Annotated in this window: 47 protein-coding genes (2 of these 47 running past the window's edge); 30 read left to right on the top strand and 17 right to left on the bottom strand. The window is 69.0% G+C overall.

What is annotated here, in order from left to right; all coding sequences use genetic code 11:
- From SACXIDRAFT_RS07430 to SACXIDRAFT_RS07390, 9 genes are all read right to left on the bottom strand, one after another.
- Positions 1-537: the 5' end (the start) of a putative glycosyltransferase family protein gene (locus tag SACXIDRAFT_RS07430; RefSeq protein WP_006237924.1), read on the bottom strand. Its footprint begins 1740 nt before the window's first position; 537 of the gene's 2277 nt are visible here — the first part of the coding sequence; it begins with the start codon at positions 535-537; the stop codon falls past the left edge of the window.
- Complete coding sequence (locus SACXIDRAFT_RS07425; RefSeq protein WP_006237923.1) at positions 534-941, bottom strand: GtrA family protein; 408 nt, start codon at positions 939-941, stop codon at positions 534-536. The genes SACXIDRAFT_RS07430 and SACXIDRAFT_RS07425 overlap by 4 nt, the downstream gene beginning before the upstream one ends.
- The gene (locus SACXIDRAFT_RS07420) at positions 926-1876 is read right to left on the bottom strand and encodes a glycosyltransferase family 2 protein (protein WP_006237920.1); all 951 of its coding nucleotides are present in this window, start codon (positions 1874-1876) and stop codon (positions 926-928) included. Before SACXIDRAFT_RS07420 ends, SACXIDRAFT_RS07425 begins: the two co-directional genes overlap by 16 nt.
- Before the next feature lie 178 nt (positions 1877-2054).
- Positions 2055-3035, bottom strand: coding sequence for a serine/threonine-protein kinase (locus tag SACXIDRAFT_RS07415; RefSeq protein ID WP_006237919.1), 981 nt, complete (start codon positions 3033-3035; stop codon positions 2055-2057).
- Between the two features lie 54 nt (positions 3036-3089).
- The gene (locus SACXIDRAFT_RS07410) at positions 3090-4865 is read right to left on the bottom strand and encodes a serine/threonine-protein kinase (protein ID WP_006237918.1); all 1776 of its coding nucleotides are present in this window, start codon (positions 4863-4865) and stop codon (positions 3090-3092) included.
- A gap of 166 nt (positions 4866-5031) precedes the next feature.
- Positions 5032-5913: a hypothetical protein gene (locus SACXIDRAFT_RS21755; protein WP_157599649.1), complete on the bottom strand. Its 882-nt coding sequence runs from the start codon at positions 5911-5913 to the stop codon at positions 5032-5034.
- 305 nt (positions 5914-6218) lie between these two features.
- Entirely contained in the window at positions 6219-7469 is a 1251-nt protein-coding gene (locus SACXIDRAFT_RS07400; protein ID WP_006237916.1) for a hypothetical protein, read from the bottom strand.
- 343 nt (positions 7470-7812) lie between these two features.
- Complete coding sequence (locus tag SACXIDRAFT_RS07395) at positions 7813-8124, bottom strand: hypothetical protein (RefSeq protein WP_006237914.1); 312 nt, start codon at positions 8122-8124, stop codon at positions 7813-7815.
- A 66-nt stretch (positions 8125-8190) separates the two neighbouring features.
- Positions 8191-8487: a chorismate mutase gene (locus tag SACXIDRAFT_RS07390; protein ID WP_006237913.1), complete on the bottom strand. Its 297-nt coding sequence runs from the start codon at positions 8485-8487 to the stop codon at positions 8191-8193.
- Positions 8488-8702: 215 nt separating this feature from the next.
- Between SACXIDRAFT_RS07390 and pcrA the strand changes: the two genes are divergently transcribed.
- Positions 8703-11198, top strand: coding sequence for a DNA helicase PcrA (gene pcrA / locus SACXIDRAFT_RS07385; RefSeq protein WP_006237912.1), 2496 nt, complete (start codon positions 8703-8705; stop codon positions 11196-11198).
- Between the two features lie 244 nt (positions 11199-11442).
- Here the strand turns inward: pcrA and SACXIDRAFT_RS07380 are convergent, their stop codons facing one another.
- Positions 11443-12153 (bottom strand): M23 family metallopeptidase, encoded by a 711-nt coding sequence (locus tag SACXIDRAFT_RS07380; protein WP_006237911.1) that lies wholly within the window; start codon positions 12151-12153, stop codon positions 11443-11445.
- Between the two features lie 764 nt (positions 12154-12917).
- On the opposite strand from SACXIDRAFT_RS07380, the gene SACXIDRAFT_RS07375 reads away from it, so the two are divergent.
- The 7 genes from SACXIDRAFT_RS07375 (at position 12918) to purH (ending at position 21651) form a co-directional block, all read left to right on the top strand.
- On the top strand, positions 12918-14708 hold the full coding sequence (locus SACXIDRAFT_RS07375) for a hypothetical protein (protein ID WP_006237910.1): 1791 nt from the start codon (positions 12918-12920) through the stop codon (positions 14706-14708).
- Positions 14709-14939: 231 nt separating this feature from the next.
- The gene (gene sucC / locus SACXIDRAFT_RS07370) at positions 14940-16109 is read left to right on the top strand and encodes an ADP-forming succinate--CoA ligase subunit beta (RefSeq protein WP_006237907.1); all 1170 of its coding nucleotides are present in this window, start codon (positions 14940-14942) and stop codon (positions 16107-16109) included.
- Positions 16110-16114: 5 nt separating this feature from the next.
- On the top strand, positions 16115-17002 hold the full coding sequence (gene sucD, locus SACXIDRAFT_RS07365) for a succinate--CoA ligase subunit alpha (RefSeq protein ID WP_006237906.1): 888 nt from the start codon (positions 16115-16117) through the stop codon (positions 17000-17002).
- 248 nt (positions 17003-17250) lie between these two features.
- Positions 17251-18078 carry a DUF5336 domain-containing protein gene (locus tag SACXIDRAFT_RS07360; RefSeq protein WP_006237904.1) on the top strand — a complete coding sequence of 276 codons (828 nt, stop codon included), beginning with the start codon at positions 17251-17253 and terminating at the stop codon, positions 18076-18078.
- A 104-nt stretch (positions 18079-18182) separates the two neighbouring features.
- Positions 18183-19382: a cell division protein PerM gene (locus tag SACXIDRAFT_RS07355; protein ID WP_006237903.1), complete on the top strand. Its 1200-nt coding sequence runs from the start codon at positions 18183-18185 to the stop codon at positions 19380-19382.
- 71 nt (positions 19383-19453) lie between these two features.
- A complete protein-coding gene (gene purN / locus SACXIDRAFT_RS07350) occupies positions 19454-20071 on the top strand; it encodes a phosphoribosylglycinamide formyltransferase (RefSeq protein WP_006237902.1) in 618 nt (205 codons plus the stop codon).
- Positions 20068-21651 carry a bifunctional phosphoribosylaminoimidazolecarboxamide formyltransferase/IMP cyclohydrolase gene (purH, locus tag SACXIDRAFT_RS07345; protein ID WP_006237901.1) on the top strand — a complete coding sequence of 528 codons (1584 nt, stop codon included), beginning with the start codon at positions 20068-20070 and terminating at the stop codon, positions 21649-21651. Before purN ends, purH begins: the two co-directional genes overlap by 4 nt.
- 43 nt (positions 21652-21694) lie before the next feature.
- Here the strand turns inward: purH and SACXIDRAFT_RS07340 are convergent, their stop codons facing one another.
- Positions 21695-22678: a helix-turn-helix transcriptional regulator gene (locus SACXIDRAFT_RS07340; RefSeq protein WP_006237900.1), complete on the bottom strand. Its 984-nt coding sequence runs from the start codon at positions 22676-22678 to the stop codon at positions 21695-21697.
- A 62-nt stretch (positions 22679-22740) separates the two neighbouring features.
- Between SACXIDRAFT_RS07340 and SACXIDRAFT_RS07335 the strand changes: the two genes are divergently transcribed.
- The 4 genes from SACXIDRAFT_RS07335 to SACXIDRAFT_RS07320 all read left to right on the top strand — a co-directional run bounded on the left by SACXIDRAFT_RS07335 (position 22741) and on the right by SACXIDRAFT_RS07320 (position 30152).
- The gene (locus SACXIDRAFT_RS07335; protein ID WP_006237899.1) at positions 22741-23862 is read left to right on the top strand and encodes an epoxide hydrolase family protein; all 1122 of its coding nucleotides are present in this window, start codon (positions 22741-22743) and stop codon (positions 23860-23862) included.
- Between the two features lie 177 nt (positions 23863-24039).
- Positions 24040-24852, top strand: a complete 813-nt coding sequence (imuA', locus tag SACXIDRAFT_RS07330) for a DnaE2-dependent mutagenesis accessory factor ImuA' (RefSeq protein ID WP_006237898.1) — start codon at positions 24040-24042, stop codon at positions 24850-24852.
- Positions 24853-24950: 98 nt separating this feature from the next.
- Positions 24951-26729, top strand: coding sequence for a DNA polymerase Y family protein (locus SACXIDRAFT_RS07325; protein WP_408640374.1), 1779 nt, complete (start codon positions 24951-24953; stop codon positions 26727-26729).
- Between the two features lie 60 nt (positions 26730-26789).
- Complete coding sequence (locus SACXIDRAFT_RS07320) at positions 26790-30152, top strand: error-prone DNA polymerase (protein ID WP_006237896.1); 3363 nt, start codon at positions 26790-26792, stop codon at positions 30150-30152.
- A 26-nt stretch (positions 30153-30178) separates the two neighbouring features.
- Here SACXIDRAFT_RS07320 and SACXIDRAFT_RS07315 read toward each other — a convergent pair whose 3' ends face one another.
- On the bottom strand, positions 30179-32686 hold the full coding sequence (locus SACXIDRAFT_RS07315; RefSeq protein WP_083840196.1) for a TNT domain-containing protein: 2508 nt from the start codon (positions 32684-32686) through the stop codon (positions 30179-30181).
- Between the two features lie 577 nt (positions 32687-33263).
- Between SACXIDRAFT_RS07315 and SACXIDRAFT_RS07310 the strand changes: the two genes are divergently transcribed.
- Together SACXIDRAFT_RS07310 and SACXIDRAFT_RS07305 are read left to right on the top strand one after the other, a co-directional pair.
- On the top strand, positions 33264-34118 hold the full coding sequence (locus SACXIDRAFT_RS07310; RefSeq protein ID WP_040922080.1) for a bifunctional methylenetetrahydrofolate dehydrogenase/methenyltetrahydrofolate cyclohydrolase: 855 nt from the start codon (positions 33264-33266) through the stop codon (positions 34116-34118).
- Positions 34115-34426, top strand: a complete 312-nt coding sequence (locus SACXIDRAFT_RS07305) for a DUF3017 domain-containing protein (protein ID WP_006237892.1) — start codon at positions 34115-34117, stop codon at positions 34424-34426. The genes SACXIDRAFT_RS07310 and SACXIDRAFT_RS07305 overlap by 4 nt, the downstream gene beginning before the upstream one ends.
- 523 nt (positions 34427-34949) lie before the next feature.
- Here SACXIDRAFT_RS07305 and SACXIDRAFT_RS07300 read toward each other — a convergent pair.
- Together SACXIDRAFT_RS07300 and SACXIDRAFT_RS07295 are read right to left on the bottom strand one after the other, a co-directional pair.
- Positions 34950-36179, bottom strand: coding sequence for an MFS transporter (locus SACXIDRAFT_RS07300; protein ID WP_006237891.1), 1230 nt, complete (start codon positions 36177-36179; stop codon positions 34950-34952).
- A 755-nt stretch (positions 36180-36934) separates the two neighbouring features.
- The gene (locus SACXIDRAFT_RS07295; protein WP_006237890.1) at positions 36935-37123 is read right to left on the bottom strand and encodes a DUF1918 domain-containing protein; all 189 of its coding nucleotides are present in this window, start codon (positions 37121-37123) and stop codon (positions 36935-36937) included.
- A 251-nt stretch (positions 37124-37374) separates the two neighbouring features.
- On the opposite strand from SACXIDRAFT_RS07295, the gene SACXIDRAFT_RS07290 reads away from it, so the two are divergent.
- From SACXIDRAFT_RS07290 to SACXIDRAFT_RS07280, 3 genes are all read left to right on the top strand, one after another.
- A complete protein-coding gene (locus SACXIDRAFT_RS07290; protein WP_006237889.1) occupies positions 37375-38598 on the top strand; it encodes an NADP-dependent isocitrate dehydrogenase in 1224 nt (407 codons plus the stop codon).
- Positions 38599-38658: 60 nt separating this feature from the next.
- On the top strand, positions 38659-39303 hold the full coding sequence (locus SACXIDRAFT_RS07285) for a hypothetical protein (RefSeq protein ID WP_006237888.1): 645 nt from the start codon (positions 38659-38661) through the stop codon (positions 39301-39303).
- A gap of 159 nt (positions 39304-39462) precedes the next feature.
- A complete protein-coding gene (locus SACXIDRAFT_RS07280; protein ID WP_006237887.1) occupies positions 39463-40125 on the top strand; it encodes a GyrI-like domain-containing protein in 663 nt (220 codons plus the stop codon).
- A gap of 179 nt (positions 40126-40304) precedes the next feature.
- Here the strand turns inward: SACXIDRAFT_RS07280 and SACXIDRAFT_RS07275 are convergent, their stop codons facing one another.
- Entirely contained in the window at positions 40305-41243 is a 939-nt protein-coding gene (locus SACXIDRAFT_RS07275; protein WP_006237886.1) for a LysR family transcriptional regulator, read from the bottom strand.
- 106 nt (positions 41244-41349) lie between these two features.
- Here SACXIDRAFT_RS07275 and SACXIDRAFT_RS07270 point away from each other — a divergent pair, with 106 nt between their 5' ends.
- The 12 genes from SACXIDRAFT_RS07270 to SACXIDRAFT_RS07230 all read left to right on the top strand — a co-directional run bounded on the left by SACXIDRAFT_RS07270 (position 41350) and on the right by SACXIDRAFT_RS07230 (position 55097).
- Positions 41350-42249 (top strand): FAD binding domain-containing protein, encoded by a 900-nt coding sequence (locus SACXIDRAFT_RS07270; protein WP_006237885.1) that lies wholly within the window; start codon positions 41350-41352, stop codon positions 42247-42249.
- A gap of 1 nt (position 42250) precedes the next feature.
- Positions 42251-42793, top strand: a complete 543-nt coding sequence (locus SACXIDRAFT_RS07265) for a (2Fe-2S)-binding protein (RefSeq protein WP_006237884.1) — start codon at positions 42251-42253, stop codon at positions 42791-42793.
- A complete protein-coding gene (locus SACXIDRAFT_RS07260) occupies positions 42790-45177 on the top strand; it encodes an aerobic carbon-monoxide dehydrogenase large subunit (RefSeq protein ID WP_006237883.1) in 2388 nt (795 codons plus the stop codon). Before SACXIDRAFT_RS07265 ends, SACXIDRAFT_RS07260 begins: the two co-directional genes overlap by 4 nt.
- Positions 45174-46184, top strand: coding sequence for an XdhC family protein (locus SACXIDRAFT_RS07255; protein ID WP_006237882.1), 1011 nt, complete (start codon positions 45174-45176; stop codon positions 46182-46184). Before SACXIDRAFT_RS07260 ends, SACXIDRAFT_RS07255 begins: the two co-directional genes overlap by 4 nt.
- Positions 46185-46285: 101 nt before the next feature.
- On the top strand, positions 46286-46606 hold the full coding sequence (locus SACXIDRAFT_RS07250) for an SH3 domain-containing protein (RefSeq protein ID WP_006237879.1): 321 nt from the start codon (positions 46286-46288) through the stop codon (positions 46604-46606).
- Between the two features lie 88 nt (positions 46607-46694).
- Entirely contained in the window at positions 46695-47492 is a 798-nt protein-coding gene (locus SACXIDRAFT_RS07245; RefSeq protein WP_006237878.1) for an exodeoxyribonuclease III, read from the top strand.
- Positions 47493-47614: 122 nt separating this feature from the next.
- Positions 47615-48094, top strand: a complete 480-nt coding sequence (locus tag SACXIDRAFT_RS22300) for a hypothetical protein (RefSeq protein ID WP_232285266.1) — start codon at positions 47615-47617, stop codon at positions 48092-48094.
- Positions 48021-48683 carry a DUF3558 domain-containing protein gene (locus SACXIDRAFT_RS23815; protein WP_083840078.1) on the top strand — a complete coding sequence of 221 codons (663 nt, stop codon included), beginning with the start codon at positions 48021-48023 and terminating at the stop codon, positions 48681-48683. Before SACXIDRAFT_RS22300 ends, SACXIDRAFT_RS23815 begins: the two co-directional genes overlap by 74 nt.
- Positions 48684-48793: 110 nt before the next feature.
- Positions 48794-53194: a BREX system serine/threonine kinase PglW gene (gene pglW / locus SACXIDRAFT_RS07240; RefSeq protein ID WP_006237872.1), complete on the top strand. Its 4401-nt coding sequence runs from the start codon at positions 48794-48796 to the stop codon at positions 53192-53194.
- A gap of 115 nt (positions 53195-53309) precedes the next feature.
- Positions 53310-53786, top strand: a complete 477-nt coding sequence (locus SACXIDRAFT_RS22290; protein ID WP_232285265.1) for a hypothetical protein — start codon at positions 53310-53312, stop codon at positions 53784-53786.
- Positions 53786-54361, top strand: coding sequence for a DUF3558 family protein (locus SACXIDRAFT_RS22285; protein ID WP_332306767.1), 576 nt, complete (start codon positions 53786-53788; stop codon positions 54359-54361). Before SACXIDRAFT_RS22290 ends, SACXIDRAFT_RS22285 begins: the two co-directional genes overlap by 1 nt.
- A gap of 175 nt (positions 54362-54536) precedes the next feature.
- On the top strand, positions 54537-55097 hold the full coding sequence (locus SACXIDRAFT_RS07230) for a DUF3558 family protein (RefSeq protein WP_006237869.1): 561 nt from the start codon (positions 54537-54539) through the stop codon (positions 55095-55097).
- A 14-nt stretch (positions 55098-55111) separates the two neighbouring features.
- Here SACXIDRAFT_RS07230 and SACXIDRAFT_RS07225 read toward each other — a convergent pair whose 3' ends face one another.
- Positions 55112-55534 (bottom strand): hypothetical protein, encoded by a 423-nt coding sequence (locus tag SACXIDRAFT_RS07225; protein WP_006237868.1) that lies wholly within the window; start codon positions 55532-55534, stop codon positions 55112-55114.
- Positions 55535-55570: 36 nt separating this feature from the next.
- Positions 55571-56104 (bottom strand): hypothetical protein, encoded by a 534-nt coding sequence (locus SACXIDRAFT_RS07220; RefSeq protein WP_006237867.1) that lies wholly within the window; start codon positions 56102-56104, stop codon positions 55571-55573.
- Positions 56105-56607: 503 nt separating this feature from the next.
- On the opposite strand from SACXIDRAFT_RS07220, the gene pglX reads away from it, so the two are divergent.
- Positions 56608-57671, top strand: the 5' end (the start) of a protein-coding gene (pglX, locus tag SACXIDRAFT_RS07215) for a BREX-2 system adenine-specific DNA-methyltransferase PglX (RefSeq protein WP_006237866.1). The gene runs 2572 nt beyond the window's last position; 1064 of the gene's 3636 nt are visible here — the first part of the coding sequence; it begins with the start codon at positions 56608-56610; its stop codon lies off the right edge, out of view.

Genomic DNA, 57671 nt, shown 5'->3' with positions numbered 1-57671 from the left:
GAACGCGATCAGCCCCGATGCCCACGACCCGGCGTCGAAATAGAGCACGTAGCCCGCGAACGGCAGCGCCACCGCGAGCGTGGCGGCGGCGGGTCGCGCGGCGCCGTACTCGCGGCACAGCAGGTACATGCCGAGCGCCAGCAGCACGAGGAACTCGGTCTTGACCAGCACTGCGGCGACGGCCAGATCGGGCAGCGCCGCCACCACGAGGAAGTTCGCCACGTTGACGGGGTTGTAGATGCCGAACAGTGCCTCGGCGGCGAGGTTGCCGCCCAGCCACAGATCGACGTCGAGCAGCGGAGGCCACTGTCCCTGCGCGATGCGCTCGCCAAGCCGGTGCCACATCGGAAGGAACTGGGCAGCGCTGTCGTCCCAGAAATAGAAGATCCGGTTTCGGATCAGCGGAAGCTGCGCCAGCGCGGCGACCACCACGCACACGCCCGTGGCCACCCAGAAGCCGGTCGCCCTCTGATGCCGCGGCGGCGGGGTCGCGTCGGGGCGGACGTCGGGAGCCGCGGTCGTGGTGGTTGTGGTCATGAGCGAACCTCCGGGGCGTCCTCGGCCCAGCGTGGGCGGGGCCGGGGCTCGGTGAGGATGTACTGGGCCACGAGGAACGTCACGGGAATCGCCACGGAGGCCGCGAGCAGCGGCGCGATCGTCTCGCTGACCGAGAACACATCGACGAGCAGGTAGAGGCCGGCCGAGGTCACCACGAAGTTCGTCACGTTGGAGAGCGGGAACAGCAGAAACGTTCGCAGGCTCGGCCGGATCCGGAACGTGAAGCGGCAGTTGAGGAAGTAGGAGCCCACCATCGCGAGCAGGAACGCGACGATGTGGGCGACCAGGTAGTCCAGCACAAGTCGCAGCAGCAGGTAGAGACCAACGTAGGTCGCCGTGTTCACCGCACCGACAGCCGCGAACCGCACTAGTCGTCCACGCACGGCGCCTCCGGCCCCGCAGGATGGCTCGTTTCCTTCAGCAGGAAATGAGGGCGGTGCTTCGTCTCGTGATAGATCCGGCCGAGATATTCGCCGAGAACTCCGACGAGAAGGAGCTGCATGCCACCGAACCCGATGATCCCGCACATGATCGTCACGTAGCCGGGTGCCGTTGTGCCGTGCAGCAGGGCGCTGATGACGAGCCACATCGCGTACCCGAACGCGGCGGCCGTGCACAGCGCCCCGAGATACACGGCCAGCCGCAACGGCTGGTGGTTGAACGACAGGATGCCGTCGATGCCGTAGTTCAGCAGCGAACGCAGTGACCACTTGCTCGCTCCGTCGGTCCTCGCCACGTTCTCGTAATCGACGACGGCCGTGTCGAAGCCGATCCACGAGAACAAGCCCTTGGAGAATCTGTTGCGTTCCTCCAGCGACAGCAGCGCGTCCACGGCGCGCCTGCTCAACAGGCGGAAATCCCCGACGCCGTCGGTGAGTTCCACGTCAACGAGCCGGTTCATCATGCGGTAGTACGCCCGGGATGCCGCGGTTCTGACGTGCCCGTCTCCCGTGCGAGTCCTCTTGGCGACAACCTGGTCGTAGCCCTTGTCGATGAGGGCCACCATGTCGCCGAGCAGCTCGGGCGGGTGTTGCAGGTCTGCGTCCAGGATCGCGACGAGATCGCCTGCCGCGTGCCGCAAACCCGCCAGCATCGCGGCTTCCTTGCCGAAGTTGCGGCTGAGCGACAGGTATCGGAACCGGGGATCGGACCGGGACATCGCGCGGAGCATCTCGAGTGTGCCGTCGGTGCTGCCGTCGTCGATGAGGATGATCTCGAATTCATCCGTGAGCGGCGGCAGCACATGCAGCAGCGCCGCCCTCAACCGGGGAAGGCAGGTTTCCTCGTTGTAGCACGGGACGATGACGGAGAGGCGCATTGTCCGCTGCTTTCGGTTCGGCCGGCACGCGAAGGAGGACGGCGGGCGAGGGCGAGTGGTGCCACGCCTGCCGGTCCCACACTCCTTGCTTGCCGAGCGAGCACGACCGGAAACTCCGGGCCAGCCCATCGGGCGGCAGTGCCAGCCGAACGAGGGATACGCCTGTGAGCGGACGTGCCTACAGGAGGACGACGACCGCGATCACGGCGGCCACGACCACGATCGCGGCGAGCGCCCACAACAGTATCCGCCGCGACGACGGTGCCGGGTCCACTCCCGCCACGGCACCTCGTGTGGCGGGCGCGGCGGTCGCGGCAGTAACGGACCCGGCAGGCGGCACTCTCGGTGGGGGCGGCATCAGGCGCACCGTCGGCATGGCAGGGGCCGTCGGCGGCACGAACCCGGCCTGCCTTCCCTTGCTCACCGCGCGCAGCGCGGACACGGTGTCCGCCAATGTCGGCCGCAGGTCGGGTTCCGAGCGCAGCAGCTTCTCCAGCGCAGCCGTCAAAGGCCCGCTTTGCGCGGGCACGACGGGGTCGTCCTCGCCTTCCTGACCGAACGGCGCCGAACCCTCCACGGCCCTGAACAGGGTGGCGCCGAGCCCGTACGCGTCGGCCTCCGTGGTCGGTGTCGCGCCGCGCTTGACCTCCGGAGCGAGGTAGGCCGGGTCGGGCGTGCCGCCGTGAATGCCGATGTCGGTGAGCTTCACACCGCCGTCGTCGGCGAGCAGGACGTTGCCCGGCTCCACAGCGCCGTGCACGACCCCGGCGTTGTGTGCCGACGCGAGTGCCGCGCCGAGCGCCGCGCCGAGGTAGCCCGCCTGCTCGGGCGTGAGGGTGCCGTGCTCGGCGAGGAAATCGGCCATGTTCCGCGACGGCACGTACTCCATGACGAGCCACACGTCGTCGCCGTCCTGCAGCGCGTCGTACACCGTCACCGCGCTCGGGTGAACCACCCGCATGGCGCGCTTGCCCTCGGCCAGCGCCGTTCTTCTCGCCTCGCCGGGCTCCCGATCAGGATCGAGGTACGTCGGTTTGGCCGCGACTGTCCTGTGCAGCATCGTGTCGAAGGCCAGCCACACGATGCCGGCCTTGCCACGGCCGATCGGCTGGTCGAGCCTGTACCGCTCACCGACGAGAGCGCCTTCGGTGTTCTTCACACGACCCCTTGTATCGCGATGCCGGTCAAACGAACATCAACGAAGCTGCCACGGTCACTCTGTGTTTCCCGCGGGTTCTGTCGGCTCGACATCGGGCGGAGGCTCCGACGACTGGCTGGTTCCGCCGTCGCCGTCTCCCGGCGTCGTGGTGTTCTGGTCGCCACCGTCATCGGTCGTGGTGGTCTGCTGACTGCTGGACGGCAGGTCGTTGGTGGTGCTGTCGGCAGGCGCGTCCGGCTGCTCTTGATCGTCGAGGCCCTGGCCGGGATCGGTTCCCGGTTGCGCCGGGTTCTCCGGCTGCACGACGTCCTGCGTCGTCGTCGTGGTCACCTCCGACGACCACGACGAACTTGGCCACGACTCGGTGGTGCCGCCGATGGGGCGCTGTTCGCCTGGAGAATCGGGGGCGTTGCCACCACGGTCACCGAAGATCCAGATGGCGAAGGCGGCCATGCCGACGACCACGACGGCGCCGATGGCCGCGGGGATCTTCCAGTTCCCCTTATCACCCGAGTCCTCGGAACTGGGTGGCGGGCGATCGTAGTCGCGACCCGCGCCGTGATCACGCCCCCCGTATGCCGCCGTTTCGGCGGGCACGGCAGGCGTGGCTCGCGTCGGCTGGGCGGCCGGAGCTACGGCAGTGCGGTCGAGCGTGCCGCCGTCGCGATGGTTTCCCGCGCCTGCGTCGTAGTCGTCGTAGTCGCCGTAGCCGCCGTAGTCGTCGTGAGCCCCGTATGCCGTGCGCGGCTGTGCCGTCGTCGGCGGGGCCTCCTCGTAGTACTCGTCGGCCGCGTAACGATCGCCGGGATCGCCGGGATCGCCGTAGCCGTTGTAGTCGTCGTACTCGTCGTCGAGGTTCCCGGAATGGCCTCTCGCGTAGTCGGCGGCCGAGGCGCCCAGCACCCCACCGACCGCGCCCGCGCCCGCGGCACCCAGCACGGCCGTGCCGTTGCCTGGCCCGCTGTGCGCGCGGGTGGGGTCATCGCCGGCGCCACCGAGTGGTGTCTCGCCTCTGGCGACCGCGCTCAGGAGTTCCTCGCACTCCGCCGCTGTCGGCCGGTGTGAGACCTCGGGATGCAGCATCACGGCGAGCACGCTGGTCAACGGTCCGGAGCGGCGCGGAGGGTTGATCTGTCCCGCGGCGACGGCGTGAAGGAGACCCAGGGTGTTCTCGCTGAGCCCGAACGGGGGTTGCCCCTCCGACGCGGCGTACAGGGTTGAGCCGAGGGAGAAGATGTCCGACTCGGGGCCAGGATCTCCACCGATGGCGACCTCGGGGGCGAGGTAGGCGGGGGTCCCGGCGATCATTCCGGTCTTGGTGACCGTGACGTCGTCCTTAGCCCGCGAGATACCGAAGTCGGTGATCTTTACGAGGCCGTTGTCCGCGAGGAGGATGTTGCCGGGCTTGATGTCCCGATGGACGATCCCCACGGCGTGCGCCTCGGTGAGCGCGGCCGCGATCTGCGCCCCGATCTTGGCCACCTCGATGGGCGGCAGAGTGGTGTGCTTCTGGAGTTCCTGTGCCAGGTTTCTGGACGGCAGATACTCCATGATCAGACATGGTCTGCCGCTGTCGTCCATGACCACGTCGAACACCGAGATGGCGTTCGGGTGGTGCAGCCGGGCAGCGATCCGGCCCTCGCGCATGGTGCGTTGCCGCGCGTCCTCGGCTTCGTTCTCGTCGAGACCGGGCTGGAGCAGCAGCTGCTTGATCGCGACCGTCCGGTGAAGCACCTCGTCGTGTGCTTGCCAGACGGCACCCATGGCACCGGTCCCGATCCGCTTGATGACACGGTAGCGGCCGGCGACCAGGCGACCCTCGTCGCTCACGCGACCTCCTTCGGGCTCGCACATACCGGAGTTCGTGTGCCGGCTTACCGAGACCGACCCACATCAGACTAGGCTGACTACCCTGTGCACACACGGGGGGCACGCTCGGGGAAAGGATCACGCCCCGATCGAGGGCCACGGTAACGGGCTTACAAGGTCGATGAGCTTACAGGGTCCGGATCGACAGCAGTGTCGCCTGGTTGATGACCGGCTGCGGACCGTCACTGAAGCCGAGTAGCTGGGTGATTCGCAGCGGGCTCCCGTAAGCCGGTTTCATGGTCACCACAACCGTGACGGAGCCATCCGCCTCCTGGTTCACGTGCTCGACCACCACCGACGTCAGGGATCGCCACGCCTTCAGCAAGACGTCCTGCTCGTCGCCCACCAGGTCGGGTGCGACTCGCGCCAGCGCTGTCTCGGGAGCCGAGCCCACCAGGTCGTAGAAGTCGCGTACTGCGGCCAGTACGTCATGGGGAGCCGGTTCCAGTTCGGGACTCAGAGGCTCGGATCGGGCGGAACCCGTGCCTGTGGCGGTGGTGGCCGCCTCGTCGGCGAGATGGTTCCTTGTCGCGCGGCTGCTCGTGGCGTCGGCATCGTGCTCGCCGTGCTCGCGGTGCTCGGTGTCCGGGCTCGGGCCGCCGGGGGCTGCCTCCATCTTCGGAATGCTCTTGCCGCTCGCCCCGGTGTCCGCCGATGAGGACGCCGGGCCCTCGGTGCTCGGGCTCGCATCCTCCGAGCCAGGCAGAGCGAAACCGCCGAGCGCGGCGGCACCGGTGATGTCGCGGTGTGCTGCTGAGTCGTCGTCCGGCCTGCCGGAGTCGTCAGCGAGTGCCGAGGCCACCACCACCGACACCACCAGGGCTGCCGTGGCGAGAAGCAGAGCGATCAGTTTCGCTCTCCGGGCGAACGTGCTCTCTGGTTCGTCGGCAGGTGCCCGGTCGGCTCCGCCGGGGTCACCGTCCATGTCGTCGGCGGCCTGATCGTCGAATCCCATGCCGAATTGCTCGATCGAAAGGCCTCGCCGGGTTCGGTCGTCTACGACGACCATGGGCTCCTGCCCGTGATGGCGCCGGTCGTGCACTGCTTGCCCTCGCCTGCGTTGATGATGTGGCTGTCGTCCTGCCGTGCGGTGCGTGGACTCCGCGACCCAGACAACTCGTTCGCCGAGCCGTTTACCAGGACTTGTCGGTGGACAGCATGCGGTTCACGACGAACGGCGTGGCATGTCACTCGACAGGAGTAATTTTCAACCATTCAGCGATCAGCACGTGCAGGTGAATGTGCGAAAAGCCGTGCATCAGCAGGTGAACAAGGCTGTTGACGGCTGCGGCGCGCGGGTTCCTGCCACCTCGTTCACCGGGTATCGGCCTCGATCAGGTCGTCGTCACCGAAGACGAGCTTGCGGGTCTGTTCCTCTGTCGAACCGTCCACGTAGGTGACCTCGACGGTGTTGAGCGTGTAGCCCCTGTTGGGATCGACGTAGACCTCGCGCACCTCGAAGTAGGCCACGTCCGAGTACCTCTCCGCGAGACCCTCCACGCCCTGTGCCGCCAGGTCACCGGTAGTCAGGGCGTGCGCGGCCTCGGGGTCCTCCGTGACGGTGTTGAGGAAGTCCTGCGATCGTTGCGCCAGCGTGTCGGTGTCGTGCGGAGCCCACAGGACGACAGGGGCGCTGTCGGTGGGGGCGGGAGTGACCGGCGGCTTCACCATCGGGGGCACGTCGGAGGACGGTGCGCCGGGATCACCCTGTCCGCCCTCGGGTGCGCCGCCGTCGAGGTGCCCGGTGGTGTCGTCGGCGAGGGCGGGCGACGCGTTGTTGCTCTGGTGTGCGGCGGGCTTGTCCTCGCCCTCACGTGGTGCGGCGTCGCCCTCGCGACTGTCCTCAGTGGCCCGCTCCGCTGCGGTGTGCCGATCGGTACGCGGGGTGCCGTTGCCGCCGTCGCTCGGCAGTGTGGGCTGCGGTGAGCTGTGGTCGGGCCAGGTCTGCATGGCCCTGCTGCTCTCGGCAGGGTCGTTCATCAGCGCCGTGCCCGCGAGGAGCATCGCCGCGACGGCCGCGCCCGAAGCGGCGCTGGCGAACCACGCGGCCTTCCGCCAGGTACGGGGCGGCGTCACCGAGGCCGGAACCGAACCGAGATCGAACTTGTCGAGCCCACCGGGGGGCGCGACGTAGATGCGCGAGTCATCCGGAGCGGTGAGGTGCCGCGTGGACCGCGGTGTGGATCGTGGCGCGGCCAGCAAAACTGTCGTTCGCCGGATGGTGGGTCGCTCGGCCTCGGCATCATCCTCGCCGATCGGCAGAACCCCGCTTGCCGGGGTGAACTCGACGTCGCCCGTGCGCGCGGCGACAGGGGGCAGCGGAATCGGAAGGGAAATCGGCTCGGTGCGGGCGTGGGAAGCACCGCTGCCGGGAGACGGGGTCCACGTACCCGGTGCCGGCCGGTGCCGGTGACCGGAGCCGGGAACGCTGGGGAGGGGGTTGGTGTCGGAGACTTGGCCTGAGCCGCAACCACGAGCCGGACCTCCAGCGAGATCCACGGGGCCTGTGTCCTCGAGGGACGCGGCTCGGCCGGGTCCGTTCGCGACGTCGGGTGTGCCGTTCATGCCGGGTGGACGCCTCCTCCCGCTGCTGCCACCGCGCCGGACGGTACCGCCGTGGCGGGATCGGGGCGAGGGACGCCGTGTGCCCGTGTGCCCGCACGTGAACCCTCACGCGCAGGCCGCCGGACTCCGATGTCCGCGACTCCCCTCGCACTCACCTCAAGCAGGGTAGGAGCTTTCCGCCCTGGTGGTGGGCCGAGAGCGCCGACGACCGCCCGATTCACTCGGTCGGGGGCACGGGTGCCTGCTCTGTTGTCGGCACCGCCGACCGTGCTCTGTTGTCGGCACCGCCGACCGTGCTCTGTTGTCGGTACCGCCGACCGTGCTCTGTTGTCGTCGGCCTTGCTCACCCGCCGCTGCGATAGCGAGTCTGCGTTGACTGAAGTGCCTTGGTCGCCACCGCGCCCGAGCCCACGGCGAGTACGACCGCCAGGATGTCCATCACGGTTCCTCCCGCTGTGAAGAGCAGGGCCACGACGGCACCGGCCGTCGCGCCGCCCGCGATCGGCCATCGCGATCGCACGTAGTCGGCGATCGGGCCGCCGCCCGCCCGCTTGTTCGCCGCGCTGTTCAGCATGGCCAGGTACCCGACGTGGGCGAGCGCGGCGAGCAGGCTCGCGATCGCGATCACGACGGCGATGATGTTGATGATGTCCATGACACCAGTGTGCCGCCAGCCTGGGAGGCCGTGGGTCAGGGAGATCCCCGAAAAATCCGGGCGGCTCTAGCGCCCGAGACGTCCCCTTCCGAGATTGAGCAGCGCCATCGCGAGCTGCCTGCCCTCGGGACCCAGTTCCCGGTAGCGCGCGAGGACGTCCATCTCGCGGTTGTAGACGATTCGGGGACCGCCCGCGGCCATCCTGGCCGCGCCGATCGTCCTCGACACCTCGGCACGGCGTTTCACCAGCCTGAGGATCTCCGCGTCGAGCCAGTCGATCTCCTGGCGAAGCTCGTCGATCTTCTCGTCGCCGGTGGCCGGGGTCTGGCCTGCCGTGCCGGTGTCGCGGGTCCTGGCGTTCATCGTGACCTCTTCTCGCTTGCGGAGGTGGTCCGTCCCGAGACGACGAAAGCCCCGGGTCCGGAGGACTCCGAGGCTTTCGTGACGACTTGTGGCACTACGCGGTCACGGGAGCCGGAGTCCGGATCCCGTAGAAAAATCGAGTCACGTCGTGTCGCACGGCGTCGAGTATGCCACACGATCGGCCTGTCGGACTCCACAGGTAGCGTGGACTCACGATGAACACCCTGTTCGATCTTCCCTCCGAATCCCCAGGCCGTCACCCGCGTTCCGGACGCCGTGACGGACACGGCGAACCGAGCGCGGCGGCGCCGGTGCCCGCTGAACTGCTCGACGACCTCAACCCCGCGCAGCGTGCGGCTGTGGAGCACCACGGACGGCCGCTGCTCGTCGTCGCGGGTGCGGGCTCGGGCAAGACTCGTGTGCTGACGAGGAGGATCGCCTACCTGCTCGCCGCGAGGGACGTGCATCCCGGTCAGATCTTGGCGATCACCTTCACCAACAAGGCCGCGGCCGAGATGCGCGAGCGGGTCGCCGGCCTCGTCGGCCGCCGCGCGGGCGCGATGTGGGTTTCGACGTTCCACTCGATGTGCGTGCGCCTTCTGCGGCGTGAGGCGAAGACGCTGGAGATGACCTCCAACTTCTCCATCTACGACGCCGACGACAGCAGGCGGCTGATGACGCTGGTCGGCAGGGATCTCGACCTCGATCCGAAGCGGTACTCGGCGCGGGCGCTGACCGCGCACGTGTCGAACTGGAAGAACGAGCTGATCGACCCCGAGGACGCGGCCGCCTCGGCGGCGAGCGACTTCGAGCGGAAGGCCGCGGACGCCTACCGCGAGTACCAGCGCAGGCTCGCGCAGGCCGGCGCGATGGACTTCGACGATCTGATCATGCGGACCGTCGAGCTGTTCCAGGCGTTCCCCGACGTGGCCGAGCACTACCGGCGACGGTTCCGCCACGTGCTCGTCGATGAATACCAGGACACCAACCACGCGCAGTACACGCTGGTGCGCGAACTCGTCGGTACCGCACCGACCGAGACGGGCGTCGCGCCCTCCGAGCTGTGTGTCGTCGGCGACGCCGACCAGTCCATCTACGCCTTCCGGGGCGCGACCATCCGGAACATCGAGGAGTTCGAGCGCGACTTCCCTGACGCGCGGACGATCCTGCTCGAGCAGAACTACCGCTCGACCCAGACGATCCTGTCGGCGGCCAACGCCGTGATCGCGCGCAACCCCGGCCGCCGCGACAAGCGGCTCTGGACCGACGCGGGCGACGGCGAGCGCATCGTCGGCTACGTGGCGGACAACGAGCACGACGAGGCCGCCTTCGTCGCCGGGGAGATCGACGCGCTGGCCGACCGGGGCGAGGCGACGTACTCCGACGTCGCCGTCTTCTACCGGACCAACAACCAGTCGCGGGTGTTCGAGGAGATCTTCATCCGGCTCGGGCTGCCGTACCGGGTCGTCGGCGGGGTGCGGTTCTACGAGCGCAAGGAGGTCAGGGACGCGCTCGCCTACCTGCGGGTGCTGGCCAACCCCGAGGACACCGTGAGCCTGCGCCGCATCCTCAACGTGCCGAAGAGGGGCATCGGCGACCGCGCCGAAGCCGTCGTCGCCACGCACGCCGAGCGGGAACGCATCTCGTTCGCCGCCGCGCTCCGCGACGCCGTCGAGGGACGGATCCCGCTGTTGAACACGCGGTCCCAGAAAGCAGTCGGCGGGTTCGTGGAGCTTCTCGACGGGCTGAGGGAGCTGGTGGACGAGGGCGCCGACGTCGCCGACGTGCTGGAGGCCGTCCTCGACCGCACCGGCTACCGCGCCGAGCTGGAGGAGTCGAAGGACCCGCAGGACGCCTCCCGGCTCGAGAACCTCGACGAGCTCGTGACGGTGGCGAGGGAGTTCACGGAGTTCGCACAGACCGTGCTGGCGGAATCCGGTGCGGAGGACGCCGGGGACGAGCCGGAGGCCGGCGTTCCCGAGCCGGGATCGCTGCCCGCCTTCCTGGAACGGGTGTCGCTCGTGGCCGACGCCGACTCGATCCCGTCACCGGACGGCGGTGCCGACGGTGCCGACGGCGGCACAGACCAGGGCGTCGTCACGCTGATGACCGTGCACACGGCCAAGGGGCTGGAGTACCCCGTGGTGTTCTGCACCGGCTGGGAGGACGGCGTGTTCCCCCACCTGCGTGCCCTCGGCGAGCCGAAGGAACTCGCGGAGGAACGCAGGCTGGCGTACGTGGCCATCACCCGCGCCCAGCGCAGGCTCTACGTGTCGAGGGCCTTGGTGCGCACCGCATGGGGGCAGCCCATGAGCAACCCCGCGTCGCGGTTCCTCGACGAGATCCCCGAGGAGCTTCTCGACTGGCGGCGGCAGGCGCCGTCGCGGGACTCCGGTTCTCCCAGGGCGGCCACCACGTGGGGACGCAGGCCCGGAACGGGTGCGGACTCGGCGCAGGCCGGGCTCGCGGCAGGCGGGATGCGCACGACGTCGTTCCAGGGATTTGGAACGGGACGGCGTGGCGATGCCTGGAAGAGCACGGTCGCGCTCAAGCTCGACGTCGGTGACCGGGTCAACCACGACAAGTACGGGCTCGGCACCGTGGTGGCCACCGAGGGCGCTGGCCCGAGGGCGACGGCCACCATCGACTTCGGCAGTGCGGGAACGGTTCGGCTCATGCTGATCGGCAGCGTGCCGATGGTGAAGCTTTAGCAGGTTTCCGTCTTCGGCGGCACTTTTTGTCGGTGCCGTGCGCTACCGTTCTCCTCGAACACAAGTTCGACGGGGAGTGGTCATGGCGGGTCGCGTCGCAGCCGGGGTGGTGTCCGGCTCGGGGACAGGCGCGACACACGGCGCGGCCCGGGGGTCGATCGACTCCCGGGCCGCGTGCGACGTCGAATCCGTCTTCCGGGGGTGTGCCGGATCGCCGTCGGGCGGATCGGAATGCGTGGGTGGATCAGAAGTAGACGCCGCGGGCGGCCAGCCAGGCCTGCGGGTCGATCTTCTGGCCGTTCTGGTGGACCTCGAAGTGCAGGTGCGGGCCGGTGGACTGGCCTCGGTTGCCGATCACGGCGATCTGCTCGCCCGCCTTGACCTGCTGGCCGACGGAGACGGAATAGCTGTCCATGTGGCCGTAGACGTGGATCGTGCCGTCGTCGAGTTGAACCCGGACCCAGAGACCGAATCCGCTGGCCGGTCCCGCTTCGATCACCGTGCCGTCGGCGGCCGCGACGATCGGCGTGCCGATGCTGTTGGCGATGTCGATGCCGTAGTGGGTGGTGCCCCAGCGGGCGCCGTAGCCGGAGGTGAACACGCCCTGCGCGGGAGCGACGAACTTGGGGCGCGCTGCCTCCTCGGCCGCCCTGCGGCGTTCCTCCTCCTCGCGTTCGAGGCGCTCCTCGGTGAGTTCCGCGCTCTCGGTGAGTTTTTTGGCCTCTTCGGAGGCGTCGGCGGGGGCGTCGGCCACCTGGAGCAGTACCGGAGCGCCGACGCGGGCGTTGCCACCGACGCCTGCGGCGCCTCCGGTGGTCATGGTCGCGCTCGCGTCGTTGGCGTTCGCGAGAGGAGCCACGTCGGTCCGCCGCTCGGCGGAGTCGCCGGACGCGGTCTGGAGAGTCTGCCCTGCTGCCGCAGCGGCGAACGCGCCTGCCGCGACGGCGGCCACCATCACGCGGCCTCGCAGTGCCGACGACGGCACGGGAAGCCGGTGAGAACCCCGGGCACGAACGACAGCACTGTCCAGTGCTTCTTCGAGTGCCGGGGAAGGACCTTGGCCGCCGGGGGAGCGGTGTCGAGCCAAGACAGCGCCTTCCGTTACTCGGGGAAGTCAGTTCGCGATCCGCCGGGCGGGGGGACCCGGTTGAGCGGTGTCGGGGGTACCGCTCGTGGTTCGTGATCTGACCGTAATGGGGACTGCGGGACAGTAACGAAATGGTGGCGCTGTGGGCAAGGTGCGCCTCGCAATCGGGCCGTAACAGTGGGTCGTCACAGCCGGATTGGATGCCATGACGACAGGTAGAACGAGGTTCACTTGTGATCTGTGATGTGCATTACAATCAGGCAACCGGAGGTTTCGAACGGTCGATTCGAGGTCTCGATCTCCGTGTCTTTCGCGCCGCTGCGATCGGCGGTGCGGCTGCCCGTCACCGCACCTGTGCCGCCACCGCATCGCCCGGCGGAACGGACGCCTGTGATGGCGGCCCGGCGCCCCTCGCCGTCAGGGCGTGGCAGGGGCGGTCCCGTTACGCTCGTCGCCGGAAAGTCGGTGTCCCGCGCGGGATAGTTCCGTCACGGGCGCACCGTGCTAGTCGCAGGCTGTTACGGGGGTAGATCATCGGACCACGACGCGGAGACACCGCCGCCGCACCGGAGTCAGCTTCACCGTCCCGCCCTGCGGCGTCCGGCCCCGGCCGTCCGCTGCTCGGCGCCGCGATGGCCTTCGCGTTCGCGGGCACCGGGCTGAGGGTCCTCGGGAGTGTCGCCCGGCCGCTGGAGGGCACGGAGAGGGGCTTCGCGAGCGCCCCGTTGCTCGTGGCGCTCGCCGTCGCGCCGGTTCTGCTCGCCGGGTTGCTCGTCGCGCGGTCGAACCGTGCCGCTGGCGCCGCCGTCCTGCTCGGCGCGGCTCTGCTCGCGCCAGGAGCGGCCTTGGTGGATCTTCAACTCGTCGTGGACCCTTCGGTCGCATCCCGGCCCGAGCTGTACCTGCCCACCGACCTGTCACTGCCGGAACCGGCGCTCGGCCTGTGGGCGCTGCTCGCGGGCCACGGCGCTGTCCTGATCGCGGGTCTGCTGTCGTTTGCCGCGTTACGGAGTGAATGGGGCGCAACCGGCGACGGCTCCGGTCTCACCGGCCTCGCCGACCCCGCCGATTCCGGCGGTGCCGTCGCGGCCTGGCGTCGCCGGTACGTCCGCGTCGCGCTGCCTGCCGCGGTGGCAGGGGCGTGCGGGCTGGTGATGACACCGTTCTACTCGGCCGATGTGTACCTGCTCGCGCAGAACGCGTTCGAAGGTCCGTCCGTGGAGCTCGTCGGCAGTGTGCTGTGTGCGCTCGCGCTGCCGGTCGGCGCGGTACTGCTCGTGGCGGGGGCTCGCGAAGTGCCGGTGGCGCGCGGCGGCTTGGGCGGTCTCGCACTGGCGCTCGCGGCTGTAGGGCTGCCGTCGCTGGTCGCGGCGTTTGCCATGTCGTCTCTCGAGGTCGGTGCCGGGTCGGTGCTTGCCGTCGTGGGCGCGGCAGGACTGGCCGTGACGGCGGGCGCGTTCCGGGCCGGCTCGGACGGGGAGGGGAACTCTCCGGGGAGTGCCACGGAAGGTGCGGCAACCACGATTCCGGGCAGGCGAAAGCTGGAGATCACCACCGGCGTGCTCGCCGTGATCACCGGGGTGCTGTCGGTGGCAGGCTCCCTGCTGCCGCAGGTGGAGCTGGGCGGGGGCGGCCCCGCGCCGCAGAGCCCGGCGCGGTGGCTGCTGCTCGCCGCAGGGCTGCTCCTCGGCATCGTGGGGCTCGCGTTGTTCTCCGGCCGCCTCGCGCCAGCGGTGCGGCCGGTGGTGTCGATGCTCTGGGTCGGTGTCCCCCTCGCCGCGGCAGCCGTGCTGGACACGGCCCTCACCAGCGGTTACACCCCCTCCGTGCTCTCGCTGGCCGGCCCCGGCGGTCCCGCGTTCAGGGAGCACCTGGCGGCGGGGTCGATCGGTTCGGGTCCCGGCGTGCTGTGGGCGTGGCTGGCGATGGTGACGGCGCTGGTCACCGTGTGCTGCTCCGTGCTGGCCGGCGTTGTGGAGCGCGAGGACCTCGACGAGGAGTACGGGGAGGAGCCCGGAATCGAAGGTGGCGGCATTTCAGGGGTGGGGCTTCGGATGCTCACCCCGTTGACGGCGGCGGCGGTGCTGAGCGTCGCCGCGTTCGCGACTCCGATGGTGACGGCTCCTGGATATGTCGAGACGGGACTGCTGTCGGAGGTGGGGCCACCGACCTGGGGCCTCGTCGCGGCCGTGCTCACCGTGACCGGTGGCTGTGCGCTCGCGGCCAGGAGCAGGCCGGCGCGGGCTGCGGCGCTGCTCGCAGGCGCGGCCTGTGTCGTGGGTTTGCGCGCGGCCACGGTGCCTCTGGTCGGGGGTGAGGTCGAAGGGGCGTCGGCCGGTCTCGGGCTGTGGTTCTCGCTCGCCGCCGTCGTGGCGCTGGGGGTGTGCGCGGTGATCGCCGTTCGGGGTCACCGCAGGGCATGACAGGGTGGCCGCCGGGGTATGCCGGGGGCGCCACCCTCACCGGGCGCACCGTGTTCACGAGCGGCGTTTCCGAGCGCGATTTTCGCCACACCGCCCAGCTCAGAAGGGGTGCGGTGACCGAGTTCACCTGACGTGGGCGACGTCGTCCCTCGGCAGGTCGATAGGGTCAACGGCGTCCGGCAGCACGGTTTCTCGAAAACCACATTGGCGTGTCGTCAGGAGACTGAAGTAGTGGACCTCTACGAGTATCAGGCGAAAGAACTTTTCGCCGCCCACGGCGTCCCGGTACTGCCCGGAACCGTGGTCGGCGAGGCTGAGGAAGCCCGCCGGGCGGCCGAGGAGATCGGCGGCCAGGTGGTTGTGAAGGCTCAGGTGAAGACAGGTGGCCGGGGCAAGGCGGGCGGTGTGAAGCTCGCCGCGAACCCGGACGAGGCGGTGGAGAAGGCCCGAGCGATCCTCGGACTGGACATCAAGGGACATGTGACGCGCCGTGTGCTGGTGACAGAGGCGTCCGAGATCGCGGAGGAGTACTACTTCTCGTTCCTGCTCGACCGCGCCAACCGCACCTTCCTCGCCATGGCCTCGGCCGAAGGTGGCGTCGAGATCGAGCAGCTCGCCGTCGAGCGCCCCGAGGCTCTCGCGAAGGTCCCGGTGAACCCCCTCACGGGTGTTGACCTCGACAAGGCTCGCGAGATCGTCGCCGAGGCCAACTTCCCCGAAGCCGTCAGGGAGAAGGCGGCCGAGGTGGTCGTCAAGCTGTGGGAGACGTTCGTCGCGGAGGACGCCACGCTCGTCGAGGTGAACCCGCTGGTGCGCGACCCGAAGGACGAGATCGTCGCCCTCGACGGCAAGGTGACGCTCGACGACAACGCGGAGTTCCGCCAGCCGAAGCACGCGGACCTCGTCGATGTGCAGGCGGAGGACCCGCTCGAGGCCAAGGCCAAGGCCAAGGGCCTCAACTACGTGAAGCTGGACGGCTCTGTCGGCATCATCGGCAACGGCGCGGGCCTTGTGATGTCCACGCTGGACGTCGTGGCCTACGCGGGTGAGCGCCACGGTGGTGTGCGCCCCGCGAACTTCCTCGACATCGGTGGCGGCGCCTCGGCCGAGGTCATGGCCGCGGGGCTCGACGTGATCCTGGGCGACGCGGACGTCAAGAGCGTGTTCGTGAATGTGTTCGGCGGCATCACCGCGTGCGACGCGGTGGCCACCGGCATCGTCGAGGCGTTGAAGATCCTCGGTGACGAGGCGACCAAGCCGCTCGTGGTGCGGCTCGACGGCAACAACGTCGAGGAGGGCCGCCGCATTCTCGCCGAGGCGGCGCACCCGCTCGTGACACTGGTGGACACGATGGACAGCGCGGCCGACAAAGCCGCCGAGTTGGCTTCGGCAGGTGCGTGAAAGACATGTCGATTTTCCTGAACAGCGAATCCAAGATCATCGTCCAGGGTCTCACCGGGTCCGAGGGCACCAAGCACGCCACCAAGATGCTGGCGGCTGGCTCGAACATCGTCGGTGGCGTCAACGCCCGCAAGGCGGGGCAGACCGTCACCATCAACGGTAAGGACCTCACCGTCTTCGGCACGGTTGCCGAGGCCATGAAGGAGACGGGCGCCGACGTCAGCGTGATCTTCGTGCCGCCGAAGTTCGCGAAGGACGCGGTGATCGAGGCCATCGACGCCGAGATCCCGCTCGCTGTCGTGATCACCGAGGGCATCCCGGTGCACGACTCTGCCACGTTCTGGGCCCACGCCTGCGCGAAGGGCAACGTCACGCGCATCATCGGCCCGAACTGCCCCGGCATCATCTCGCCGGGACAGTCCAACGCGGGCATCATCCCGGCCGACATCACCGGCCCCGGCAAGATCGGTCTGGTTTCGAAGTCGGGCACGCTGACCTACCAGATGATGTACGAGCTGCGTGACATCGGCTTCTCGACGGCCATCGGCATCGGCGGTGACCCGATCATCGGCACCACGCACATCGACGCGCTCGAGGCGTTCCAGGCTGACCCGGAGACCGAGGTCATCGTGATGATCGGTGAGATCGGCGGTGACGCGGAGGAGCGCGCGGCGGAGTACATCAAGGCCAACGTCACCAAGCCCGTCGTCGGTTACGTCGCCGGTTTCACGGCGCCGGAGGGCAAGACCATGGGCCACGCCGGAGCGATCGTCTCGGGTTCGTCCGGCACCGCGCAGGCGAAGAAGGAGGCCCTCGAGGCCGCCGGTGTGCGGGTCGGCAAGACCCCCACCGAGACCGCCGAGCTCGCGCGCGAGCTGTACAAGGCACTCTGAGGACGGACGGCACCGTCCGCGTTCTCGGGAGGACAACGGGGCTGGGCACGGGTGTGCCCGGCCCCGTTCCGTGTCAGGACCGACCTGTGTAAAAAGGGCAGCGGAACGTCGAAACCGCGCGCGGTCCCGCCGCGTCGAAGAGCGTGGGCGAGTAATCGGCACCGTCGGGTGCGACCGTGGCGTGCACGTCCGGACCGCGCCTCGGCCGACCGCGCGTTCTTCGAGCTCGAGACGACAGGAGATCACGGATGACCTTCCCGAGCGGCACGCCGGGTGGATACCCGGGCCAGGGCCCGCAGCAGACGAACCAGCCGTATCCGGGGGCGCCGTCCACCGGACGTGCGGCGCTGCCGCTGCCGCAGATCCTGCTGCTGGCGACGGGCGGACTCGGGGTGCTCAACCTCTTCCTCGCCTTCGCGAACGTCGGCGGAGACAACAGCTTCTACCAGGCCGGACTGGGCTGGATTCCCGCCTTGCTGCTGGTCGCCGGTGTGACCGCCGTGATCGGCTACCTGCCGGGGGACGCGAAGCCGGGTCCGTGGCCCGCCGTGTTGTCGGTGGGGGTCGTCCTTGCCTACCTCTTCACCGTGTTCCAGGTCGATGGCCTCGGCGCTGGCGGCGTGCTGGTGCTGATCTTCGGTCTCGCGCAGCTGGGCACCGCGGTGGCGGCCTACCTGCTGGATGCGGGGATCCTCAAGCCGGGTGGCGCGAAGCCCCAGCCGTACGGTCAGGGTTTCGCACCGCAGACCGGTGGTTTCGGTCAGCCGCAGCAGGGGCCTGTGCCGGGGCACCAGCCGCAGCAGGGACAGCCCCAGCACTCCCAGTTCGGCGGCGCCCCGCAGAGTCAACCCGGTCAGCAGCCGGGCCAGCCCGGCCAGCACAGTCAGCCCGGCCAGCCCGGTTCGTCGTCGGAGTCCTCGGGTGGCATGGCCCAGCCGACGAAGTTCGCTGAGCCGGTGCAGCCGCCCCAGCAGCAGCCCACCGCCTACGCGCCGCAGCACGGCCAGTTCTTCCAGCAGCTGCCCGGCGAGTCGAACCCCGGCCAGCAGGGCAGCACGGGTTCGTCCGGCAGTTGATCCGTCGTCCCGCAATCCTCACGAGGGTGAGCCCCGTCCCACCGTGTCCTCGGTGGCGGCGTGGCTCACCCTCGTGAGCGGGCACGGGTGCGAGGGTGCCCAGCATGGGCAGACCGACCGTGGGCGACCGGGGCGTGGGACTCGACCGCGTCCGGGTGCTCGTCGGCGCCGCGTTAGGCCCGGTCGTCACCGGGTACGCGATCGTGGCGAGCGTGCTTGTCGTCGTGATGGCTCTCGCGCCGGGGACTGAGTTCTCCCCGGCAGGTGTGCTGGCCGCCGCGTGCCCCGCGTGGCTGGCCGCGTACCAGGTGCCGCTCGACATCGGTGGCGCACCGCTCGGCGTGTTGCCACTCTTGCCGACTTTCGCCGTCGGATTGCTGGTCTTCCGCGCCGCGATGTCGGCGGTTTACCGGCTCGACGACCTCGACGGGAGTAGGCCGGGGTTTGTGTCCCGTGGCATCGCCGTGGTCGGTGTGGTCGCGGGAGCGCACGCACTCACCGCGGTGGTCTTCGTCGGCGTGTCCATCGGTTCCCCCGTTGAGGCGCGGTTCCCCGACGCGATCGTGCTGCCGACGGCACTGGCGGCAGGCGCGGCCCTGCTGGGGGTCGCGGCGGCGTCGCCGGGGTGGTGGCTCGATCGGCTCGACCCCGTGGCCGTGCGCGGGGTGCGTGCGGGCCTCGCCGCGTTCTGCGCGGTCGTCGCGCTGGGCGCCATCGCATTCACGGCGGCGACGGTGGCGGCGTGGTCAACGCTGGGGAAGCTGTTCGACGCGTTCTCCCCCGACCCGGGGAGTGCGGTGGGCATGCTGTTGCTGTCGATCGCGTACGTGCCGAACGCCGTGGTGCTCACGTCGAGTGTGCTCACCGGTGGTGGCTTCACGCTCGGGGCGGTGTCGGTGAGTGCCTTCTCGATGACGCCCGGCCCGGTGCCCGCGATCCCGGTGCTCGCGGGTCTGCCTGCCGAGTACGGCTCGTGGTGGCCCCTGCTGCTCGCCGCTCCCGCGATCGTCGGCGCGCTGGCCGGCTGGTCTCTGCGGGACGTCGAAGGGGGCGTCGGTGCGCGGTTGCGTGCCGTGGTCGTGGCGGGGGTGGTGTGCGGGTTCTGCGCGCTGGTGGTGGCGGCGTTCACAGGGGGCCAGCTCGGCGGCGGTGAGTACAGCCCTGTGTCGCTGCGAGCCGAGGTGTTCTCGCTCACCGCGTTCGGGCTCGTCGTCGTGCCCGGCAGCGTCGTGGCGTGGCTGACCGGCGGCAACACCAGTTCCCGTCGCACCCCTCGGCGGCAAGGTCGGCGGCGCGGCCTTTAGGGTTGGTGTCACCAGCTCAGTTGCCGTGCGCACGGCGCACGCCCGGCGAGGAGATCCCACTGGCTATCCGTTTGCAGCTTCCGGCGCGGGCGAGGACGGTGGTCCTCGCCTCCGGTTCGGGAACTCTTTTGCAGGCCGTGCTCGACGCGGCGGCCGAGGAGTCCTACCCGGCCGAGGTCGTGGCGGTGGGAACCGACCGCGAGGCGGTGCGGGCACTCGCCAGGGCCGAGAGTGCCGGCGTGCCGACGTTCACGGTGAAGGTCGGCGACCATCCCGATCGGGCGGCGTGGGACAAGGCCCTCACCGAGGCCGTGGCCGCCCACGATCCCGACCTCGTCGTCTCGGCTGGTTTCCTCAAGATCCTCGGGCCTGAATTCCTCGCCCGCTTTCCCAACAGGGTCGTGAACACGCACCCCGCTCTGCTTCCCGCGTTTCCCGGCATCCGTGCCGTCGCGGACGCGCTGGAACTCGGCGTCAAGGTCACCGGCTGCACGGTCCATTTCGTTGACGCCGGTGTGGACACCGGGCCGATCATCGCGCAGGAGGCCGTCGCCGTGGAGCAGGGCGACGACGAGGCGACGCTGCACGAGCGCATCAAGGCCGTGGAGCGCAGGCTTCTCGTGGACGTCATCGCGAAACTTGGTCGTGCCGGATGCACTGTGGACGGACGGAAGGTGAGGTTCTCGTGAGCGAGCGGACCCCGGAGGCGGGCAGGCGGCCCGTGCGGCGTGCGTTGATCGGTGTGTCCGACAAGAGCGGGCTGCTGGAACTGGCCACCGGGCTGCACGCGGCGGGGGTCGAGATCGTCTCGACGGGCGGAACGGCGAAGGTCATCGCCGCGGCGGGTGTGCCCGTGACGCCGGTCGAGGAGGTCACCGGGTTCCCGGAGTCGTTCGACGGCAGGGTGAAGACGCTGCACCCGAGGGTGCACGCCGGGTTGCTCGCCGACACGACACGCGAGGACCACCTCGCTCAGCTGCGTTCGCTCGACATCGCTCCGTTCGAGCTGCTCGTGGTGAATCTGTACCCGTTCGAGAGCACGGTCGCATCGGGGGCGGGGCCGGACGACTGCGTCGAGAACATCGACATCGGTGGCCCCGCGATGGTGCGCGCGGCGGCGAAGAACCATGCGAGCGTCGCGGTCGTCGTGGACCCGTCGCGGTACGACTGGGTGCTTCAGCGGGTGCGTGACGGTGGGTTCGACCTCGAAGAGCGCCGCCGTCTCGCGGCGGAGGCCTTCGCACACACCGCCGCCTACGACACGGCGGTGGCGTCGTGGTTCGCGAGTTCCTATGCGCCCGACGCCGAGGCGAGCGAGAGCGGTTTCCCCAGCTTCCTCGGTGGTTCCTGGCAGCGTCACGCCGTACTGCGCTACGGCGAGAACCCGCACCAGCGGGCCGCGATCTACCGCGGCAAGGACGGTGGTGGCCTCGCATACGCCGAGCAGTTGCACGGCAAGGAGATGTCGTACAACAACTACGTTGACACCGATTCGGCGCGCAGGGCGGCGTTCGACTTCACCGACCCGGCCGTGGCGATCATCAAGCACGCCAACCCGTGCGGCATCGCGGTGGGGGTGGACATCGCCGACGCGCATCGGAAGGCACACGCGTGTGACCCGGTGTCGGCCTTCGGCGGGGTGATCGCGGCCAACCGGCCGGTGACCCTGGAGATGGCGGAGCAGATCGCGGACGTGTTCACCGAGGTCGTGCTCGCACCCGGCTTCGACGACGACGCACTGGAAGTGTTGCGGCGCAAGAAGAACATCCGGTTGCTGCGCCTTCCGGATCGCCTCGGCTCCGAGGAAACGGAGCTGAGGCCGATCTCCGGTGGTGTGCTCGTGCAGACCGCCGACCGCATCGACGCCGAGGGCGACGACGTGGCCAACTGGACACTCGCCACCGGCGAGCCCGCCGACGCCGCGGCCCTGGCCGACCTGGCGTTCGCGTGGCGAGCGATCAGGTCGGTGAAGTCGAACGCGATCCTGCTCGCGCACGGCCAGGCCACCGTGGGTGTGGGGATGGGCCAGGTGAACCGCGTTGACGCGGCACGGCTGGCCGTGAGCAGGGCAGGCGAGCGCGCGAAGGACGCTGTGGCGGCCTCGGACGCGTTCTTCCCGTTCCCCGACGGGCTCCAGGTGCTGCTCGACGCCGGTGTGCGCGCGGTGGTGCAGCCCGGCGGTTCGGTGAGGGACGCGGAAGTGATCGCCGCGGCCGAGGCCGTGGGAGCCACGGTCTACTTCACCGGAACCCGGCATTTCACCCACTGACACCTGCGGATGCCCGAGGACGTCGATTGAAATCCCCGCGTGCTCAGGTGCCGACCTCGTTCTTTCCTGACGGGGTCGCCGCCGCGTACCGGGACGCCAGCTCCCGCACGTGTGCCACCAGCTCGGGTGGGTCCGTGACCTCGAAGGGCGCGCCGAGCAGGCCGAGATAGACGGCGAGGACCTCCACCGTGTCGGCGCCCGTGTGCAGCACGCACGTGTGTTCGTCGATGGCCTCCACGACGCCGACGGCGGGGGAGAGGCGTTCGGTGACCTTCGCGGCAGGGGCGTGCACCACGACGCTGGCGCGATGGCGCCACGCCGCCGACGACACGCCACGGGAGACGTGCGCGGCCGCGTCGCCACCGGGGATCTCGCGCGGGGTGAACCGTGGCCCCGTGGGGATCTTCGGTGTCATCCGATCGACACGGTAGGTCCGCCAGTCCTCGCGCTCGACGTCCCAGGCCAGCAGATACCAGCGCCGCCCCCACGTGACGACCCGGTGTGGTTCGGTGATGCGCCGGGACTGTTCGCCGTCGTGGGCGCGGTAGTCGAAGCGAAGGATCTCGTGGTCGCGTGCCGCCGTGACCAGGGTGGTGAGCACGTCCGCGTTCACGGTCGGGCCGCGGTCGTCCCTCGGTACGGCCGTGGTGTACGTGGTGAGCGCGTTCAACCGGTGCCGCAACCGTGAGGGCAGGACGCGTTCGAGTTTGGCCAGCGCGCGCAGGGAGGTCTCCTCGATGCCGGTGATGCTGCCTCCCGCGGCCGTGCGGAGACCGACGGCCACGGCCACCGCCTCGTCGTCGTCGAGCAGCAGGGGCGGCACGTTCGCGCCCGCTTCGAGGCGGTAGCCGCCGGAGGAACCGCGGGTGGCGTGGACGGGGTAGCCGAGCGTGCGGAGCCGTTCGATGTCGTTGCGCACGGTGCGAGGAGAGACGTCCAGCCGGGTGGCCAATTCCGTTCCCCGCCACTCGCGCGGTGTTTGAAGCAGGGCGAGCAGTCGCAGCAGGCGTGCCGAAGTTTCCAACATTTTTTCAGTGTCCCTCTTCTTTAGGAACGAAGTGTGCCTAAAGGCGCCGTAGCTTTGCAGACATGACGAACAGCACCGACATCCGCCCCTTCCGCATCGACGTTCCGCAGGCCGACCTGGACGACCTGCGAGCCAGGGTCCGCGCGGCGAGGTTCCCCGACGAGCTTCCCGGCGTGGGCGGCGACTACGGCGTCACCGTGGACTACGTGCGCACGCTCGCCGAGTACTGGGCCGACGGCTACGACTGGAGGGCGTTCGAACAGCGGGTCAACGCCTACCCGCAGTTCACCACCGAGATCGACGGGCAGAACATCCACTTCCTGCACGTCACCTCGCCGGAGCCCGACGCGTTGCCGCTCATCCTCACGCACGGCTGGCCAGGCTCGTTCGTCGAGTACCTCGACCTGATCGAGCCGCTCACCAACCCGAGGGCGCACGGCGGCGACCCCTCGCAGGCGTTCCACGTGGTGATTCCGTCGGTGCCCGGCTTCGGGTTCTCTGGGCCGACGCAGGAGAAGGGCTGGAACGTCCGGCGCGTCGCGGCGGCGTGGGCCGAGCTGATGAGCAGGCTGGGCTACACCCGGTACGGCGCCGTGGGTAACGACGGCGGGTCCATCGTGTCGCCCGAGGTGGGCAGGATCGCCCCGGACAACGTGGTCGGCGTGCACGTCACCCAGATCTTCTCCTTCCCGAGCGGCGATCCCGCCGAGATGACGGATCTCTCCGAGCAGGAGGCCGCCGCGCTGAAGCACCTGAACTGGTTCTGGGAGAAGATGGGCGCGTTCAATACGCTGCAATCGCAGCAGCCGCAGACGCTGGCGTTCGCGTTGCAGGACTCGCCCGTCGGGCAGCTCGCGTGGAACGGGCAGCTCTTCGGCGAGGCCGTGGACCCGGATTTCACGCTCGATAACGTGACGCTGTACTGGTTCACCAGGACAGCGGCCTCGGCGGCCCGGTTCTACTACGAGAACGCTCGCGTCGAACCTGCCACCGAGCCGACCGCCGTGCCGATGGGGCTGGCCATGCCGCCGGAGGACTTCCAGACGATCCGGCGTTTCGCCGAGCGGGACCACTCGAAGCTCGTGCACTGGACCGAACTGGAGCGCGGTGGTCACTACGCAGCGCATCAGGTACCCGACCTGATGGTGGCGGACCTGAGGAAGTTCTTCGGTTCACTGCGCTGAGCAGCGCGTTCTGCATCACTCGACCCGGTGCCCCCGCTTGACAGTGCGGGGGCACCGTCGTTTACTGAGGCTGTCGAACATGCGTTCGATTGCCGTCTTCCCCGCGGCGTAACCCACGTCCGTCGATTCGCTTCCGGATCGGCAGACGCGAAGTCGGTGTGAGGGGAGGTGAGGTCGATGTCCGAAGGCTCGCCCGTGGGCGTATCCCAGGGGTCGGTGACGAGGTTCCGGCCAGAGCGAACGGGAGTTTCCAGGGGTACCGTCGCTCGGCTGGCGTCACTGCCGGGGGTGAGCACGGCCAGCGCTGTGGCCGATGCCGCTGTGCACGCGAAGGCGGCGGGGCAGGTGCTCCCCGTGGCGCCCGCTCTCGCCGGGCTGCTGCCCCATGAGGGGTTGCGCCGGGGTAGCACGGTGTCGGTCAGGGGCTCGACGTCACTTCTGCTCACCCTGCTCGCCGAGGCGACGGCGCGGGGGTCATGGGCCGCGGTGGTGGGGTTGCCGCGGCTGGGCTTGGTGGCCGCCGAGGAACTCGGGGTGGAACTCAGCAGGTTCGCGCTGGTTCCCTACCCTGGCGCGGAGTTCCCGGCGGTCACCGCCGCCCTGCTCGACGGGCTCGACCTCGTGGCGGCGCGTCCTCCTCAAGGGAAAGGCGGCGAGACACTCGCGCGGCGGTTGTCGGCCAGGGCGCGGCAGCGTGGCGCGGTACTGCTTTCCCTCGGAGCGTGGCCGGGCGCGGAAGTCGAGTTGAGGTGCCGGACGGTGCGGTGGACCGGCACCGACGGCGGCTACGGTTACCTGCGCGCCAGGGAAGTGGTAGTCGAAGCCACAGGTAGGGCGGCTCTGGCTCGGCCGACACGGGCCACGGTATTGCTGCCGGGGCCGGACGGCGTGGCACGGGTGTCTGGGCCCGCTCCTTCCTCTGCTTCCTCCACCACGGTCGCCGGTGTGGCCGTCCCCGCTCCGGCACTGCCGGTGAGGGAGGTCGGATGACCAGGACCGCGCCTCCAGGATCCCCGGTGTCATCAGCGCCTTCGGCGTCGTCGGCACCTTCCGTGCCTTCGGGAGCGGCGGTGTCTTCAGGATCTTCTGTGCCTTCCGCACCTTCAGGGGTGTCCCTCTCCGCCCCTGCGCGGCGGCTGGTCTTGTGGTGCCCTGACTGGTCTGTGGTGGCGGCCTGCGCCTCGGCGAGGGTGTCTCCCCACAGCGCTTCCGCTGCTGCCGTTGTCGCGGGCAACCGCGTCGTGTCGTGCTCTCCCGCTGCCCGCAAAGCCGGGGTCGTCAGCGGGATGCGCCGCAGGGAGGCGCAGTCACGGTGCCCCGAGCTGACGGTGTTCACCGCCGACGAGGACAGGGATGCGCGGCTGTTCGAGTCCGTTGCCTCGGCGGTGGAGGAACTCGTCGTCGGTGTCGAGGTCGTGCGGCCGGGGCTCGTGGCGGTGCCTGTCGGCGGGGCCACCGCCTACTTCGGGGGAGAACTGCCGCTTGCCGAACAGTTGATGGACCACGTCGCCGCTCACGCGGGTGTGGAGTGTCAGATCGGTATCGCCGACGGGTTGTTCGCCGCCACAGTGGCGGCACAACGCGGGGTGTTCGTGGAACCCGGTGCCACTCCGGAGTTCCTTGCGCCGTTGAACATCGCCGAACTCGACCAGCCAGGATCGGAACGGGCGGAACTGGTTGACCTGCTGCGCAGGCTCGGCCTGCGGACCATCGGTGCCTTCGCGGCGCTCGCCGAACGCGACGTCACAGCCCGGTTCGGCCTGACCGGCCTCGTGGCTCACCGGCTGGCGAGAGGCCGTGACGAACGGCCGCCCTTCCGGCGAACCCCACCGCCGGAACTGGAACTCGTCGAGTCGTTCGACCCCGCGCTGGATCGGGTGGATACGGCGGCGTTCACGGCGAGGACACTGGCGACGCGGTTCCACTCCGGGCTGGCCGCACGGGGACTGGCCTGCACTCGGCTGGGGATCTACGCCACCACGGAGAACGGTGAGGAACTGGGCAGGGTCTGGCGCTGTGCCGAGCCACTCACCGCGGACGGGGTCGCCGACCGCGTCCGCTGGCAGTTCGAGGGCTGGCTGCGGACGGGAGACGGCAACCGCCCAACGGCGGGGGTGAGCCTGCTGCGCTTGGTCCCCGAGGAGCTCGTGGAGGGGGAGTCGCTGCAACTGGGGTTGTGGCCGGGTGGGGGCGCGGCCGAGCACACCCCCGAGTCCGACCGCGCGGGCAGGTCGCTGGTGCATGTGCAGGGGTTGCTGGGCCCGGAGGGTGTCGTCACGGCTGTGCTGGAAGGCGGCCGGGGGCCGGGCGAACGGGTGCGGTTGGTGCCGTGGGGCGAGCGGCGTTCACCTGGCGAGCCCGCCGACAAGGGCGACGCGCCGTGGCCGGGACGGCTGCCCGCTCCGTCCCCTGCCACGGTCCACGACCCGCCTCCCGCCGCTGTCGTGACAGCAGCCGACGGCACAGAGGTGGGCATCACCGCGCGCAACGAGGTCACGGCGGCCCCGTCTCAGGTGGCCTTCGGTGACGGCGGTCCCCGTCAGGTCGTCGAGTGGGCGGGGCCATGGGTGGTGCAGGCCCGCTGGTGGGCACCGGACGGCGAGGGTGCGCATGCTCGCCTGCAAGTGGTGCTCGACGCCGAACGGCGCGGACAAGGCGAGCCGACTGAGGCTGCGGGCCGGGGCGAGCCGGTATGGCGGGGTGAAGCAGCAGGCCCGGGTGAGTCGGCAGGGCCGGGTGAGTCGGCAGGGCCGGGTGAGTCGGCAGGGCCGGGTGAGTCGGCAGGGCAGGTGGAAGCGTTCCTGCTCCGGTGGAGCGCCGAACCAGGCCGTGGTCCGGCGTGGGTGGTGGAGGGGACGTACGACTAGCGGACGCGAGCGGAAAGAAATCAGGAACGAGATCAAGGAAGAAACCGAGGACGACTGGACATGGGCTGGAACAACCCGCCGGTGCCGTGGCGGGAGCTCGAACGGGCGCTGGCCGGACGCATCGAGCCGTCCGACAACCTCGGCGACGGCAACGACAGCCCCGCCTGGACCCGGCGGCGGCAGGAGTACGTGCGTCCCGTCGAACTGGCGTCGTCGCGAGGCTCCGACGACACAGGCGCGGCCACCCGCGTGCCGTACGCGGAGCTGCACTGCCATTCGAACTTCAGTTTCCTCGACGGCGCGAGCCATCCCGAGGAGATCGTGGAGGAGGCGGCCAGGTTGGGGCTCGACGCCGTCGCCCTCACCGACCACGACGGCATGTACGGCGTGGCCCGGTTCGCCGAGGCGGCGCGGGAAGTGGGCATGCGCACCGTGTTCGGCACCGAACTCAGCCTCGGCCTGTCCGCGCCGCAGAACGGTGTGGCCGACCCCGAGGGCGAGCACCTGCTGCTGCTGGCGAAAGGGCAAGACGGGTACGCGAGCCTGTGCCGGGCGGTGACGGCGGGTCAGCTCGCCGGTCACGATGCCGCCGACGGTTCCCCGGGGACGGGCGACCGGGCCGAGAAGGGACGACCGGTCTACGACCTCGACGCCGTGGCCGAGGAGGTCGCGGGCCACTGTGTGGTACTCACCGGTTGCCGGAAGGGCGCGGTGCGCCGTGCCCTCGCCGACGGCGGCCCCGACGCGGCGACGGTACGGCTGCGGCAGCTCGTCGAACGGTTCGGGCGCGACAACGTCCACGTCGAGCTGATCGACCACGGGAATCCACTGGACAGCACCCACAACGACGTCCTCGCCGGTATCGCCGCCGAACTCGGGCTCCCCACCGTGGCCACCAACGTGGTGCACTACGCCACCCCGCAACGCGGATATCTGGCCCAGGCGCTTGCCGCCATCCGCGCCCGGCGCGGACTCGACGAGCTGGAGGGCTGGCTGCCGTCCGGCCCGGCGGCACACCTGAGGTCGGGTGCCGAGATGGCCAGGAGGTTCGCCCGATATCCGGGAGCCGTGCAGCGGGCTGCCCTACTGGGTACGGAGTGCGCGTTCCAACTCCACCTCGTCGCGCCGGACCTTCCTCCGTTCGAGGTCCCGGAGGGGCACGACGAGGCGAGCTTCCTGCGGGAACGCACATTCGCGGGTGCGGCGGAGCGGTATGGACCGCGGGAGCGGAACCCCGAGGCGTACCGGCAGCTCGACCACGAACTCGACGTGATCGAACGGCTCGGATTCCCCGGTTACTTCCTGATCGTGTGGGACATCGTGCGGTTCTGCCGACGCAACGACATCCTGTGCCAGGGCCGGGGCTCCGCCGCGAACTCCGCCGTCTGCTACGCACTGGGAATCACCAAGGTCGATCCGGTGCGGTGGCGGTTGCTGTTCGAACGGTTCCTCGCACCCGACCGCGACGGTTACCCGGACATCGATCTCGACATCGAGTCCGACCAGCGCGAGAAGGTCATCCAGTACGTCTACGCCAAACACGGCAGGTTGCGCACCGCACAAGTGGCCAACGTGATCACCTACCGGGCCCGCTCGGCGGTGCGGGACGCGGCGAGAGCGCTCGGCCATTCACCGGGACAGCAGGATGCCTGGAGCAAGCAGATCGACAGGTGGGGGCCGCTGCGTCAGGTGCACAGTCCCAGCGAGCACGACATTCCTGAGAACGTGCTGGAACTCGCTGCCTCGCTGGAGGATTTCCCCCGCCATCTCGGCATCCATTCGGGGGGCATGGTGATCTGCGATCGCCCGGTGAGCGAGGTGTGCCCCGTGGAGTGGGCCAGGATGCCGGGGCGCAGCGTCCTGCAGTGGGAGAAGGACGACTGCGCGTCGGTCGGGCTGGTGAAGTTCGACCTGCTCGGGCTGGGGATGTTGTCGGCGCTGCACTACATGGTGGATCTCGTGGCCGAGCACAAGGGCGAGCGGATCAACCTCGCCGACCTCGACCTGGAGGACGACGAGGTCTACGCCATGCTGCGCAGGGCCGATGCCATCGGTGTGTTCCAGGTGGAGAGCAGGGCACAACTCGCCACACTGCCCCGGCTGGCGCCGAAGAAGTTCTACGACCTCGCCATCGAGGTGGCGTTGATCCGGCCGGGGCCGATCCAGGGCGGCTCCGTGCACCCGTACATCCGCCGCTACACCGGCAAGGAGTCCTGGGAGCACGACCATCCGCTGCTGGAGAACGCGCTGGGCAAGACGCTCGGGGTGCCGTTGTTCCAGGAACAGTTGATGCAGATAGCGCTCGACGTCGCCGACTTCACGGCCGCAGAGGCCGACGCGCTGCGGCACGCGATGGGCTCGAAGCGGTCGAGCAGGAAGATGGAGCGGCTGCGACAGCGGTTCTACGAGGGCGCGGCCCGCAACGGCGTCGATCACGAACTGGCCGAGCGCATCTTCCTGAAGATGAAGGCGTTCGCCAGTTACGGCTTCCCCGAAAGCCACGCACTGAGCTTCGCCTACCTGGTGTTCGCGAGCGCCTACTTCAAGCGCTACCACCCGGATGCTTTCCTCGCGGGCCTGTTGCGGGCGCAGCCGATGGGGTTCTACTCGCCGCAGTCGCTGGTGACCGACGCACGCAGGCACGGCGTCACGGTGCGCGGTCCCGACGTGAACGCGAGCCTGGCCCATTCCACCCTGGAGCCGGGGGGTGAGGGAAGGCAGGGGCACGCCGTGCGGCTTGGCCTCGCCTCGGTGCGTTCCCTCGGTGCGGGCCCCGCTGGGAAACTGGTGTCGGAGCGGCAACGGCACGGGCCGTTCCTCGACATGGCCGACGTGGCCCGTCGCGTTCGGCTGACCACGCCGCAGGTGGAGGCGCTGGCCACGGCCGGCGCGTTCGGATGTTTCGAGGCGGACCGGCGCAAGGCGCTGTGGGCGGCCGGCGCGGTGGCGCAGGAGCGGCCGGAGAAACTTCCCGGCAATCCCGGCGCCGCGGCGCCCATGCTGCCGGGAATGGACGGCCTGGAGATCGCCGTCGCCGATGTGTGGGCCACGGGGCTTTCTCCCGGCAGCTTCCCCACCGAGTTCATCCGGGAGCGTCTCGACGCGCTGGGTGTGGTGCCCGCCGAGCGATTGCGACACGTCGAGACCGGCACGCGCGTCCTCGTCGGCGGGGCTGTGACCCACCGGCAGCGTCCGGGAACGGCAGGCGGGATCACGTTCCTCAATCTCGAGGACGAGACGGGCATGGTCAACGTCGTCTGTACGAGCGGGTTGTGGCAGCGCTACCACAGGGTCGCGCGATCAAGTCCCGCCCTGCTGGTGCGGGGCGTCGTCGAGCGCGCGGACGGGGTCGTGAGCCTGCGCGCCGACCGGCTTCAGCGGCTGACGCTCGGGGTGCCCACGGCCTCGAGGAACTTCCGGTGACCGCGGGCAACGCCCTTCTCGGCCGTTCAGTCCACCGGCGGCTCGCCGGGCTCCAATTCGATCAGGTCGCCGTCGGCGAGCAGTTCCTCGATCGACGCCGGCAACAGGTAGGCCGCGCCACCTCCCGGCTGGTTGAACCACGGGATGGCCACACCCGCCAGTGCTCGGATGGGACGTTGCACGCGATACACGTGGTAGGGGCGGTTGACCCACTCGGGCACCAGCGAGCGCTCCTCGAACGGGGTCCCAGCCGCGTAGGTGAGGTTGCCGTTCGGCCCGCCGAAGCGGTCGAGTTCGCTGCCTACGGGGAGCTCGCGCATCTCCTTGCCCCGGAACAGCGTGAGCGGCGGCTCTCCCTGCATCGGCTGGATGGGCCACTGCTGGTTGCCCTTGCCCTGGCCGCCCTGTGCGCCCTGACCGTTCTGCGGGGCCTGTGCCTCGCGGGGAGCGGCAGGGGCCGGTGGTGTGGGCCCGCCCTGAGGCTGCTGCGGCGGCGGGGGAGACGGGGGCTGCGCCTGTGGCGGCACGGGCTGCCTGCGGGGTTCCTCCCTCGGCGGGGTGGGGCCACGCTGCTCGCTCTGCTGCTCGGCAGGGCCTGGCGGGCGCGCCCCCGTGGCGACGTCGGAGGGCAGTGTCGCGGTGATCCGCTGGGGCGGCTGGGGCGGCTGGGGCGGAGCCTGCCGCTCCGGTGGCGCAGGCTGCCGGGGTGGTACCGCGCCGCCTGGCCCGCGCTGCGGTGGTGCCTGCCGCGCCACACCCTCGGGTGCGAGCAGCAGCTTGCCGAGCATGAACGCCGCCGCGTCCTCCACGTCGCCGAACACGGCGGGGCTGGTCAGTTGCTTGTCGTCGTACCAGCCGACGCGCCAGCCCTCACCGGCTTCCTCCAGCGCCCAGCCGCGCTCGGCGGGTTCGCCGATGCGGTAGACCGTCGCGGGCACTCCCAGCTCACTGAGCCGGTCCTGAAGGTCGTCCAGCACCGGCTCGTCGTAGACGAGCGGGCCGGGCGAGTACTCCGTGGGCGGACCGTCGTCGTAGTCGGGCGCGGGGGGAGCTTGGTCGTCGGCGCGTTGGCGGGCCGCGGGTTCGGGCGTGCGAGGCTCTTCGGGTTCGAGCTCCGGCTGGGCAGGGGTGCCTGCCGCAGGCTGGGCAGGGGTGATGGTCGTGGGCGGCCCGTCGTCGAGGGCCGCGGCCGGGGTGAACGTGGTCGCCGCGTCGTCGATGGGGCGCTCGGACCGCGGTGGGTGGTCGTGGAACTCGCGGTCGTCGTAGGCGTCTTGCTCGTACGCCTGCTCCTCGTACGGTTCCTCCGGTTCCTGCCCGTACCGATCTTGTTCGTACTCCTCGTCGTACCGCTGTTCCTCGTAGGCGCCCTCGTCGTAGTGCTCCTCGTGGTAGCGGGTGTCCTCGCCGGTCGCCTCCTCGTCGGCGAAGCGCGGTGGAGCGGCGATGCGGGTGCGTTCGGCGTCGCTTTCCTCAAGGTGCCGTTCGTCGTGCTCCTCGTGCTGCCGCTCGGAGCCGAAGTCCTGTGGAGGTGCTGGCACCGGTGCGGCGAGCTGAGTGCGTTCGGCGTCGCTCTCGGGATGCTCTTCCTCGTACGGTGCGGGCTCGGGATGCTGCTCGGCTGGTGCGTGCTGGGGGGCTTCGGCTTGCTCGGCGTGCTGTTCCGGTTCGGGCGCCGGAGGAGCGGGACGCTGTGGCCCTGGCGCGGCACCACGGGAGACGTGGGCCGCCGCTGCCTGGCGCACGGCGTCGGGCACGTCGGGAATGCTGAACCCGTTCGCGCGGATGTGCTGCACAAGATCAGGTTCGGGGGAGATGCCGTACTCGCGCAGGTAGAAGTTCACGGCGGCAGGCCAGATCCACAGGCCGTCACTGTGGAATGCGATGGGCACGGTGCTCTCGGGGTTGGCCGCGAGCCGGTCGAGGTCGTATCCCCTGCCTGGCACGATCACGGGCGCGCCGTCGAGGTAGTCGAGCAGCCTGTCCTGCTCCTCGACGTCCAGCTCGGGCCGGTTGACCACGGGACGCCCGCCCGCGCCTGCGCCGTCGAAGATGCGGGCCATGCGGAATCGGGGGCCGGGACGTTCAGGGCCGAGCCCCGCCATCCGGCGCATCAGCCAGTCGGGCACGTTGTCCTCGGAGCGAGGGAACATGCGCAGCTCGTCCGCGTATGCCTGGGGCGGTGGGGCGAGATCCCAGACCGGCTCTTCCCTGTCGTACTCGAGGTTGTAACTCGAAGGGTGGTCGAGCTGGTAGCGGGCGTTGAACCAGGTGCCCCTTCCCTCCCGGTACATACCGGCGCGCAACCGGCCGAACAGGCTGGCGATGTCGTGGGTGGCGACCCACTCCTGGGTGGTTCCGTCGGCGAGGCCGACGTCGCCTGTCAGTTCGTGGTACCTCCCCACGGCGCGATACTCGACGGTCACCCGGCGCCAGTCACGGGGAGCGGCCCGCAGCAAGGCGAGGCCGATCTGCTTGACCAGGGTGTCCTGCTCGGTTGCGTTCAGCTGGGTCGGTAGAGCCACGCCAAACATCTTGGCCAATGAACGCCGCTGATGCACGGCACATGTGCACATCATCGCGGTCCATCCGGCAACTTACGGGCTGCGAGCCGGATAACCGAGTGCGGAGCGCCACATTTCACCGGATCGAAGCAACCTCGGAATGGGATAGCGACCAACGGCGGGGCGTAACAGCTACGGAACGTGCCCGTTGGCGGGCAGGCGGACCCCGGACGTGTCATTCCGATCGAGTGGCCGACGCCGAGAGTTGCCGGGCCTGGTCGTCGCCGTCGGGGCGGGAGCCGGCCTGGCTGCGGAGAGCCGGATCAATGGTGCACCGGGCCGACAGCTCGGGGGACGCTGCCCTCGCAGCTGTCTCTCCTTCGACGCCGGGCGTGCTGTCGTGGCCTTCCCCTTGCTTCGCCCTGCCGAGGTGTGCTGGCCCTGCCTCGGTGGAGGGCAGCTCATCGGCTCCGTGTGCTCGACCTGGCCGCTCCGGCGACGGCGGGCGGTGTCAGCCCTGTGACGCCGGAAGGTCGCTGGTGGCCGTGGCGGTGGCCACGGTGGGCGGCCGACAGGATGGCGGGCGGCCTTTGGAAGAATCAGCGCCGTGACGGCGATGATTCTCGACGGCAGGGCCACCAAGGACGCGATCTTCGCGGAGCTGGCACCGAGGGTGTCCGCACTGCGCGAGCAGGGCCGCACTCCTGGCCTTGCGACCGTGCTCGTCGGCGACGATCCCGGGTCGCAGGCCTACGTGAAGATGAAGCATGCCGACTGCGCGAAGGTCGGCGTCAATTCCATCCGCAAAGACCTGCCATCGGACATCTCGCAGGCCGAGCTGCACGCCGTGATCGACGAACTCAACGCCGACCCGGCCTGTAGCGGCTACATCGTGCAGCTTCCCCTGCCGAAGCACCTCGACTCGGGTGCCGTCCTCGACCGCATCGACCCGGCGAAGGACGCCGACGGGCTCGCGCCGCTGAGCCTCGGACGGCTCGTGCTGAACGAGCCCGGGTTCCTGCCGTGCACGCCGCTGGGCATCATCGAGCTGCTGCGCCGCTACGACGTGCCGTTGAACGGCGCCCAGATCACCGTCGTCGGCCGTGGCATCACCGTCGGCAGGACGATGGGTCTGCTGCTGACCCGCCGCGACGTGAACGCCACCGTGACGCTGTGCCACACGGGCACGCGCGACCTCGCGGCCGAGGTACGGCGCGCGGATGTCGTGATCGCGGCAGCCGGTTCGCCGGGGCTCATCACCGCGGAGATGGTCAAGCCGGGAGCCGCGGTGCTCGACGTGGGTGTGTCGAGGATGGACGGCAAGCTCACCGGCGACGTGGCGCGGGGCGTCGAGGAGGTCGCGGGTTTCGTCGCGCCGAATCCGGGCGGGGTCGGCCCGATGACCAGGGCGATGTTGGTGTCCAACGTCGTCGAGGCCGCCGAGCGGGTCGCGCGGCCGTGAGCAGCGCCGTGGAGACCCGCAAGCCCCGCAGGTCGCCGGGCGTGGTGCTGGAGTACCTGCCGTTCGCCATCGTTCTGGCACTGGTGGCATTCGGGCTGTTGCGCATCGCGATGTATCACTGGCGGGAGGGCGCTGTGCTCATCGGCGGCGCGCTGCTCGTGGCCGCGGTGCTCAGGGCGGCGCTGGCGCACCGGAACCTGACGCTGTTGGCCATCCGGACGCGAACCGTTGACGTGATCAGCTACGCGGGGCTCGGGTTGTTGATCCTGTTCGTCGCACTGACGATCACCGGTGGACCATTGCGCTGAACCGATGGCTGGGCCTGCGGGCAGGGATGCCGAGTCGGGTTCGCCACCGTCGGCGCGTCCACGTTCGTCATCGACAACGCGGTTTTCGGGACCTGCCGACAATCGCGGTGCTAGTGGAGCAGCCCACGACGGCCAAAGGTATCGCAAATCCTGGTGCTGATGATCGCGTCGTCTGTGCGGCAACCGCGAGTGGTCGCTTTCGGCGGAGGGGCGGTCGAAAACGGCCGCACGAGGCGGCGTTGTTCTTCGCCGTCGGTGCCGTGGCGCCGGTCGTCAACGTGATCCCACTGTTCGTCTCGCGCCATGTCTTCGGTCTGCCACGGCCGCATCGCGACCCGTTGACGAAGGAGGCTGCCGACTTCCTCAGCGGTTCGGTGCCGGCGATGGTGTGGCGCTTTCCGGGAGTTCCGGCGCCGGATGTTTCCCGAGAACGTGCCCGAAACGCCGGAAGGGGCGTCTCGGCCATGACGGGGGGATGGCCGAAACGCCCCTTGCCGGGCGGTTCACGACGTGTACAGGGGAATCACGCCGCGACGGGTTCGGGCCGGGACACCCGGACGAGCGCGATGTCGGGCTCGTCGTCCTCGACCGTAGGGGCGGGGGCGGGGGTCCGCCTGCGGTCGAAGAGGCTGGACGCCACTGTCAGCGTGATGCCGACGACGGCCAGCATGGCACCAACCACATTGGGGGACACGAGGCCGAAGCCACCGGCGATGGCGAGACCTCCGAGGTAGGCGCCGATCGAATTGGCGATGTTGAAAGCCGACTGCACGGCGGCGGACACCATTGACTTCGCGCCACCGGCCTTCTCCATGATCCTGGCCTGCATCATTGGGCCGACCATGAACGACGCCATGCCGACGAGGAACAGCGTCACGGCCGCGCCGATCTTGCTGTTCGCCGTGACGGTGAACGTCAGCAGCAGCACGGCCAGAGCGGTGAGCGCGCCGTAGAGACCGGGCAGCGGGAACCGGTCGGCGAGCCTGCCGCCGAGGACGTTGCCGACGGTCATGCCGAGCCCGGCCAGCGAGAGCAGGAGCGTGACGCTGGTGCCGTCGTACCCGGACACGTCCGTCAGCACGGGGGCCACGTAGCTCAGGCTGGCGAAGCCGCCGCCGAGCCCGAATGTGACGATGGCGAGCGCGAACCACACCTGGGGCTTGCGGAACGCGCTGAGTTCGCCGCGCAGCGAGGTGTTCGAGGTCGGGCGCTGGTAGGGGACGAGTTTGGCGATGGCGGCGAGAGCTACGACGCCGATGAGCGCGACGACACCGAACGTGGCCCTCCAGCCGACCTGCTGGCCGAGGAGGGTGCCCGCCGGCACGCCGATGACGTTGGCCAGTGTCAGGCCGAGGAACATCATCGACACGGCCTTCGCCCTGCGTTTCGGGCCGGCGAGGGTGGCCGCGACGACGGCCCCGGCTCCGAAGAACGCTCCGTGGGGGAGTCCGGCGAGGAACCGGAAGGCCATCCCAGCCTCAAGGCTGGGGGCGAAGGCGAACAGAGCGTTACTGATTGTGAACACGCCCATCATGGACAGCAGCATGGTCTTGCGCGACAGCCGAACCGCGACGGCGGTGAGCAAAGGTGCGCCGACCACGACGCCGAGGGCGTACGCGGTGATGAAGTTGCCTGCTGCGGGGATGGAAACACCGAGGTCACGGGCGATCTCGGGCAGCACACCCATCATGACGAATTCGGTGGTACCGATGCCGAAGGCACCGATCGCGAGTGCGAGCAGCGCGATGGGCACGGGACTCCCTTCGGGGTGGTGCGGGAAGATGGTCGGGTTCGGCGGCTACGGATCGAAACTGGATCGATCAAGTCCTACGGCGCAAGCCGGGTATGCCGAGTTTTTGGGGGAAGACAGAGAACCCAGCGGGGTCGTTGCGGCCCCTGACGCCGTCGTCGCTGGATCTATCTGACGTCTAGTTTCAACCAGCCGGCGGCCAGATGTCATCCCGTGTGAGCGTGACGCTGGACACGATGCGGTTTAGTCGTGACAAGGACGATTTCCGCAGCGCGTGTGCAAAACCTGAGAATTTGCTCTGGTTCCGTAGTTCTCGCGCGGAAGCAGCCCGGGCGTGTCCGCACTTCCTGCGCGCGAGTTGGTGGTTCCCGCGCGCGTGTCCGCAGGTTACGGACATGAGTTTGCACCAGGTGGTGCCGGGCCTTGGCGGTGTGCCGAAGGCAGGCAGTGCGCAAGGCTGCTCGGATGTGAACCAAGAGCCCAGGTGTATCGGGTGTACCAGGCGCCAACACGGGTGCGTCAGGTGCGGACACGGTGCACCAGGTGCGGACACGGGTGCACCAGGTGCGGACACGCGTACAGGAAGTGCGGACACGAGACGCTTCGGTTCGTGTCCGCAGTTTGTGTACGGGTGTCTGCATCGTGCGATGCCAACACCCGTGCGAGAAGTGCCAACACGCGTGCGGGAAGTGCGGACACGGTGTGCAGAGAAGAACCCCCGGCCTTTGGGTGGCCGGGGGTTCTCAAAGGGGGTGCCGTTACTCGACGTGTGCTTCGACTTCGCAATCCGGGCCGGGGAACATGAGGCCCTCGTGGCCGTCGGAGAACCGCACGAGGTACGGCGGCTTGCCGTGCTCGCCCCGGACTTCGATGATCTCGCCCTGCTGTTCACCCGCGCCGACGGTTCGCCCGTGGACGCGGATCGTGTCTCCCACGGATGCTCGCATCGCCTACCACCTCCGCACTTTCCGAGGGTAGGAGCGCGGCGAGAGGTGGGCGAGTCGGAGCGAGCGAGCGGCTGGCCGAGCTGCACCCTGCTGGGTGACCCGACGGGCTAGCCTGGTGTTGCGTTCAGAAAAAATCCGATATTACCGCTGGGTAACCCCGGTGCGCGGCCATGTGGCGCACGTCTACCAGTACGCTTGTACCGCTAAGTGCCGACGAACCGCGAAGACCCGCGAGAGGAGCGTTCCCGCTCATGGCCAAGATCAAGGTCGAGGGCACCGTTGTCGAACTCGACGGCGATGAGATGACCCGCATCATCTGGAAGTTCATCAAGGACAAGCTCATCCACCCGTACCTCGACATCAACCTCGAGTACTACGACCTGGGTATCGAGGAGCGGGACCGCACGGACGACCAGATCACGGTCGATGCGGCGAACGCGATCGCCAAGCACGGTGTCGGCGTCAAGTGCGCCACCATCACGCCCGACGAGGCCCGCGTCGAGGAGTTCGGCCTCAAGAAGATGTGGCGGAGCCCGAACGGCACCATCCGCAACATCCTCGGCGGTGTCGTCTTCCGCGAGCCGATCATCATCTCGAACATTCCCCGGCTCGTACCCGGCTGGACCAAGCCGATCATCATCGGCCGTCACGCGCACGGCGACCAGTACAAGGCCAGCGACTTCAAGGTTCCCGGCCCCGGCAAGGTCACCATCACCTACACGCCCGAGGACGGCTCCGAGCCCATGGAGCTGGAGGTCGCCAACTTCCCCGAGGGCGGCGGTGTGGCCATGGGCATGTACAACTACCGCAGGTCGATCGAGGACTTCGCCCGCGCGTCGCTCCAGTACGGCCTCGACCGTGGCATGCCGGTGTACATGTCCACGAAGAACACCATCCTCAAGGCCTACGACGGCATGTTCAAGGACACCTTCGCGGAGATCTACGAGAAGGAGTTCAAGGCCGACTTCGAGGCGAAGGGGCTGACCTACGAGCACCGGCTCATCGACGACATGGTGGCGGCTTCCCTGAAGTGGGAGGGCGGCTACGTGTGGGCCTGCAAGAACTACGACGGTGACGTGCAGTCCGACACGGTGGCGCAGGGCTTCGGCTCGCTGGGTCTGATGACCTCCGTGCTGCGCACGCCGGACGGCAGGACGGTGGAGGCCGAGGCCGCACACGGCACGGTGACCCGCCACTACCGCCAGCACCAGCAGGGCAAGCCCACCTCCACCAACCCAATCGCGTCGATCTTCGCGTGGACGCGCGGGCTGGAGCACCGGGGCAAGCTCGACAACAACTCCGAGCTGGTCGGCTTCGCCAACACGCTGGAGAGGGTCGTCATCGAGACCGTCGAGAGCGGCAAGATGACGAAGGACCTCGCGCTGCTGGTCGGCAAGGACACGCCGTACCAGACCACGGAGGAGTTCCTCGCCACGCTGGACCGCAACCTGGCCGACAAGATCGCCAAGGGCTGACGGACCGTCGAGGCCCCGACCGGTGACCGCCGGTCGGGGCCTCTGCTTTTGAATAGCCGAATGAAGATCACGGACGCGGCAGGGACCACCTGGACCGTCACGCGCAGGCTGTCGCCATGGCGGAGGGTGGTTCAGCCGGTCAACATCCCGATCCGCAACTACGCCCGCTACCGGGTGACTCCGCTCGTGCCGGACAAGCCGTCGGGGCGTCCCCGCAGGAAGAAGAACCGCACCGGCGAGGACTCGTTGCTGAGGTCGCTGATGGAACTCGTGGCGGAACTCGTCATGGAGCTGGTCGGCCTCGTGTGGTTCTTCGCCGTGGTGGTGGCCTGGCTGGTGTTGCTGCCCTTCGCCTTCGTCGAGCTTGTGGCGCAGATGATTGTTGGCGCGGTGTTGTGGCTGCTGCGGGTGTCCGGGGTCGCGCGAAGCAGGGTGGATGTGGTCGCCCGCTACCACCGGACCGTGAACATCAGTTCGCTGACCGTGCTGACGACGTCCGGCTTCGGCGCGGCGGGGCGGCTCACGCAGGCGCTCGCCGAGGAGCGGAGGGACGCGACGGCGCCGTTCGACCCGCGTCGCGGTGACGTCGCCGCGATCCTGGCGCGGTTCGGCGGGCGGGTCGAGCGGCACGACGCCGCGCCCGACGTCGCTGCGCGGGCACCCGGCGCCAACGGTTCCGGCGTCCCTTCGCCTGCTCACGGCTGACGGGTGGCGCCCCGAACGGGCCTTTTCGGCGATCCGCGGCCCCGGCGGTTCGGCTTTCTGTCGGGGCCGTGCGATATCGATGTCGTGACCCGGTTTCGGGTCGTTTCCGAGCAGCCGATCCGGAAAGGTTGTGGCTCGCCGCGCGAGTTCTGATGCCCCATGACAAACAAGACCGACAAGATCGACTTCAAGCGGGAGATCGACGCCTACCGGGCGAGGCGGGGCACGTTCCGCGTCGTGGATGTGCCCGATCTGCGGTACCTCATGATCGACGGCCATGGTGATCCCAACACCTCACCCGCCTTCGCCGAGGCGATCGAGACGCTCTACCCGCTGGCCTACACGCTGAAGTTCGCCAGCTTGGCCCTCGGTCGTGACTACGTGGTGATGCCACTGGAGGGGCTGTGGTGGGCGCGGGACATGGACAGGTTCACGACGGCTCGCGACAAGTCCACATGGGACTGGACGCTCATGATCATGGTGCCAGACTGGATCGACGAGGCGATGTTCGCCGACGCCGTCGAGAAGGTCGAGGCCAAAAGCGCCCCGGCGCGCCTGCGCGACGTGCGCCTCGAAACGCTGTCCGAGGGACGCTGTGTGCAGACGCTGCACGTCGGTTCCTTCGACGACGAGGCCGATGTGCTGGACCGGATGCACCACGAGTTCATCCCGGCCAACGGGCTGTCGATGGCTGGCAAGCACCACGAGATCTATCTCAGCGATTTCCGCAGGGTCGCGCCGGAGAAGCTCCGCACGATCCTGAGGCAGCCGGTCGTCGAAGCGGAGCGGGCCGATCCGCCGCCCGGCGGAGAGAGGGGGTGACGCCTCGGACGCCGGCTTCGAGGTGAGGGGGTTCCACGCGCTTGAGCAGGACCTTCCCCGACCGGGGCGGAGATCGCGGCCCCACCGCGACACCGAGGACCTTCTCGCATGCCGGTGCGAATCGCCGGAGGGTCTCCCAGAACGCCACGACGACAACCACGTCCGGCCGGTGCCGATGCTCACGACCAGATCGTCACATGCACTGGAGGGCGGAACCGGGACGGCGGGACGCCATTGCCCGGCCTGCGCATGACCTGCATGGCCGCCGGGGTGCCGAGGAAGTAGCGCAGTGACGCGGCTGCCGCCGAACAGCGTTGCCGCGCCGGGGTGGTGATGTGCCAGCACAGGGGCATCGGGGTCGCCGGGGTGGGCAGGACGGTGAGTTCGCGCCGCCGCACCAGCGGCGCCACCAGGTGTTCCACGGCGATCGACACCCCGCCGCCGTCGGACGCCGCCGACCAGGACGCGGCCTCGTTGGAGAACACCTGGACACGCTCGTCGGGCACCCGCAACGCCCGCAGCAGCCGGGTCACGTCGCTGCCCGCCTCCGCGCCGGAGGGCCCGACGAGCCACGGCCAAGCCGAAGGATCACGAACGTGGCGTGCCCCGGCCGGTCCGACCACCACGAGCGAGCAGCGGAACACGGGAACGCTCTCCAGTTCCGGGTCCGGCAGCGCGGGCCCCAGCGCGGCGTCGGCGAGGTGGTGGCTGACGAGTGCGGCCATCTGCTCGGCCGTGGCCAGCCCTGAGGAGACCTCGACGGTGTCGCCGCAGCGGCTGCCGAACGCTTCGAGCAGGGGTCCCGCGACGAATTCGGCGAGTGTGCTGGTGAGCGCCAGCCGCAGCGGCTCGGGCGCGCCGCCCGCACTGCGGACGGCCGCTTCGGCGTCGGCTCCCAGCTCCACCATGCGGGAGGCGATGGGCAGGAGCCGTCGGCCTGCGGGGGTCAGCGTCATGCCTTGTGCCGTGCGGACGACGAGCCGGTCGCCGTGGTGGTGCCGCAACGCGCTCAACGCCTGTGACACGGCGGGTTCGCTGACCCCGAGCGCCCTGGCGGCGCCGGTCACCGAACCGAGCCGGGCGACGAGCACGAAGGCGCTGAGCTGACCCAGTGTCATACGCGACGGAGTGACGCCGGACACACCGCCAGGTTAACGCCGATCGGATTAAGGCGTCGCTTATCGCGCCGTTGCCCCGTGGCCGACCCGGGCACAGCCTGGGGGTATGCAGGTGCCCGCGCAGTTCCGGTACGAGAAGGCGACCAGCGTCGAGCATGCGCTCGACCTGCTCGGCAAGTTCGGCGAGGACAGCATGGTGGTGGCGGGTGGGCACTCGCTGATCCCCATGATGAAGTTGCGCCTCGCGCAGCCCGAGGCGCTGGTGGACATCAACGAGGTGACGGAGCTGTCCCGGATCGGCCTCGACCGCGACACCGTCACCATCGGGGCGCTCGTGCGGCACGCCGACCTGCTCGACTCGCCCGTGGTCGGGGAGCATTTCCCGATCCTGCACGACGCCGAGCGCGTCATCGCCGACCCCGCCGTGCGCAATCGCGGCACGGTCGGCGGCTCGCTGTGCCAGGCGGACCCTTCCGAGGACCTCGCCGCCGCGTTCGTGGCGCTCGACGCCGAGGCGTTGATCCAGGGACCGTACGGCTCCCGCACGGTCCGTGTGCGGGAGTTCTTCACCGGCCCCTACGAAACCGTGCTCGACCAGGGCGAGCTGCTGGTGGCGGTGCGCGTGCCGATCCGCTCGTCCGCCTCGGCGTACGCGAAGGTGGAACGCCGCTCCGGCGACTGGGCCGTGGCGTCGGCGGGTGCGGCGCTGCGGTTGGACGACGGTCACATCACGTGGGCGGGTATCGGGCTGACCGCCGTCGGCGCACCCTCCTTCGGAGCCCCTGCGGCCGAGGAGTACCTCGTCGGAGGGGCCGCCACCGACGAGCGCTTCGAGCAGGCGGGCGCGATCGCGGCCGAGCATTGCTCGCCCATCGCCGACCAGCGCGGCCCCGCCGACTACAAGCGCCACCTCGCCGCCACCCTCACCACGAGGGTGCTGCGCAGGGCCGTGGACCGCTGGCGCGGCAGGCAGGCTCATCGCGATCCCCGCGAGCAGGAGGAGTGACATGGAGATCACCGTCACGGTCAACGGCCAGCCCTACACCCGCTCGGTCGAGCCCCGGCTGCTGCTCGTGCATTTCCTCCGCGACGAACTGGGCCTCACGGGCACGCACTGGGGCTGCGACACGTCGAACTGCGGCGCCTGCGTGGTGCTCATGGACGGCGTTCCGGTGAAGTCGTGCACCGTGCTCGCGGTGATGGCCGACCGCCACGAGATCCGCACCGTCGAGGGGCTCGCGACCTCGGAGGGGCTCGACGCCGTGCAGGAGGGCTTCCGCGCCGAACACGGACTCCAGTGCGGGTTCTGCACACCGGGGATGATGATGACCTCCCGCTGGCTGCTGGACCGCAACCCCACGCCGTCGGAGGAGGAGATCCGCGAGGCGCTGTCCGGCCAGCTGTGCCGCTGCACCGGCTACGAGAACATCGTGCGTTCCGTGCGGTGGGCGGCCGAACACGAGGCAGCCGCGTCGGCCGTCTCCGACGCGATTCCCGAACAGGGCGGCCCCACCCCGGCCCCGCAGCAGCGTTCGGAGGTGCAGACATGACCACGACGGATGTCCCCGCGCAGCGCACGACCCCTGTCGGGCACGGGAGCATGCCGCGCAAGGAGGACGAACGGTTCCTGCGCGGCCACGGCCGCTACGTTGACGACGTCGTGCTGCCGGGGATGCTGCATGGCGCCGTGCTCCGCAGCCCTCACGCCCACGCGCGGATCGTCTCCCTCGACACCAGCGCGGCGCAGGCCCACCCGAAGGTGAGGGCCGTCATCACGGGGCAGACGCTTCAGGGTCTGAATCTCGCGTGGATGCCCACGCTGTCGCACGACGTGCAGGCGGTGCTGGCCACGGACAAGGTGCGGTTCCAGGGCCAGGAGGTCGCGTTCGTGGTGGCCGAGGACCGCTACGCCGCTCGCGACGCGCTCGAACTCATCGACGTCGAGTACGAGCCGCTCGCGCCGGTGGTGGACGCGCGCCGGGCGCTGGACAGCGACGCCCCGGTGATCCGCGACGACCTCGAAGGCCGCACCGACAACCGGATTTTCGACTGGGAGACCGGCGACCGCGCGGCCACCGACGGGGTGTTCGCGGACGCCGACGTCGTGGCCACCCAGGACATGATCTATCCGCGCGTGCATCCGGCGCCCATGGAGACGTGCGGCGCCGTCGCGGACATGGACCCGGTCACCGGCAAGCTGACCATTTGGACGACGACGCAGGCGCCTCACGCCCACCGCACGCTGTACGCGCTGGTGGCGGGCCTTCCGGAACACAAGATCCGCGTGATCTCTCCCGACATCGGGGGCGGTTTCGGCAACAAGGTCGGCATCTACCCCGGGTACGTCTGCGCGATCGTGGCCTCGATCGTCACCGGCAAACCGGTGAAGTGGGTGGAGGACCGCTCCGAGAACCTCATGAGCACGTCGTTCGCCCGCGACTACCACATGCACGGCGAGATCGCGGCGACAAGCGACGGGACGATCCTCGGAGTGCGGGTGAAGGTGCTCGCCGACCACGGCGCGTTCAACGGCACCGCTCAGCCGAGCAAGTTCCCCGCCGGGTTCTTCGGCGTGTTCAGCGGGTCCTACGACCTGCGCGCGGCGCACTGCGAGGTCACCGGCGTGTACACGAACAAGGCTCCCGGCGGCGTCGCCTACGCCTGCTCGTTCCGCATCACAGAAGCCGTCTACCTGGTGGAACGCATGGTGGACGTGCTCGCCCACGAGCTCGGCATGGACCCGGCCGAGCTGCGGATGCGCAACCTGCTGCGGCCCGAGCAGTTCCCGTACCGCAGCAGCACGGGCTGGGAGTACGACTCGGGTGACTACCCGCGCGCCCTGCGGGCGGCGCTGGACCTCGCGCACTACGACGAGTTGCGCGACGAGCAGCAGCGACGCCGGGAACGCGGCGAACTCATGGGCATCGGGGTCAGCTTCTTCACCGAGGCGGTCGGCGCGGGACCGCGCAGCCACATGGACATCATGGGACTCGGCATGGCCGACGGCGCCGAGCTGCGCGTGCATCCGACGGGCAAGGCGGTGCTGCGGCTCTCGGTGCAGACGCAGGGGCAGGGCCACGAGACGACGTTCGCGCAGATCGTGGCGGAGGAGCTGGGCATTCCGCCCGAGGACATCGACGTCGTCCACGGCGACACCGACCAGACGCCGTACGGCCTCGGCACCTACGGCTCCCGCTCGACCCCGGTGTCGGGTGCGGCGACAGCCGTGGTGGCCCGCAAGGTGCGGGAGCGGGCCCGGCTGGTGGCTTCGGCGATGCTGGAGGTCGATCCGGGCGATCTGGAGTGGGAGAAGGGCCGGTTCTTCGTCAAGGGCGATCCCACGTCGGGCACGACGATCGCCGAGATCGCGATGGCCGCGCACTCCGATCTGGAACTGCCGGAGGGCGTCGAAGGCCACCTCGACGCCGAGACCGTCTACAACCCGCCGAACCTGACGTATCCGTTCGGCGCGTACGTGTGCGTCGTGGACGTCGATCCGGACACCGCCCAGGTGACGGTGCGCGACTTCGTGGCCGTGGACGACTGCGGCGTCCGCATCAACCCGATGATCGTCGAAGGGCAGATCCACGGAGGGCTCGCCGACGGCATCGGCATGGCGCTCATGCAGGTCATGGCCTTCGACTCCGACGGCAACCACCTCGGCGGGTCGTTCATGGACTACCTGCTGCCGACCACGATGGAATGCCCTTCGTGGCGGCTCGGCCAGACCGTGACGCCGTCGCCGCACCACCCGATCGGCGCGAAGGGCGTTGGTGAGTCGGCCACGGTCGGGTCACCGGCCGCCGTGGTGAACGCGGTGGTCGATGCCCTCAAGCCGTACGGGGTGCGCCACGTGGACATGCCGATGACCCCCGCCGTGGTGTGGCGGGCCATGCAGGGCAGGCCGCTGCGCACGGATATGGCGATCACATGAGCGACCTTGCGCGGACACTGCTCGCCCGTGCCGAGGAACTGCACGCGCAGCGCACGCCGTTCGTGCTCGCCACGGTGGTGCGGGCGCGAAGGCCCACGAGCGCGACGCCGGGTGATCGCGCGCTGGTGTTGCCCGACGGCACCGTGGAGGGTTTCGTCGGCGGGGTGTGCACCGAGTCCACCGTGCGACTGGAGGGGCTGCGGGCGCTGGCGTCGGGGGAGGCGGCTGTGCTGCGCGTGACACCCGATCCCGTATCGGCGGGCGCCGACGACGAGGGGACGATCACCGTGGCGAACCCGTGTCTTTCCGGCGGCGCGGTGGACATCTTCCTCGAACCGAGGCTGCCTCCGCCGCTGGTGGCGGTGTTCGGGGAGTCCCCCATCGCGAGGGCGCTGGCGGAGGTCGGTGAGGTGCTCGGCTACGACGTGCGCTCCTGTGGGGCAGATCCCGAGTTCGCCGCCGCCACCGAGGCCGTCGTGGTGGCCTCTCACGGCAGGGACGAGGAGCGCGTGCTCGCCGCGGCGTTGCGGGCGGGGGTCGGTTATGTCGGGCTCGTGGCGAGCCCGCGCCGGGGTAGTGCCGTGGTCTCTGTGCTCACCGACCTCGGCGAACCGGGTGCCGACCGCATTCACACCCCTGCTGGGCTCGACCTCGGCGCCCGCACCCCGCAGGAGATCGCATTGTCGGTGTACGCGGAGTTGCTGGCGACCCGTTCACGGCGAGCCCGTTCGCCGTCCGGACCTGAGCGCGCCGGATCGTCGCGCGGTGCCGAGGCTGTGGAAGCCGCCGAGGCTGTTGACGCCGCCGGGGCAGGCTCAGCCGTTGGAGCCGTTGAGGTCGTCGAGGCTGTTGACCCGGTCTGTGGGATGACGGTCGCTGTCAGCCCGTCCACGCCGCACGTCAGTCACGAGGGGCAGCCGTACTACTTCTGCGGCTCGGGGTGTGCCGAGACGTTCGCCGCCGATCCCGCGCGCTACGCCACCACCGGTGCGGTTCACGCTCAGTGAGTGGTGTGGGACGCGGGTTCCTCCGCACGGGTCTGTCACAGCGCCCGCGAACTCCCTAGTCTCCAGGGCAGTCCGTGTCGCCGCGCGCGAGGAGTGTTGGCGTGTTGAAGCGAGGTCTGATCGTCGTCGGCGTGGCCTTCGGTCTGGCGGTGATCTACACGACGGGCGCGGAGCAACGCAGATCCGACGCCGAGAACGGCGGCGCCCCTGAACAGCGGGCGGCGTGCACGGTCGTCGTCACGGCCGACGTCCTCAACGTGCGGTCGGGGCCGGGCAGTGACCACGACGTGGTCGGCAAGCTACGTCAGGACGCCGAGATCGACGCCACCACGGAGACGCGCGACGGCTTCCGCAAGATCGGCGACGGCGAGTGGGCCTCCGACGACTACCTGAAACCGGTGGACGGCGCCGACTGCGACTGAACACGGCCGGGGCAGGGGTTGTGAGTTCGCCCGCCCACCACTCCCGCGCCAGGCCGCTGCGGGAGGGTGCCGGGGTAGCCTGCGAGGCGTGCTCACCGTCTCCACCGTTAACGTCAACGGCCTGAGGGCCGCAGCCAAGAAGGGCTTCACGGAGTGGCTCGCCACCACGCCCGCCGACGTCGTGGCGTGTCAGGAGGTGAGGGCCGAGCCGGACAGCCTGACCGCCGAGTTGCGGGAGCCGAGCGGCTGGCACACCGTGCACGCGCCGTCCGCGACGAAGGGCCGCAACGGCGTGTCCCTTTACAGTCGCGTCGAACCCGAGAGCGTGCGCATCGGTTTCGGCGAGGCGGAGTTCGAGGACAGCGGCCGCTACGCCGAGATGTGGCTGCCCGGTGTGGTCGTGGCGAGCCTGTACCTGCCGAGCGGTGACGTGGGCACGCCGAGGCAGGACGAGAAGGAACGGTTCATGGCGGCCTTCCTGCCGTATCTGGAAACGGTGCGCGACAAGGCGGCGTCGGAGAACCGGGAAGTCCTGGTGTGCGGCGACTGGAACATCGCCCACACCGAGCTGGATCTGAAGAACTGGAAGACCAACCGCAAGAACTCGGGTTTCCTCCCCGAGGAACGCGCGTGGCTGAGCCGGGTGTTCGACGAACTCGGCTATGTGGACGTGCAACGCCGGCTCGACCCGGAAGGCCCCGGCCCGTACACGTGGTGGTCGTACCGGGGCAGGGCGTTCGACAACGACTCCGGCTGGCGCATCGACTACCACGTGGCCACGCCGGGCCTGGCCGAGCGCTGCACGTCGATGGTGGTGGAGCGCGCGGCCAGCTACGACGCGCGCTGGTCGGACCACGCGCCGCTGACGGCGACGTACGACGTATGAGGCGCAGGGGCCGCGACGGTGTAGTGCGCAGTCAGCTACGGCAGCGTGTGTAGCAGTTCCCGGAACCCGCTTCGAAGCGGAGCATGGGTCGTTACACTGCGGAGCTGAACGGTTCCGCGACGGTGGCTGGGGAGATCATGCCTGATCCCATGGAGATTGCGACCGGCGCTGCTTCGGTGGCTCCTGGCGGGTCCTTAGTGAGTGCAGTGTCGGCCCTGAAGAAGTCGATGGGCGTCGAATCGATGATGGAGGTAACCCGCTCCGCCGATCGGCTGGTCGCCTCGGCTAAGTCCGGTGGCTTCACTGTCACGAAAGAAGCAGCTGACCCGCTCATCGAGGTGATGGAAGAATTCATCGACAGGGTGAACCTACTCGACAGTGAACTTGTTGCCTTCGACTACGCGCCGAATCTCGGAAACCATGATTACGGCAAACTTGCTGCTGAGCACCTGCACAAATCGGCGAATGGAGACGGTTCGGCGCGCCTTGCGTTGAAGCAGCTTCGAGTGATTCTCGAACGTAGTCGGGATGCACTTCGGATTGCTTCTGGAAGATATCAGGAGCAGGAAGAAGAAGCGCGAGATTCGTTGTCGCGAGATTGAGGTCTTGACAATCATGCATCCGATGAACCTTCTCTGTAAGGTCGCAATTTCTGCACTGGCTTTGCTTGGTCTCGTCGGCTGTTCCGCTACGGAGCATGGAAGCGCGGAGCCACGAGTTGAGTCGAGCCAACAGCAAAAAAGTTCCGGATCGGTAGAACCAGCGCCGGGAGAGTCGCTCAGCTTGTCCGTTGACCCGTGCGAGTTGCTCTCTGTCGAGGAGCTCAAACCACATGGAGAGTTCATTGACGCAGGCAGGAGGGAGCTTGGGGGAGCGCGGTCCTGTGTTTACCAGCGGAGCGCCAGGGGTGGGCATCAAGGTTTCGTTGTCGCACTCAACGTGAGAGATTCGCAGGGGATTGAAAGCGTGGCCGATGCGGGCGGCAAAGTAACCGAATCCGCTGTGGGTGAACGGAATGCTGTCCAGTCGGCGAACATGAGTGTCGGGGACTGCACCGTTGCCATGGAAATTGACGACTCTTCGCGCATTGATGTGAGTGTTAACGGCTTGCCCAGCGTGGATGTGACCTGCCCGATTGCTGAGGATGTTGCCCGGTTGGTCGAGCCCCGCTTGCCTGACGTTCCTTCGTAGCCGCGCGGGCCGTGACGTCGGGGCGCGCGGATTGATCGCTACTGACCGCCACCGCGCGGTGACGGCGGTAGGATCACCGCGTCGCTGTGATCCGGGAGGAAGGTGCGCCGATGTCCGACGGCCGGGGCCCGGCTCCGAAGCCCGCTCCGCCGCCTCCGGTCGAGAGGTGGCGTCAGGAGCGGACGTCTCCGTATCCCTGGGAACAGGACGGGCTCGACCACATCCGCAGGTTGATGCCGCAGGCCGAGCCGTATCGCGCGTGGGCGACGTTCTCCTTCACCGCGGCGTCCGGCCGCGTCAACGAGTGCGATCTGCTGATCGCCGTTCCCGGTGGCCTTTACTTGCTGGAACTCAAGGGTCACACCGGACGTGTGGTGAACAGCGGCGAGACGTGGAGTTTCTTCAGGGAGGGCGTGCGGCGGCCCCGGACGCTGCGCAACCCGCTGCACCTCACCGATCTCAAGTGCAAGGAACTCAAGGGCCGCCTGGAATGGGCGGCCAAACAGAACCACTTTTCCGGCCGGATTCCCCGCATCGAGCCCGCGATCTTCCTGTCCGCACCCGGTCTGGTGGCGGAACTCGACGAGGTGCAGCGCACCCGCGTCTACGGCAGGGACGAGCAGGTCGAGGGCCTCGACTGGATTTGGCGTGACCTGCTGTCACGGCCGCCGCAGCGGGAGCAGCAGCGCATCAGCCCCGAATTCTCCCGCTATGTGCTTCCGAGACTGCTGGAGCGGATCGGCATCCGGGCTTCCGTGGCTCACCTGCGGTTCGGCGACGATTGGGTGCTCGCCAACGAGGTGCTCGACGCGGGGCCCACCTGGGAGGACCGGCTCGCGGAGCGCACAAGCCTCGTGCACGAGCAGGGCCGGGTGCGTATCTACCTCACCGAGCAGCAGGCCGTGGAGGAGCGGCGGCAGTCGGTGGAGCGGGCGGCGCGGCGCGAGTACCAGGTGTTGCAGGGCATCACTCATCGCGGCATCGCGCAGGCCGTGCAGATCAGGGAACATCAGGGCGGCCCCGCGATCCTCTTCCGCCACGACGCGTCGGATCTGCGCCTGGACTCCTACCTCGACGTGCACGGCGAGAACCTCAGCATCGACACGCGCCTCGATCTGGTGCGCCAGCTCGCCGAGGCAGTCCAATACGCGCACCACCGCTCCCTCTACCACCGTGCGCTGTCGGCGCGGTCGGTGTGGGTGTCGGCGAAGGACGACGGCTCCGACCCGGTGTTGCGGATCACCGACTGGCAGGCCGCCGCGCGTGACTTCGACACCACGTCACTGTCCACTGTGGGCAAGACGTCGTTGACGCGCGAGCATCTGGCGAACTCGGCCGAGGTGTATTTGGCTCCGGAGTTCGCCCCGCACGCCGACCCGGTGGATCTCGACGTTTTCGGCCTGGGTGCGGTGTCGTTTCTGATCCTCACCGGAAGGCCGCCTGCCGGTCAGCGCAGCGGGCTCATCGAGCGGTTGGCCGAAAGCCACGGCCTGCACCCGTATGCGGTGGCGGACGGAATCTCCGACGCACTCGATGCGCTGGTGTTCGACGCCACCCGCACCGATCTGGCGCAGCGCCTCGACTCGGCCGACGCGTTCTTGAAGCGGCTGGACGCGGCGGAGTGGGAGTCGCTGCCCGAGTCGTCGGTGCCCGTGGTGGACCCGCTCACCGTGTCGGCTGGTCAGTTGGTGGACGAGCAGTGGCGCGTGGAGCGGGTGCTCGGCACGGGCGCCACGGCGCGGGCGTTGCTGGTCAGGAAGGTGGACACCGCCGACACCGACACCGCCGCTTCGGACACCGTCGAGCGGCGGGTGCTGAAGGTGGCGCTCGACGACGACAAGGCGCAGCGCCTCCACGCGGAGGCTCGCGCGCTGGCGCTCGTCGGCGGCGGCGTGGTGGTGAAGCTGCTCGACGGTCCCCGCGAGGTGGGCGGGCGCACCGTGCTCGACCTGGAGTACGCGGGGGGCCAGGACCCTGACGGTCCCACGCTCGGTGAGTGGCTTCGCGCGGAGGGCAAGCTCACCTACCACAACCTTGAGCGTTACGGTCGTGACCTGTTCACCGCGCTGGATCACCTCGCGGGCAAGGGCGTGCGGCACCGGGATCTCAAGCCGGACAATTTCGGCATCTACCGCAGGGCCGACCGCTCGACGCAGTTGATGCTGTTCGACTTCTCGCTGGCCGATGTGTCCGAACGCGATGTCGCGGCGGGCACGCGCGGGTATCTCGATCCGTTCCTCGGCACGAGCCGCCGCCCCGTTTACGACGATCACGCCGAGCGTTACGCGGCCGCCGTGACCTTGCACGAGATGGCGTCGGGGCAGCGTCCGGTGTGGGGTGACGGGGTGAGTGACCCGCGCACCACGTCCGACGAGACACCGGTGCTGGCGGCGGAGGCGTTCGAACCGGCGTTGCGGGACGGGTTGACGGAGTTCTTCCGCCGCGCGCTGCACCGGGACGTGAATCGCCGGTTCGACACGTTGCGGCAGATGGAGGACGCCTGGCGTGAGGTGTTCACCTCGGCGGACACCGCCGCGCCGCTGACCACTCCCGGCACGGTGGGTATCGAGGGTTCGACGCTGGAGGCGACGCGCGACGCCCACGCCGACAAGGCCACATTGGACACTCAACTCGATCTTGCCGGGTTGAGTCCTCGGGCGGTGTCGCTGGCGCAGTCGCTGGGTGCGACGACGGTGCGCGAGTTGCTGGAGCAGGTGCGGCCGTATGAGATCAGCCGGGCTCGCGGCGCGGGCAAGGTGGTGCGCAACGAGCTGAACCGGCGGCACAAGCAGTGGACGCACGCGCTGTTGCGGCGCGCCGAACCGGACGGGCCCGCGCCGGAGACCGGTGACGGCCCCGCCACGCTCGACGGTCTGGTGGCGTTGCTGCTGCCGGTGAAGGCCAGGCGGGGTTCGCGCAAGGCCGATGTGGTGCGGTTGACGCTGGGACTGCCGGAGGGCTCGGATCGCGACGGTCACGACGGCGGCGAGGACGGTGCTGCCGCGCTGTCGTGGCCGACGCAGACGCAGGTCGCCGCTCGCCTCGGCGTGACGCAGGCGACGGTGTCGCAGCACTATCGCAAGGCGATGGCGGCGTGGGCGGCCGAGCCGAGGGTGGCGGCGCTGCGCGAGGAGGTGGTGCGGCTGCTCGCCGAAGCGGGGCGGGTGATGACGGCCTATGAGCTGGCCGCCGCCGTCAAGGCCGCGTATGGCGGCGCGGAGCGGGACACGCGGGAACGCGCTCTGGCCAGGGCGTTGGCGGTGGTGCGCGCGGCGGTGGACACGGAGGCGTGGGACCGGCAGCAGGAGGGCAGGGAAGGCGCGGAGGACGGCCCCCGGTTCTCGGTGTTGCGGCGCGGTGAGCATGTGGTGGTGGCGCTGGAGTCGTTGCCGGGAACGGACGAACCGAGTGCGCCTGAGCTGGCGGATTACGCGGTGGCGCTGGGCGCGCGGGCCGACGAGCTGGTGATGGTGGACCCGCTGCCGGGCCGTGGTGTGGTGGTGCGCGAGCTGCGGGCGGTGCGGGCGCCGAAGGGGTTGTCGTCGCAGGCGGACACGCGGCTGGTGGAGCTGGCGGCGGCGATGTCGGTGCGGGCGGCGGCGTCGCCGAGGTCGGAGCTGTATCCGAGGTCGCTGGATCTGGTGCGGGCGTTGCGGATGTCGCAGGCCGCGGTGGGTGTGCGGCGGGAGACGGGTATCGCGCCGGCTGACCTGTTGGCGAAGGTGCGGGCGCGGTTCCCTTCGGTGTCGGTGGCCGACGACGTCACGTATGTACGGCTGGAGGAGGCGCTGCGCGCGGCGGGCACCCCGCTGGAGTACGACACGGAGAAGAAGCTCTTCTACCCGCCTGCGCCGGAGTTCTCGCGCCTGGCGTCGTCGTCGAGCACCACGCGCGACAGCTCGGGCGGGCCGAGGCCCGGCGGCCTGGACCCGCACGAGCTGCTGCGCGACAAACTGGCGAGGTCAGTGGAGCAGGGTGGTTTCCTGGCGTTGACGTTGCGCGGCACGGCCCTGCCGGGTGCGGCGGAGGCACTGGCGTCGCGGTATCCGGTGCGGCCGGTGCAGGTGGATCGCGAGTTCCTCGCGGTGTTTCGCGGCCTGGTGGTGGAGTACGACCAGGACTGGGAGCGGGTGCGCAAGCTGGACGAGCGCTTCGGCAGGACGGGCGAGCCGAAGCCGGGTTTCCGCCGGGTCGTGCGGCTGGCGTGGGAGCGGCTGCGGGACCGGCTGGTGGACCAGGCCGGGGCGCGCACGGTGTTGCTGCTGCACCACGCGGATCTGGTGGGCCGCTACGCCGACCTGGGCGGGCGCGAGTTCCTGACGGGGTTGCAGCAGGCAGCGCGGTCGGCCGAGGCGCTGCCGCACGGGCTGTGGGTGCTGTGTCCCGGTGAGTCGGCGGAAGAGGCGCCGCAGCTCGATGGGTTGCGGGTGGAGGCGTTGACGGAGTCGGAGCGGGCGGCACTGGGCAGGGAGTTCGTGCAGGGCTTGCGGGTGTGTGATCGGGCGAGCTGAACCGCCGGTGGTTGTGGTGTTGGGCGGCGGTTGGCTCATCCAGCCCCGGGACGGTTGCTGGGTCGTTACACTCCGGATCTGAACGGTTCCGCGACGTCGGCTTGTGGGGGTAGTTGTGGCCGAACCAGAAGATGTTGCCGCTGGCATGGGCGCGTTGATTCCCGGTGGTGGCGCGCTGTCCATGGCGATGGCTGCGATGGACAAGACCATGGGCGCCAAGGCGATGGCCGAGGTGATCCAATCCACTGATCGGCTGGTCGAGTCAGCCAAAACCGGCGGCTTCACAGTGACCAAAGAGGGTGCCGACCCGATCATCAAAGTGCTCGAGAAATTCATGGAGGAAGTCAAAGAACTCAGGGCTCAGCTGGCTATCGATTTCGATCAAGAACCTAAACTTGGTGAGCATGATTACGGAAAAAGAGTCGCTCTGCACATGTGGGAAGCCGCGAATGACGAACGGTCCCCTCGTGCCGCTTTGACTAAACTCTCCAAAATTCTTGAACGTAGCCGAATCGCTTTACTTATTGCATCGGATCAGTATCAAGAACAGGAAGAGTCTGCGCGCGACATTTTTCGAAAGATGGGAGAATAATGATTATGCTTACCAGGTTTAATTCCTTATTCCGCAAAGCTGCTGCGGCGATTATCGTGGCATCTCTGGCTTCCGGGTGTTCTGCGGGCGAGGCTGGCACGGCGAGTCCTCGGAGTTCGTCTAGTGTTGAGTCCACAGAGACAGTGGAGCCATCAAGTCAAGGCCGTCCTCTCAGTCTTTCGATCGAGCCTTGCGAGCTGTTCACTGTTGAGGACCTTGCCGAGTACGGTGAATTTGAGTCCGAGTACCGGGAGGGCAAAGCGGATCGAACTTGTCACTGGGAAGAAGGTGTTAGCGGCCATCATGACAGTTTGTCTTTTGCGTTGAGTATTCGCGACCGGCAAAATGTGGAGACTGTCAACGATAATGGCGCTGGTGTGCAGCGATTCGAGATCAATCAGCGCCCGGCCGCGAAGGCAAAGAACCCGGAGTTCGGAACCTGTGTGGTGGCGTTGAAGATAGATGATGTGTCGCGCATCGATGTGACGGTTGTTGATGGCTTGGAAGACGACTCGTGCCAGATCGCCGAGGTTGTAGCCGAGCTGCTCGAACCACGGTTGCCTGCCGTTCCGTAAATAGCTCGTCGGATCTTACTGGAACATAGGCTCTGAGGTTGCCGTGCGTAGAAACTGTACTGTCGGTGTCAGGGCTCAATGGTCTGCCGGTTTTGCGGGGGATTCGGTGGAGCGGTCGCGGGGTTGATCTGTGAGTGTGGTGCGAACGGGTCTGCAAAATGGGGGAAGAGAAGGCATGACGTTCAACGTTGGCGCGCGCTTGGCTCTGCTCGGGGTGGTGTTGCTGGCGCCTGGGGTTGCTGGGTGTTCGACAGCGGAACGCGGTATTGCGGAGTCTCCGACTTCGCCGCGTTCCTCTTCGAGCGCGGCGCAGGCCACGAGTGCGTCGTCCACGGGGCCGGACAGCACCGCGATCGATCCTTGTGATCTGATCACAGCGGAGGATTTGGCCGATGTCGGCGAGTTCGAGCCCACATACAAAGAAGGCGCCGGGGCCCGGACTTGCGACTGGCAGTCGGGTTTCGAATCCGGTGGCGACGGCTTTGCTTTCAGTGTCGGCGTGCGGGATTCGCAGGGCATCGATTCGGTGCGCGACATCGGCGGCGGGGTGGAACCGGACACGGTGAACCAGCGTCCAGCGGCGAAAACCTACGATCCGCGGAGCAAAGACTGCCTGATCGCTGTGGAGATCAGCGACACCTCCCGCGTCGATGTGACCACGTTGGCCGACGACGGTTGCGAAATCGCTCCCATTATCGCTGGCCTGGTCGAGCCCAAGCTTCCCGCCGTGCCGTGATCTCGCTGCGCCTGTCAGGTGCCTTCGTGGCCTGGTAGGGCGTAGGTTGTCGCGATCGCGGTTTCTATTGTTCGGCAGTTCAGGCCGCTGTGTTCGGCGATGGTGAAGCCGAGTTCGAGTAGCCGGAAAGCGATGGCACGCAGGACTGGGTCGGCGTCGGCGTGGCCGTTGTCCTGGCGCGCGTAGAGGCCTTCGGTTTCGGTGTCGATGGCTCTGGTGATGCGTAGCAGCGCCGACGGGAGGTCGTGGTGGGCAGGTGGTCGCTGCGCTCGGATCGCCGCGACTTCGGCCGCGTGTTCGCGTGGGGCCGCGATGCCCGGGTTTGTCGCCGCCGCGAGGAGGGTGGCCGCTCGGTCGGCGTCGCGGTCGTGGAGCAGCACCCGCGTGATGGTTTCGACCTGCTCACGGGTCGGCGGGACATAGGTTGCTGTGGTCATGTCACTCTCAGGTTTTGCTGGTGAACAGGGCGGTCGTCACGGCACCGGGTGCGGCGAATACGCCAGCATGTGACGGGCGAGGTCGGCCACGGCTTCGCCGGTGACCCGCACCGCCCGCGCGTCGTCGGGGGCCGCGTCGGCGAGGTGGGCCAGCGCGCCGATGACCTGCTGAATACGCCGCTGAAGTGATCCCTCACCCGGCAGCGCCGCATCCGGCCTCCTGCCGGGACGGCACGTTTCGAGGATGCCGCGCCCCCGATCGTGCAGATCCTCCATGTCGCCGCCCGTGCGCTCACACATCTCCGCCAGCACCTCGTCCAACGCCTCCCACTGCCACACCGGCAACGCCGCCGAACCACGACAACACCCCGCCAGCAGCGCGCCGTCGATCTCCGCCGCCCGCTCGTGCAGCTCCGCCGACAACGCGGCCAACCGGTCGGCCAGCGCGCACAACCCCTCCACCGGCAGCTGCCCACCGTCCTGCCGCTGCACCAACTCGACCACCACCGCACCCAGACAGCGGTTGAACCGGCCCAGCCTCACCAGCAGTTCCCGATCACGTTCGATCACCGTTGACTCCCCTCAGACCCCGACCCGGATTGCTCCGTTCGGCCCAGCCAGCCGCTCAGGTGGCCCGACGGTATCCGGGGAAAACGTCGTCGCGCTGGGCGATTGATTCGCTTGATACGGATGCGACGAATGCGACAGTTCGCCTCCGCACGCGCTGCGGTCGGCGACCGCACGGCGATGTGGCCGAGGAGGTGTGTGGCATGCGGCGACATCCATCCGCCGAAACGTAATGGGGCGACAGGTGGCGTTTCCCCACAGCTACGTGGCGAGACGTAGCGAGACGAGTCGCCGGGTCAGCTCAGTGATCTGTCACCGCGAACCGCCGAACCGGGCCCGTTCACAGGTCTTGACCGGTAACATCACGGTCAGTGATCACGATCTTACGTCGCAAGGTGGAGTAGCGGCTGTGTTGCGACGTGGCCGCTGGATTGCCTTGGCGCGGCATCCCGCCACTAGCATCGCCGGGGTGCCGGTTGGCCGGGCGAGCGAGGGGAGCGGCAACGGTGGCAGTGCGTGGGGCTGACCTGGGCGAGTTGGTGAAGGATCTGCGCAGGCAGGTCACGGCGCTCGAAGACGATCTGCGGGCGCGGGCTTTGGAGGTGCCGGAGTTCCACACCCCGCTGCGGGCCGAGTACGACGACGCGCGAAAGCGGGAACGCACGGCGGCGATGTGGGAGACGTGGCTTGATCAGCGGGTCACGCAGGTGGCGGCGGCGTGGGTGCTCGGCACGGTGTTCGTGCGGTTCTGCGAGGACAACGGTCTGATCCAGTGGCCGTTCATCGCGGGTCCGGGGGAGCGGCTGGCCGACGCGGAGGAGCGGCACGAGGCGTACTTCCGGGAGCGCCCGCAGGACAACGACCGCGACTGGATCGTCGCGGCCTTCACTCACCTCGCGCAGGCGCACCCCACCGCGGAGGGGCTGTTCGAGCCGAAATACAACCCGCTGTGGGAGATCACGCCGTCGTTCGAGGCGGCGACGGCGCTGTTGCAGTTCTGGCGGCGGCGCGGCGACGACGGCGAGATCCGCTACGACTTCACCGACCCCGACTGGGACACGCGCTTCCTCGGCGATCTGTATCAGGACCTGTCGGAGCACGCGCGGAAAACGTATGCGCTGTTGCAGACACCGGAGTTCGTGGAGGAGTTCATCCTCGACCTCACTCTCGAACCGGCGGTAAAAGACTTCGGGCTCAAGGATTTGCGCAGCATCGACCCGGCGTGTGGGTCGGGGCACTTCCTGCTCGGGATGTTCCGGCGGGTGCTGGACAAGTGGAGGGCGGCGGAGCCGGGCACCGATCGGTGGGAGCTGATCCAGCGCACGCTCAGCTCGGTGCACGGCTGCGACAAAAACCCGTTCGCCGTGTCCATCGCGCGATTCCGGCTGCTGGTGGCGGTGCTGCGGGAGGCGAACGCGATCCGGCTCGACCAGGCGCCACAATTCCCGATCAACATCGCCGTCGGTGACTCCCTCATGCACGGCAGGGGCGCGCCCGGAATCCAGGGCGAGTTGTTCGCGCTGGACGAGCCGCACACGTATGCGACGGAGGACATCAACGAGTACGTGCG

Source organism: Saccharomonospora xinjiangensis XJ-54 (assembly GCF_000258175.1).
Lineage (GTDB): Bacteria > Actinomycetota > Actinomycetes > Mycobacteriales > Pseudonocardiaceae > Saccharomonospora > Saccharomonospora xinjiangensis.
Note: the sequence above shows the minus strand (reverse complement) of the source record. Positions and strands in the feature narration are given on the sequence as shown.

What these genes read in the sequence shown, in the direction of transcription:
- SACXIDRAFT_RS07285 (WP_006237888.1), top strand. Translation starts at nt 38,659, where the DNA reads ATGAAGATCACGGACGCGGCAGGGACCACCTGGACCGTCACGCGCAGG.
- SACXIDRAFT_RS07295 (WP_006237890.1), bottom strand. Translation starts at nt 37,123, where the DNA reads ATGCGAGCATCCGTGGGAGACACGATCCGCGTCCACGGGCGAACCGTC.
- SACXIDRAFT_RS07390 (WP_006237913.1), bottom strand. Translation starts at nt 8,487, where the DNA reads ATGAACGCCAGGACCCGCGACACCGGCACGGCAGGCCAGACCCCGGCC.
- SACXIDRAFT_RS07315 (WP_083840196.1), bottom strand. Translation starts at nt 32,686, where the DNA reads ATGTTTGGCGTGGCTCTACCGACCCAGCTGAACGCAACCGAGCAGGAC.
- SACXIDRAFT_RS21755 (WP_157599649.1), bottom strand. Translation starts at nt 5,913, where the DNA reads ATGGTCGTCGTAGACGACCGAACCCGGCGAGGCCTTTCGATCGAGCAA.
- SACXIDRAFT_RS07380 (WP_006237911.1), bottom strand. Translation starts at nt 12,153, where the DNA reads ATGGTGGCCGCCGTCGCGGCAGGCGCGTTCGCCGCTGCGGCAGCAGGG.
- SACXIDRAFT_RS07400 (WP_006237916.1), bottom strand. Translation starts at nt 7,469, where the DNA reads ATGAACGGCACACCCGACGTCGCGAACGGACCCGGCCGAGCCGCGTCC.
- imuA' (WP_006237898.1), top strand. Translation starts at nt 24,040, where the DNA reads ATGTCCGAAGGCTCGCCCGTGGGCGTATCCCAGGGGTCGGTGACGAGG.
- SACXIDRAFT_RS07275 (WP_006237886.1), bottom strand. Translation starts at nt 41,243, where the DNA reads ATGACACTGGGTCAGCTCAGCGCCTTCGTGCTCGTCGCCCGGCTCGGT.
- SACXIDRAFT_RS07335 (WP_006237899.1), top strand. Translation starts at nt 22,741, where the DNA reads ATGACGAACAGCACCGACATCCGCCCCTTCCGCATCGACGTTCCGCAG.
- sucD (WP_006237906.1), top strand. Translation starts at nt 16,115, where the DNA reads ATGTCGATTTTCCTGAACAGCGAATCCAAGATCATCGTCCAGGGTCTC.
- SACXIDRAFT_RS07360 (WP_006237904.1), top strand. Translation starts at nt 17,251, where the DNA reads ATGACCTTCCCGAGCGGCACGCCGGGTGGATACCCGGGCCAGGGCCCG.
- pglW (WP_006237872.1), top strand. Translation starts at nt 48,794, where the DNA reads ATGTCCGACGGCCGGGGCCCGGCTCCGAAGCCCGCTCCGCCGCCTCCG.
- SACXIDRAFT_RS07270 (WP_006237885.1), top strand. Translation starts at nt 41,350, where the DNA reads ATGCAGGTGCCCGCGCAGTTCCGGTACGAGAAGGCGACCAGCGTCGAG.
- SACXIDRAFT_RS07260 (WP_006237883.1), top strand. Translation starts at nt 42,790, where the DNA reads ATGACCACGACGGATGTCCCCGCGCAGCGCACGACCCCTGTCGGGCAC.
- SACXIDRAFT_RS07375 (WP_006237910.1), top strand. Translation starts at nt 12,918, where the DNA reads ATGGCCTTCGCGTTCGCGGGCACCGGGCTGAGGGTCCTCGGGAGTGTC.
- SACXIDRAFT_RS07395 (WP_006237914.1), bottom strand. Translation starts at nt 8,124, where the DNA reads ATGGACATCATCAACATCATCGCCGTCGTGATCGCGATCGCGAGCCTG.
- SACXIDRAFT_RS07420 (WP_006237920.1), bottom strand. Translation starts at nt 1,876, where the DNA reads ATGCGCCTCTCCGTCATCGTCCCGTGCTACAACGAGGAAACCTGCCTT.
- SACXIDRAFT_RS07340 (WP_006237900.1), bottom strand. Translation starts at nt 22,678, where the DNA reads ATGTTGGAAACTTCGGCACGCCTGCTGCGACTGCTCGCCCTGCTTCAA.
- SACXIDRAFT_RS07280 (WP_006237887.1), top strand. Translation starts at nt 39,463, where the DNA reads ATGACAAACAAGACCGACAAGATCGACTTCAAGCGGGAGATCGACGCC.
- SACXIDRAFT_RS07230 (WP_006237869.1), top strand. Translation starts at nt 54,537, where the DNA reads ATGACGTTCAACGTTGGCGCGCGCTTGGCTCTGCTCGGGGTGGTGTTG.
- SACXIDRAFT_RS07290 (WP_006237889.1), top strand. Translation starts at nt 37,375, where the DNA reads ATGGCCAAGATCAAGGTCGAGGGCACCGTTGTCGAACTCGACGGCGAT.
- SACXIDRAFT_RS07265 (WP_006237884.1), top strand. Translation starts at nt 42,251, where the DNA reads ATGGAGATCACCGTCACGGTCAACGGCCAGCCCTACACCCGCTCGGTC.
- SACXIDRAFT_RS07355 (WP_006237903.1), top strand. Translation starts at nt 18,183, where the DNA reads ATGGGCAGACCGACCGTGGGCGACCGGGGCGTGGGACTCGACCGCGTC.
- SACXIDRAFT_RS23815 (WP_083840078.1), top strand. Translation starts at nt 48,021, where the DNA reads ATGCACTTCGGATTGCTTCTGGAAGATATCAGGAGCAGGAAGAAGAAG.
- SACXIDRAFT_RS07225 (WP_006237868.1), bottom strand. Translation starts at nt 55,534, where the DNA reads ATGACCACAGCAACCTATGTCCCGCCGACCCGTGAGCAGGTCGAAACC.
- SACXIDRAFT_RS07320 (WP_006237896.1), top strand. Translation starts at nt 26,790, where the DNA reads ATGGGCTGGAACAACCCGCCGGTGCCGTGGCGGGAGCTCGAACGGGCG.
- pcrA (WP_006237912.1), top strand. Translation starts at nt 8,703, where the DNA reads ATGAACACCCTGTTCGATCTTCCCTCCGAATCCCCAGGCCGTCACCCG.
- SACXIDRAFT_RS07255 (WP_006237882.1), top strand. Translation starts at nt 45,174, where the DNA reads ATGAGCGACCTTGCGCGGACACTGCTCGCCCGTGCCGAGGAACTGCAC.
- SACXIDRAFT_RS22285 (WP_332306767.1), top strand. Translation starts at nt 53,786, where the DNA reads ATGATTATGCTTACCAGGTTTAATTCCTTATTCCGCAAAGCTGCTGCG.